General features: G+C 64.3%; 51 protein-coding genes (1 of these 51 running past the window's edge). 24 read left to right on the top strand and 27 right to left on the bottom strand.

The window, feature by feature from the left end; all coding sequences use genetic code 11:
• The 8 genes from NP534_RS04245 to NP534_RS04210 all read left to right on the top strand — a co-directional run.
• Positions 1-601: the 3' portion of a DUF6708 domain-containing protein gene (locus tag NP534_RS04245; protein WP_274097877.1), read on the top strand. The gene continues 536 nt to the left of window position 1, outside the view; the window shows 601 of its 1,137 coding nt (coding positions 537-1,137); its start codon lies beyond the left edge, outside the window; its stop codon occupies positions 599-601.
• 234 nt (positions 602-835) lie between these two features.
• The gene (locus NP534_RS04240) at positions 836-2,164 is read left to right on the top strand and encodes a hypothetical protein (RefSeq protein WP_274097876.1); all 1,329 of its coding nucleotides are present in this window, start codon (positions 836-838) and stop codon (positions 2,162-2,164) included.
• Positions 2,165-2,196: 32 nt separating this feature from the next.
• On the top strand, positions 2,197-4,428 hold the full coding sequence (locus NP534_RS04235) for an Ig-like domain-containing protein (protein WP_274097875.1): 2,232 nt from the start codon (positions 2,197-2,199) through the stop codon (positions 4,426-4,428).
• A 16-nt stretch (positions 4,429-4,444) separates the two neighbouring features.
• On the top strand, positions 4,445-4,918 hold the full coding sequence (locus NP534_RS04230) for a curlin (RefSeq protein ID WP_033697986.1): 474 nt from the start codon (positions 4,445-4,447) through the stop codon (positions 4,916-4,918).
• A 16-nt stretch (positions 4,919-4,934) separates the two neighbouring features.
• A complete protein-coding gene (locus tag NP534_RS04225) occupies positions 4,935-6,380 on the top strand; it encodes a curlin (RefSeq protein ID WP_274097874.1) in 1,446 nt (481 codons plus the stop codon).
• Positions 6,381-6,514: 134 nt separating this feature from the next.
• On the top strand, positions 6,515-7,159 hold the full coding sequence (gene alkB, locus NP534_RS04220; protein WP_274097873.1) for a DNA oxidative demethylase AlkB: 645 nt from the start codon (positions 6,515-6,517) through the stop codon (positions 7,157-7,159).
• 111 nt (positions 7,160-7,270) lie between these two features.
• Complete coding sequence (locus NP534_RS04215) at positions 7,271-7,558, top strand: hypothetical protein (protein ID WP_274097872.1); 288 nt, start codon at positions 7,271-7,273, stop codon at positions 7,556-7,558.
• A gap of 86 nt (positions 7,559-7,644) precedes the next feature.
• Complete coding sequence (locus NP534_RS04210; RefSeq protein ID WP_047583215.1) at positions 7,645-8,259, top strand: Yip1 family protein; 615 nt, start codon at positions 7,645-7,647, stop codon at positions 8,257-8,259.
• A 19-nt stretch (positions 8,260-8,278) separates the two neighbouring features.
• On the opposite strand, the gene NP534_RS04205 is transcribed toward NP534_RS04210, so the two are convergent.
• The 4 genes from NP534_RS04205 to NP534_RS04190 form a co-directional block, all read right to left on the bottom strand.
• The gene (locus NP534_RS04205) at positions 8,279-8,539 is read right to left on the bottom strand and encodes a DUF1652 domain-containing protein (protein ID WP_274097871.1); all 261 of its coding nucleotides are present in this window, start codon (positions 8,537-8,539) and stop codon (positions 8,279-8,281) included.
• A gap of 186 nt (positions 8,540-8,725) precedes the next feature.
• The gene (locus NP534_RS04200; RefSeq protein ID WP_274097870.1) at positions 8,726-9,607 is read right to left on the bottom strand and encodes a pirin family protein; all 882 of its coding nucleotides are present in this window, start codon (positions 9,605-9,607) and stop codon (positions 8,726-8,728) included.
• Positions 9,608-9,708: 101 nt separating this feature from the next.
• Positions 9,709-10,578 carry an alpha/beta fold hydrolase gene (locus tag NP534_RS04195; protein WP_274097869.1) on the bottom strand — a complete coding sequence of 290 codons (870 nt, stop codon included), beginning with the start codon at positions 10,576-10,578 and terminating at the stop codon, positions 9,709-9,711.
• 21 nt (positions 10,579-10,599) lie between these two features.
• Positions 10,600-11,229, bottom strand: a complete 630-nt coding sequence (locus tag NP534_RS04190; RefSeq protein WP_077068416.1) for a LysE family translocator — start codon at positions 11,227-11,229, stop codon at positions 10,600-10,602.
• A gap of 125 nt (positions 11,230-11,354) precedes the next feature.
• Here NP534_RS04190 and NP534_RS04185 point away from each other — a divergent pair, with 125 nt between their 5' ends.
• Positions 11,355-11,834, top strand: coding sequence for a GNAT family N-acetyltransferase (locus NP534_RS04185; RefSeq protein WP_274097868.1), 480 nt, complete (start codon positions 11,355-11,357; stop codon positions 11,832-11,834).
• A gap of 121 nt (positions 11,835-11,955) precedes the next feature.
• Here the strand turns inward: NP534_RS04185 and NP534_RS04180 are convergent, their stop codons facing one another.
• From NP534_RS04180 to NP534_RS04165, 4 genes are all read right to left on the bottom strand, one after another.
• Positions 11,956-12,885, bottom strand: a complete 930-nt coding sequence (locus NP534_RS04180; protein WP_274097867.1) for an aliphatic sulfonate ABC transporter substrate-binding protein — start codon at positions 12,883-12,885, stop codon at positions 11,956-11,958.
• Positions 12,886-12,888: 3 nt separating this feature from the next.
• On the bottom strand, positions 12,889-13,932 hold the full coding sequence (gene mgrA, locus NP534_RS04175) for an L-glyceraldehyde 3-phosphate reductase (protein ID WP_274097866.1): 1,044 nt from the start codon (positions 13,930-13,932) through the stop codon (positions 12,889-12,891).
• A complete protein-coding gene (locus NP534_RS04170) occupies positions 13,929-15,263 on the bottom strand; it encodes an LLM class flavin-dependent oxidoreductase (protein ID WP_274097865.1) in 1,335 nt (444 codons plus the stop codon). Before NP534_RS04170 ends, mgrA begins: the two co-directional genes overlap by 4 nt.
• A 97-nt stretch (positions 15,264-15,360) precedes the next feature.
• A complete protein-coding gene (locus NP534_RS04165) occupies positions 15,361-17,565 on the bottom strand; it encodes a TonB-dependent receptor (protein WP_274097864.1) in 2,205 nt (734 codons plus the stop codon).
• Between the two features lie 260 nt (positions 17,566-17,825).
• Here NP534_RS04165 and NP534_RS04160 point away from each other — a divergent pair, with 260 nt between their 5' ends.
• From NP534_RS04160 to NP534_RS04115, 10 genes are all read left to right on the top strand, one after another.
• Positions 17,826-18,872, top strand: a complete 1,047-nt coding sequence (locus NP534_RS04160) for a LacI family DNA-binding transcriptional regulator (RefSeq protein WP_274097863.1) — start codon at positions 17,826-17,828, stop codon at positions 18,870-18,872.
• Between the two features lie 97 nt (positions 18,873-18,969).
• Positions 18,970-19,860 (top strand): LysR family transcriptional regulator, encoded by an 891-nt coding sequence (locus tag NP534_RS04155; protein WP_274097862.1) that lies wholly within the window; start codon positions 18,970-18,972, stop codon positions 19,858-19,860.
• Between the two features lie 169 nt (positions 19,861-20,029).
• Positions 20,030-21,166, top strand: a complete 1,137-nt coding sequence (locus NP534_RS04150) for an acyl-CoA dehydrogenase family protein (RefSeq protein ID WP_274097861.1) — start codon at positions 20,030-20,032, stop codon at positions 21,164-21,166.
• On the top strand, positions 21,163-22,107 hold the full coding sequence (locus tag NP534_RS04145) for a D-isomer specific 2-hydroxyacid dehydrogenase family protein (RefSeq protein WP_274097860.1): 945 nt from the start codon (positions 21,163-21,165) through the stop codon (positions 22,105-22,107). The genes NP534_RS04150 and NP534_RS04145 overlap by 4 nt, the downstream gene beginning before the upstream one ends.
• A gap of 21 nt (positions 22,108-22,128) precedes the next feature.
• Complete coding sequence (locus NP534_RS04140; RefSeq protein ID WP_274097859.1) at positions 22,129-22,923, top strand: class II aldolase/adducin family protein; 795 nt, start codon at positions 22,129-22,131, stop codon at positions 22,921-22,923.
• Positions 22,924-22,966: 43 nt separating this feature from the next.
• Positions 22,967-24,595: an ABC transporter substrate-binding protein gene (locus tag NP534_RS04135; RefSeq protein WP_274097858.1), complete on the top strand. Its 1,629-nt coding sequence runs from the start codon at positions 22,967-22,969 to the stop codon at positions 24,593-24,595.
• Positions 24,592-25,542: an ABC transporter permease gene (locus tag NP534_RS04130; protein WP_274097857.1), complete on the top strand. Its 951-nt coding sequence runs from the start codon at positions 24,592-24,594 to the stop codon at positions 25,540-25,542. Before NP534_RS04135 ends, NP534_RS04130 begins: the two co-directional genes overlap by 4 nt.
• A gap of 2 nt (positions 25,543-25,544) precedes the next feature.
• Entirely contained in the window at positions 25,545-26,435 is an 891-nt protein-coding gene (locus NP534_RS04125) for an ABC transporter permease (protein WP_274097856.1), read from the top strand.
• Positions 26,432-28,048: a dipeptide ABC transporter ATP-binding protein gene (locus NP534_RS04120; RefSeq protein WP_274097855.1), complete on the top strand. Its 1,617-nt coding sequence runs from the start codon at positions 26,432-26,434 to the stop codon at positions 28,046-28,048. The genes NP534_RS04125 and NP534_RS04120 overlap by 4 nt, the downstream gene beginning before the upstream one ends.
• A gap of 113 nt (positions 28,049-28,161) precedes the next feature.
• Positions 28,162-29,262, top strand: coding sequence for an LLM class flavin-dependent oxidoreductase (locus tag NP534_RS04115; RefSeq protein ID WP_274097854.1), 1,101 nt, complete (start codon positions 28,162-28,164; stop codon positions 29,260-29,262).
• A gap of 360 nt (positions 29,263-29,622) precedes the next feature.
• Here the strand turns inward: NP534_RS04115 and NP534_RS04110 are convergent, their stop codons facing one another.
• The gene (locus tag NP534_RS04110) at positions 29,623-30,393 is read right to left on the bottom strand and encodes a helix-turn-helix domain-containing protein (protein WP_274097853.1); all 771 of its coding nucleotides are present in this window, start codon (positions 30,391-30,393) and stop codon (positions 29,623-29,625) included.
• Positions 30,394-30,568: 175 nt separating this feature from the next.
• Here NP534_RS04110 and NP534_RS04105 point away from each other — a divergent pair, with 175 nt between their 5' ends.
• The 4 genes from NP534_RS04105 to NP534_RS04090 all read left to right on the top strand — a co-directional run bounded on the left by NP534_RS04105 (position 30,569) and on the right by NP534_RS04090 (position 35,290).
• Positions 30,569-31,519, top strand: a complete 951-nt coding sequence (locus NP534_RS04105) for a PDR/VanB family oxidoreductase (RefSeq protein ID WP_274097852.1) — start codon at positions 30,569-30,571, stop codon at positions 31,517-31,519.
• 31 nt (positions 31,520-31,550) lie between these two features.
• A complete protein-coding gene (locus NP534_RS04100) occupies positions 31,551-32,660 on the top strand; it encodes an aromatic ring-hydroxylating dioxygenase subunit alpha (RefSeq protein ID WP_258713788.1) in 1,110 nt (369 codons plus the stop codon).
• Positions 32,661-32,706: 46 nt separating this feature from the next.
• On the top strand, positions 32,707-33,957 hold the full coding sequence (locus NP534_RS04095; protein WP_274097851.1) for an OprD family porin: 1,251 nt from the start codon (positions 32,707-32,709) through the stop codon (positions 33,955-33,957).
• Between the two features lie 106 nt (positions 33,958-34,063).
• Positions 34,064-35,290, top strand: coding sequence for an MFS transporter (locus tag NP534_RS04090; protein ID WP_443201071.1), 1,227 nt, complete (start codon positions 34,064-34,066; stop codon positions 35,288-35,290).
• A gap of 56 nt (positions 35,291-35,346) precedes the next feature.
• On the opposite strand, the gene NP534_RS04085 is transcribed toward NP534_RS04090, so the two are convergent.
• Both NP534_RS04085 and NP534_RS04080 read right to left on the bottom strand, forming a co-directional pair.
• A complete protein-coding gene (locus NP534_RS04085; protein WP_033698594.1) occupies positions 35,347-35,844 on the bottom strand; it encodes a RidA family protein in 498 nt (165 codons plus the stop codon).
• 81 nt (positions 35,845-35,925) lie between these two features.
• Complete coding sequence (locus NP534_RS04080; protein WP_033698595.1) at positions 35,926-37,341, bottom strand: NAD(P)/FAD-dependent oxidoreductase; 1,416 nt, start codon at positions 37,339-37,341, stop codon at positions 35,926-35,928.
• 554 nt (positions 37,342-37,895) lie between these two features.
• Here NP534_RS04080 and NP534_RS04075 point away from each other — a divergent pair.
• Positions 37,896-38,303, top strand: a complete 408-nt coding sequence (locus NP534_RS04075; protein WP_274097849.1) for a c-type cytochrome — start codon at positions 37,896-37,898, stop codon at positions 38,301-38,303.
• On the opposite strand, the gene NP534_RS04070 is transcribed toward NP534_RS04075, so the two are convergent.
• From NP534_RS04070 to NP534_RS03995, 16 genes are all read right to left on the bottom strand, one after another.
• Positions 38,289-38,687, bottom strand: a complete 399-nt coding sequence (locus NP534_RS04070; RefSeq protein WP_274097848.1) for a MerR family transcriptional regulator — start codon at positions 38,685-38,687, stop codon at positions 38,289-38,291. The two genes, NP534_RS04075 and NP534_RS04070, sit on opposite strands and share 15 nt — an antisense overlap.
• A gap of 72 nt (positions 38,688-38,759) precedes the next feature.
• Entirely contained in the window at positions 38,760-39,338 is a 579-nt protein-coding gene (locus NP534_RS04065; protein ID WP_274097847.1) for an NAD(P)H-dependent oxidoreductase, read from the bottom strand.
• A 72-nt stretch (positions 39,339-39,410) separates the two neighbouring features.
• A complete protein-coding gene (locus tag NP534_RS04060) occupies positions 39,411-40,835 on the bottom strand; it encodes an aldehyde dehydrogenase family protein (RefSeq protein ID WP_274097846.1) in 1,425 nt (474 codons plus the stop codon).
• 10 nt (positions 40,836-40,845) lie between these two features.
• Positions 40,846-41,886 carry a homoserine dehydrogenase gene (locus tag NP534_RS04055; RefSeq protein WP_274097845.1) on the bottom strand — a complete coding sequence of 347 codons (1,041 nt, stop codon included), beginning with the start codon at positions 41,884-41,886 and terminating at the stop codon, positions 40,846-40,848.
• 235 nt (positions 41,887-42,121) lie between these two features.
• On the bottom strand, positions 42,122-42,559 hold the full coding sequence (locus NP534_RS04050; RefSeq protein WP_033700137.1) for an Lrp/AsnC family transcriptional regulator: 438 nt from the start codon (positions 42,557-42,559) through the stop codon (positions 42,122-42,124).
• Complete coding sequence (gene thrC / locus NP534_RS04045; RefSeq protein WP_274097844.1) at positions 42,556-43,944, bottom strand: threonine synthase; 1,389 nt, start codon at positions 43,942-43,944, stop codon at positions 42,556-42,558. Before thrC ends, NP534_RS04050 begins: the two co-directional genes overlap by 4 nt.
• An 18-nt stretch (positions 43,945-43,962) precedes the next feature.
• Positions 43,963-44,850 carry a LysR substrate-binding domain-containing protein gene (locus tag NP534_RS04040; protein ID WP_047583405.1) on the bottom strand — a complete coding sequence of 296 codons (888 nt, stop codon included), beginning with the start codon at positions 44,848-44,850 and terminating at the stop codon, positions 43,963-43,965.
• 49 nt (positions 44,851-44,899) lie between these two features.
• On the bottom strand, positions 44,900-46,339 hold the full coding sequence (locus NP534_RS04035; RefSeq protein ID WP_274097843.1) for an amino acid permease: 1,440 nt from the start codon (positions 46,337-46,339) through the stop codon (positions 44,900-44,902).
• Between the two features lie 123 nt (positions 46,340-46,462).
• Entirely contained in the window at positions 46,463-47,722 is a 1,260-nt protein-coding gene (locus NP534_RS04030) for a cystathionine gamma-synthase family protein (RefSeq protein ID WP_274097842.1), read from the bottom strand.
• A gap of 151 nt (positions 47,723-47,873) precedes the next feature.
• Positions 47,874-48,854 (bottom strand): lipoyl synthase, encoded by a 981-nt coding sequence (gene lipA, locus NP534_RS04025; RefSeq protein WP_443201070.1) that lies wholly within the window; start codon positions 48,852-48,854, stop codon positions 47,874-47,876.
• Positions 48,855-48,915: 61 nt separating this feature from the next.
• On the bottom strand, positions 48,916-50,040 hold the full coding sequence (gcvT, locus tag NP534_RS04020) for a glycine cleavage system aminomethyltransferase GcvT (RefSeq protein ID WP_274097840.1): 1,125 nt from the start codon (positions 50,038-50,040) through the stop codon (positions 48,916-48,918).
• A 21-nt stretch (positions 50,041-50,061) separates the two neighbouring features.
• Positions 50,062-51,318: a serine hydroxymethyltransferase gene (gene glyA / locus NP534_RS04015; protein WP_274097839.1), complete on the bottom strand. Its 1,257-nt coding sequence runs from the start codon at positions 51,316-51,318 to the stop codon at positions 50,062-50,064.
• 60 nt (positions 51,319-51,378) lie between these two features.
• A complete protein-coding gene (gcvP, locus tag NP534_RS04010) occupies positions 51,379-54,249 on the bottom strand; it encodes an aminomethyl-transferring glycine dehydrogenase (RefSeq protein ID WP_274097838.1) in 2,871 nt (956 codons plus the stop codon).
• Between the two features lie 14 nt (positions 54,250-54,263).
• Positions 54,264-54,641, bottom strand: a complete 378-nt coding sequence (gene gcvH / locus NP534_RS04005) for a glycine cleavage system protein GcvH (protein WP_274097837.1) — start codon at positions 54,639-54,641, stop codon at positions 54,264-54,266.
• A 260-nt stretch (positions 54,642-54,901) separates the two neighbouring features.
• Positions 54,902-56,434, bottom strand: a complete 1,533-nt coding sequence (locus NP534_RS04000; RefSeq protein WP_047583410.1) for a sigma-54-dependent transcriptional regulator — start codon at positions 56,432-56,434, stop codon at positions 54,902-54,904.
• 81 nt (positions 56,435-56,515) lie between these two features.
• The coding region (locus NP534_RS03995; RefSeq protein ID WP_274097836.1) for an amino acid permease at positions 56,516-57,671 on the bottom strand (1,156 nt) is incomplete at its 5' end.

The raw sequence follows: 57,671 nt of genomic DNA, 5'->3' as shown, positions 1-57,671 counted from the left end.
AACATTTCCTTGGAGAACAACCGGAAGCACAGGTCTTGATCCAGAAGACGACTCGCTCAGCGTGGGAATGAGACTTGGCCTGATCTGGCACCCCAGCCACACCGGCCTTCCCCATATGGAAATGGCCCTGATCGGCAAGCAAGGCCAGGGCGGTAGCGAACTCCGTGATGAATGGGAATTCATCCGCCGCTACATGGAAGAAGGCCCACACGCCGTCCCCCGCCCCCGACTGAGCACCCGGCTGCCTTCGCCCATCCAGGCATTCAGCGCCCAGTTCGAAGGCCTTGGCCGTTTCTTCCGCAAAAGCAGTTGGCTGTTCAAACTCGTAATGCTCATGGTCTGGCCCGCTTTCGTCATCATCGGCACCGCGCACTGGATCAGCCTGCTGCTGTGCTGGCGACCCCGCTGGCCGAAGGTGATCCGTGAGGCCGGTTTGCCCGGTAAACCAGTACCTTCACCCACTACCTTGAGTGACTACCCGCCCGAAATTCAAGAGCGCCTGCTCGCCAATGCCGATCGCTGGCAGCTCAAACCTGGCAAGCGCCCAGCGAAAAAGCCACGTAAACCGCGTACACCCAAAGCACCAAAATCGCCGATATAGAAGCGGGCTACGCACAAGCCCAACCGGTTCTAGGGAGTGGGTCGCAACCACCGGCCCAACCCCCAATGCTGGGGATACGGGGCCCATAGGCAAGTTGCCGATAAACCTGACGAAAAGTCTGCAGCCCTTGTGCCGCAAGGCCTGCAGCCCGACAACCACGGTTTGGCACGCCTATTGCCGATCTCCTGCCAGACGCCCCAAGTCCATGGGCCCGTTTGCAGGAGGAATTGACTCATGCACCGACCGATACCCCACCCGCTGGCAGTGGCGATTTTCGCCGGCATGCTCCAGCTCCCGGCGCAGGCTGCGTTGAACGCTGTCGACCCCGGTCCCTATAACCTTGGCAACGGCAACTTTGCAGGTTGGTATCAGGATAGCCACGGTCGTACCCTCGACCTGTGCCTGACCAAAGCGGTGAGTTCCAGGGCCGCCGGCGCGCCCGGCGCACCGGCGTACATGTGCACACTGCTGCCAACCCCCGGGGTGTTCGATGACACCCAACCCATCGCCTTCCCCACCAACTTCCCCGACGAGGCCTTCTGGTTTACCGCTGACGCCGCCATCGTCGACGCGGCACGCGGCATCGACCTGAGCTACGGCACGGCCATCGAGGCGGCGTTCGCCGCCGAAGAACCGGTCGAAGGCGATCAAGTCAGCTTCGCCCGGGTGCGGATCCGGGTTGATGTGCCGACGGCAGGTACCTACGTGGTCACCCACCCCTATGGTGTCGATGTGTTCGATGTACCGGCCGGCGGGCGTCGGGCAATCAACATGACCCGCGACATCGGCATCGCCGGTGCAGGCGACTTTACCGGTGCGCTCAAAGGCGATGTCGGCCCGTTCCTGCGCAGTGTAAATGGCCCTTACACCGAGGGCAGCGAACGCTTCATCGGCGACCCGAACCTGGAAGAGCGTGTGACCGGCAGCCCGTTCAACACCAACTTCGTGCGCATCGAAGGCCCCGGCGGCATCGACCTGCGTACCGAGCTGTTCTCGATCTCAGGCAAGCTCTCCAACGTCGCCCTGCCTACCCCGTTGATGCCGCTACGCACCACCTACTCGCGGCGTACCGAAAATGGCGACCTGCGCGCCCAGCAAGATGTGTTCGTCATGGCCCCGCCGCCGCCTGCGACCGTCACCCTGACCAGCCAGACCCCAAACCTGAGCCTGACCGAAGCCAACGGCACCGGTGCCTGGTATGCCCAGTCGGTTCTCAACCCAGCGGTGCCAACAACGCTGGTGCTGACCGCCGACAACAGTGTGGCCATCCCGACCAGCAGCCTGACCACAGCCAACCTGCCACTGACCGACCTGGTGACCATCACCCAGGCCGAATACCGCCTGTCCACCGGCCAGCTGACGCTGGTCGCCAGCACCAGCGATGAAACCAGCCCGCCTGTGCTGACTGCCCACACCGCCAACGGCACGTTGATCGGCAACCTCAGTGGCAACGGCGCGGTGAAGACATTGAGCACAACCCTCTCGCCCATCCCCCCGGCCAAGGTGCAAGTCACCAGCGCCAATGGTGGTAGCGACAGCGAAGACGTGGTGCTGGTGCCATGAACAGACAAAGGCTCAGCCTTCAAGGAGGCAGCATGAACACTTGGCCACGCCGTGCGCTGTTCGCCGCCGGTTTTTCCCTCACCGTGACCAGCGCCGCCTTTGCCGCGTTGTCCGATGTCGACCCAGGCCCGTACACCTTTGCCACTGGCGGTTATCCCATGTGGTACAAGGACGCCAACGACCTGTCGCTGGAGTTGTGCCAGTCGCGGGCAACCAGCACCCGAGCACCTGGTGGCCCCGGCGCCCCTGCCTACATGTGCACCCTGCTGCCCGAACCTGGCATCTATGACGATACCCTGCCGCTGGTATTCCCCGACAACTGGCCGCCAGAGATGTTCTGGTTCCTGGCCGAGACCGAGATACCGCAGGTAGGCAACAGTGGCTACGAGCTGGAAGTTTACGTCGCCGGCCTGGAAGCGGCGTTTGCCGCCGAGAACCCGGTGGACGGCGACCAGCAGAGCTTTGCCCGCATCCGAATCCGCGCCTCGGTGCCGCGCACAGGCGTCTACACCATTACCCACCCTTATGGGGTAGAGACGGTCAACGTCACCACGGCCGGCCGGCGGGCGATCAATATCACCCGCGACATCGGTATCGGCGCGCCAGGCAATTTCCGCGGGCCACTCAACGGTAACCTCGGGCCTTGGCTACGCGGCGTCGGCGGCCCCTATACCGCGGTCAACCCGGACACCGGCTCGACCGAAACCTTTATCGGCGACCCGAACATCACCGAAGCGGTGGTCGGCAGCCCCTTCAACACCAACTTCGTGCGCATCGAAGGCCCACCTGGCGCTATCCAGACCAATGCCTTCACGGTGTCCGGCAAAGTGCTCGATCAACGCGCGCAAACGCCCGTCACCCTGGAACGTGCCACCTACTCGCGCAACGGCGCCGGGACCCGTGTCGAGGTCTTTGCCAAAGCGCCCAACAATGCCAGCGTGTGCATGCGCAATGGCTTGGCATTGATCGGCTCACCGCCTTCGCCTTGCCAGTTCAGCCTGCTGCCGGACAACAACGGGCTGTTCTTCAGCCAGCAACTGAGCCAGGCTGCGCCGCCACCGGTGGTGGTGGTTACCGGCAGCAGCGCCACCGGCACCACACAGCCAACGGCGTTGTCGAGCAAGCTCAGCGATGTGGTCAAGGTAAGCACCGCACGCTACGACTGGGCCAATAAACGCCTGTTCATCGAAGCCCGCTCCAGTGACGAAGTGGCGATCCCTGACCTGGTGGCCCAAGGCTACGGACGGCTGTCCAAGTCCGGCACGCTGCAAAGCCTGACGGTCAACGATATTGCCCAGCCGCCTGCGACCGTCACGGTCAAGTCTGGCCATGGCGGCAGCGATGTCGAGCCTGTAGTGGTGGTCGGCAATGCGCCTGTCGAAGCCGCCAACCAGCCACCGCTGGCCCAGGCCGATATTGGCAGCACCAGTGTCGGGGTGCCGCTGAGCCTGAACCTGCTGCTGAACGACAGCGACCCGGACGGCAACGTACCGCTGACCATCAGCGACCTGACCCAACCGGGTACCGGCCTGGGCGGCGTAGTACTCAACGGCAGCACGTCGGTGACCTACACCCCGCCGGTCGGGGCCACGCAACCGCTGGTGGCCACCTTCAGCTATCGGGCCGTGGATGCCAAAGGCCTGAAGTCGGAACCGGCAACGGTTACGGTCAATGTCGCACCCAACCAGGCACCGACCGCAGCCGCTCAAACCGTCGCCACGCTCGGTGTAGCGCTCACCATCAACGCGCTGGCCGGCGCTACCGATCCAGAAGGCAATCTGCCCCTGGTGGTTGCCAGTGTGACCCAGCCGGCGGCAGGCAGAGGGACCGTCAGCACTGACGGCACCACTGTCACCTACACACCACCGGCGACCGTCACGACGGCCTTCACCACCACCTTCACCTACCAGGTGCGTGACGCGCTGGGGGCGCTGTCCAACAGCGCCACCGTCACCGTCAACGTGTCGCCACGCCCCGCTGCCGAGACCTTCGCGGTCACCGCAGCCACGGTCACGGCACGCTCCAACAACCGTTACAACTGGGACATCAGCGGCACCTCATCGGTGACCACCGGCAACGTCGTTACCGTGCGGGTCACCACCACCACTGGCGTGCAGACACTGGGCACCACCACGGTACCGGTCACCGGCCGCTGGCGCCTGGCCGTCAGCAACAGTACCACAGTAATCCCGAACGCCGCGCCGACGGCGACTATCACCACCAGCCCAGGCACCACCCGCACCGTCAACGTAGTCGTGCAGTGAAAAGCCGGAGAACGCCATGAAATGCCTGTATCCACTGCTGCTCTGCCTGGCCCTGGCGGGCCAGGCCAGGGGGGCCGAAGACCTGATGGACAACGCCGACCTTGCGCCCGGCAGTGACCTCGGCGACCCCGTGATCATCCGCCTGTTACCGGTCGGCGCCGGCCAGGCCGCGGTGATCGAACAGCAAGGCAACGGCAACCGCGCCGCCCTCGACCAGAACGGCCAGGCCCTGCTGGGCCGCATCGTCCAGGCCGGGGGCGCACAGGAGGCGTACATCCTGCAGGAAGGCAGTGACCTGATGGCCAGCATCAGCCAGCAGGGTAATGGCAACAGCGCGTCGATCCGCCAGAGCGGCAGCAGCAACAGCGCTGCCATCGACCAGATCGGCAACGACAACAGCGCCAGCATCGTGCAGTCCGGCACGGGCCTCAACAGCTCCGTGACCCAAGCCGGCAATGGCCAGCATGTTCAGATCACCCAATACCGATAGACCTGGAGGCACCACCATGTTCAAGCTCGCTCCCCTAAGTGCCGCTATCGTCCTGGCCCTTGCAGGTCAGGTCATGGCTGCCGACAGCACTTCGACGCAGACTCAGGACGGCAAGGAAAACATTGCCGAAGTGACCCAGACCCTCGCACCGTTCGCCTCGGCCACCCAGACCCAGACCGGCAAGGGCCACAACCACCTGGCAGTGCAGGCCGACAGCACCAGTGATATCCAGCAGAGCGCTACCGGCTCGTACAACGCGGGGTACGCCGAGCAACTGTTCGAAAACGGCAGCCAGATCACCCAGCAGGCCGGGGGCAGCTACAACGATGCCTTCGCCAGCCAGTCGCTGGGCGAAAACAACCAGGTCCTGCAGACCCAGCAAGGCAGCGAGAACCACTCGACCGTGTGGCAGGACACCCAGCTAGGCAGCCAAGTCACCACCCTGCAATCGGGCCAGCGCAACGAAGCCTTCGCCGAGCAGATGTTCGGCGGCAGCAACAACCAGAGCCTGATCATGCAGGCCGGCGCCGACAACTATGCCGCTGCCGAGCACCTGACCCACAACGACGGCAACATCCAGATCTACCAGGACGGCAAGGAGAACTGGGCCTACGGTGACCAGCGCGACGGCCAAGGCGGCACCATCGGCCTCAACCAGACCGGCACTGGCAACTCGGTGGAGGTATGGCAGGACACCCAGGTGGGCAGCCAGGCCAACGTCACTCAGACCGGCCAGCTCAACGAAGGCTACATCGACCAAAGTTTCGGCGAAGCCAACAAGGCCAGCCTCACGCAAAATGGCAAGGCCAACGCCAGCTGGTCGGATCAGTTCGAGAGCAACAACTCGACCACCACCATTTCGCAGAAGGGCAGCAACAACCTGCACTACACCTACCAGAACGGTGAAAACCTCAACCTGACCGTGACCACCCAAGGCAACGGCAACAAGATCACCGCCAGCAACTGGAAAGGCGACAAGATGGGCGGCCAGTTTGGTACAAACCAGACCGCCGTGATCAACCAGTACGGCAACGGCAACGGCGTCAACCTGACGCAGAATGGTGACAACCAGCTGGCCACGCTGAACCAGACCGGCAACAACAACGCGATGCAGACCAAGCAGGCCGACAGCAACAACGAGCTGTTCTTCGAGCAGAACGGCAGCGACAACATCCTCATCGCCGACCAGCGTGGCACCGACAACTATGCCTTCGGCAGCAGCGAAGGTACCGGCAACTCCATCACCTTGGACCAGTCCGGCTACAGCAACCAGAGCCACACCAATCAGCTCTACGGTAGCGGCAACGAGGTCACCATCAAACAGACCGACAGCGTCAACGCCGCCTACGTGACCCAGGGCGGCCAGGGCAACAAGGCATTCGTCGACCAGAGCGGTATGGCGCAAACCGCCACCATCAGCCAGCTGGGCAGCGCGAACACGGCCACTGTGACTCAAAAGTAAGCCCTTCCCCCTTGGACCGCGGTGCTCACTCTCCCGGGTGCCGCGGTTCCTTTTTGTTGCAGCGGGCTTGCCGCGAATAGGCCATGCACGCCAACAGCATTACAATGGTCAGCACCCCATTCGGTGCGCCCGTCATGATCCAGTCCGACCTCGACCTGTTCGGCCCCCAGCCGCAACGACTGGCCAGCCACACCGTGCTGCTGCCCGGTTTCGCCCTGGCCGAGCTCGAGGCCCTGCTCGACGCCCTGCGCCCAGTGCTGCGCGCCGCGCCGTTCCGGCACATGCAGACGCCAGGCGGCCTGCACATGGCCGTAGCGCTGACCAATTGCGGTGCGCTGGGTTGGGTCAGTGATGCGCAAGGCTACCGCTACACCTCCACCGACCCGCAAAGCGGCATGCCCTGGCCTGCGCTACCGCCCGTTCTGCTCAGCCTGGCAGGTCGAGCAGCCGCCATCGCAGGCTTCGACAATTTTGTCGCCGACGCCTGCCTGGTCAACCACTACCTGCCTGGTACCCGCCTGAGCTTGCACCAAGACCGCAACGAACAGGACTACGACCAGCCGATCGTGTCGATTTCACTGGGCTTGCCTGCGGTGTTCCTGTTGGGCGGGTTACAACGCGCGGACAAGACCCAGCGTGTACCGCTGAACCATGGCGATGTGCTGGTCTGGGGCGGTGAGGACCGCTTGCGCTTTCATGGGGTGCTGCCAATCAAACCTGGCGTGCATCCGCGCATGGGCGAACGGCGCATCAACCTGACCCTGCGCAAGGCGGGGTAATGGCGTAAAAACTTGAACATCTTCGCCGGCAAGGCTTCTAAAGATGAGCAGCGTCAGTCTTTTCGAGGAGCCCGACATGACCTACACGCCCTGCCATGGAGCTGCGCACCGATGAAAATGCCCGGCCGCTCTCCCAACGCCTCACTGCAGCTCGACTACGTACGCGATACGTTGTTCGGCCCTGTGGCGCAGAGCGTTGAATGCCAATGCCAGCTCGCCGCCATCAACCTGCAGGGCCGCCCTGCGCTGCGTTTGCACATCTGCCCGCCACTGCCTGACAAGGTCGACCGTGCCCACAGCGTGGCGTTCATCTGGGACGGCCGCAGTTACCGCGGCGTGGTGCGTGACCAAGGCAAGTGCGGCGATGGCGGGCTCAACCTGCTGCTGGAGTTGCAATAAGCCGATCAACGGCGGCCAAGTGGGCTGAACCTGCCGGCAACACCACGTCTCCATAGCACAAGAGCCCATGCCTTCTGGAGATCGCCATGAACAGTCCGTTGCTCAAGCTCTTCACCCACCCGTCTGATGCCTGGATGGAGATCCGCCGGGCCGAAGAAGACCACCCGCAGCAATACCTGCCGCGCCTGCTGGCGCTGGCGTTGATCCCTGCCGTGTGCCTCTTCGTCGGCACTACCACCTTTGGCTGGAGCCTTGCCGGCGAAGAACGCGTGCGCCTGAGCCTCGTCAGCGCGGCGCAGCTGGCGTGCCTGCTGTATGCCGTCACGGTGGTCGGGGTGATGATCATGGGGGTGATGATCCGCTGGATGTCACGCGGCTTTGACGCACAACCCAGCCTGCAGCAATGCATCGGCTTTGCCGCCTACTGCGCAACGCCGTGGTTTTTTGCCGGGGTTGTCGGGTTGCTGCCGATTCGCTGGCTGGCACTGGTGGCGCTGCTGGCCGCCTCGGCGTATGCCAGCGTGCTGCTGTTCGGCGGTTTGCAGACTTTCTTACGCCTGCGCAAGGAACAGGCAATGCTGTTCGCCGCCTGTGTGTGGGGGGTTGGGCTATTGGTGCTGGTGACCATCCTGGTGTCGATGATCCTGTTCTGGTTCAACGGCCTGATGCCGGAGTATGTGCGCCCGGCCAGCCTGGGCTGACCGGGCTCTACGGGCAGGCTCAGGCAATCGCCCTGAGCGGCGTGGTGGGTTTGTCACGCAGCGCGTGCAACTGCGTAACCAGGTTCACCACGTCGCGGCAACTGTTGAGGCCCTGCAGGTCTACCCCGGTCAGGGTCACCCCCTCTTCCAGGCTTTGCCCCTGGCCCAGGCGAATGGTCAGGTGAGCGCCATCCGCGCAACTGACTTCGCAGTGATCAGGTAGGCAGGCTTGCTCGATCATCTGCCGCATTTCCAGCATTGAAACGCCTATCAACGACATTGTACGACCCTCTCTGTACTGGATGGCCTATTGGTTAGGTACGCCTTTGCCAGGCAAGGTGCCAATTGATATTGCGCATGCTCCGGCGGCCGTCCATGCGCCAGAGCAATGATCGTGCGGGGAATCACCTAGCACCTTAGTGGAAGATCGCTGGTGGGCCAGTACTGTTCGATCGGCTGCTGGCAGTTAACGACGAGCGGTCTCGGCCTGCATCTGCCCGAATCGTCCGGCATGGAAATCATCGAACGATTCTGCGATTTCTGCCTCGCTGTTCATCACGAACGGCCCGTAACCAACGATCGGCTCATCGATCGGTTCACCGCTGAGCAACAGCACGCTGGCGTCTTCCAGCGCCTCGATGGCAATGCCCTCACCGCCACGCTCGAACAGCACCAGGCTGGCCGGCCCGGCTTCGCGTTCACCGTTGACCCGCACGCTGCCGCGCAACACCACCAGGGCTGCATTACGCCCCGCCGCGACGGGCAGTTGCACGCTCGCCTGAGCGTTCAAACGCATGTCCCAGACATCCATGGCGGTAAAGGTCCGCGCAGGGCCTGGTTGCCCTTGGTACTCACCTGCGATCACCCGCAGGCTGCCACCGTCGCCGTCCAGCGCCACCACAGGGATGTCCGTGGCCAGCAGCGTCTGGTACCCCGCCGCAGCGCGCTTGTCACGCGCAGGCAGGTTGACCCACAGCTGCACCATCTCCAGCGTACCGCCACTGCGGGCAAACGCCGGGGCGTGGAACTCTTCATGGAGGATGCCATTGGCAGCTGTCATCCATTGCACGTCGCCTGGGCCGATCAGGCCCCCCGCCCCCGTCGAGTCACGGTGCTCCAGTTCGCCCTGGTAGACGATGGTCACGGTCTCGAAACCACGGTGCGGATGTTGCCCGACGCCGCGCCGGGCGCTAGTCGGGGTAAAGGTGTGCGGGCCGGCATAGTCCAGCAACAGGAACGGGCTGATCTGGCTGGCCAGGTTGTCATAGGTGAAGAGGCTGCGCACCGGGAAGCCATCGCCTACCCAGTGGGGGTGAGGGCTGCGGTGAATACCCAGAATCTTTTTCATGAGAAGTCTCCTCTCTCTTGGCTGGGATCACCTTACCAATCATACCAATCAGCCGGTAGGCGGCTGAAATGGCATACATCGTTCCACCAATAGGACAACCTTCAGTTTAGAAAGCTAAGCACGGACGCTGCCGCCATCGCTGGGTCTTCCTGCATGAAACAGTGCCCACCCGCGACCTGCCGGGCAGTCACGTTCGGGTTCAGCGCCACCAGGCGCTTCACCGAATGCGGTACGAAGGGGTAGGTCTGTTCGCCATACAGCACCCGCGTCGGTGTCTGGATCGCGGCCAGGTTCGCCCACATGCGTTTGGGGAACGAACTGAAAATCTCCACCTCGCGGCTGGGCCGACACTTGAGTACCACCGCCTCGCCGCAATCGCCAATGGCATGCTCGACATAGGCTTGCAGCGCCGCATCGCTCCAGCCTTTGAAGATACCGCGGCCCTGCAGCGAGGCCAGCGCTGTTTCGCGATCGGGCCAATGGCTGCGGCGGCTGGCAGCCTTGCGCGCCAAGGCATGGCGCTGGTGCAGGCCAACCAGCGCGGCGGCGCCCATCACGCCGATCATGCTGCGGCTGAACAACACCGGGTCGAGCAGCACGGCGCGCTCGAACAACTGCGGCTTACTGGCCAGGATCAGCCCCGTGAGCACGCCACCAAAACTGTGCCCGAGGGCAACACGCGACACCTCGCCATATTCGCCACGCCCGCGCTCGAACGCCTCCACTGCCAATTCAGCCGTGCGGTTCCAGCCGCGAAACGCACCGCCATGGTCGCTGTCGCCATGGCCTTGCACATCGCACAGCCACAGGTCGAAGTGCTCGCCCAGGCGCATCAGCAACGGCTGGTAGGCCAGGCAGCAGAAGCCGTTGCCATGCAGAAAATGCAACAAAGGCTTGCCACTGGCCGGTGTACGCCAGCCGCGCAGGGTGAAGCCTTCGGAGCAATGGTGGGACCACGGGATCAACTGCATGGGCTTGCTGTACTCATCGGTCTATGAAAACGCCGATTCTACAAACAGCAGCGGGTATAGCGAAATCACCAGTAGCACGGCCATCAGGACATTGAACAGCATCAGCCAACGCGGATTCTGCAACAGGTTGCGCAAGGCGCTGCCGAACATGACCCAGACCCCGACGCTGGGCAGGTTGACCAGGGCGAACAGCGCGGCGATGACGACCACGTTCATCACGTACCCCTGGGCCGGTGTGTAGGTGGTGATTGCCCCCACTGCCATTACCCAGGCCTTGGGGTTGACCCACTGAAATGCCGCAGCGCCCCAGAAGCCCAACGGTTTGCGGGCGCTGCCCGAGGCTGTGCCGATCGGCCCCGAGGTGGCGATCTTCCAGGCCAGGTACAACAGGTAGGCGGCGCCTGTGTAGCGCAGGATGGTGTACAGCGCCGGCCATGCCTTGAACACCTCGCCCAGCCCCAAACCGACTGCCAGCACCATGACCATGAAACCGACACTGATGCCAATGGCATGCGGGATCGAACGGCGCACGCCGAAGTTCACGCCGGAGGCCAGCAGCATGGTGTTGTTCGGCCCCGGGGTGATGGAGGATACGAAGGCAAACAGCACAAAGGCTGTCAGCAGGTCGGCAGAGGCAAGCATGGCAGGCATTCCACAATCATTATTGGTGCTGTCACACTAACGGAGTCGCCCTGCCTTGCGACCGGTACAATTTCGCTAAATTAAATAGATACAAATACTGTACCGATCTCGTTCAGTTCAAGGAAGCCTGCCCCATGAGCCTCACCATTCGCCCCGCCGTGCGTACCGATGCCGCGCAGATTCTGGCATTCATCACCGAACTTGCCGACTACGAACGTGCCCGGCACGAGGTCGTTGCGTCTGTCGACGACATCGAGCGCAGCCTGTTTGACGAAGGCAGTACCGTGCATAGCCTGATTTGCGAGCGTGATGGCCTGGCGGTTGGTTTTGCCGTGTACTTCTACAGCTATTCGACCTGGCTCGGGCGCAATGGCATCTACCTCGAAGACCTGTACGTGACGCCCGAGCAGCGCGGCGATGGCGCTGGGCGCAAACTGCTGCGCCATATTGCCAGCGAGGCCGTGGAAAACAATTGCGGGCGCCTGGAATGGAGCGTGCTGGACTGGAACGCGCCGGCAATCGGGTTTTACCAGTCGTTGGGCGCCGAGGCGCAGAGTGAGTGGCTTCGGTATCGGCTCGATGGCGAGAAGCTGCTGGCGTTTGCGCGGGGTTGACCCTGGAAACCGCAGGCAGCTCTTTAGAGTCACCTTAAGTAACTTATTAACATATAACTCTAGCTATCTGATTTAGATTAATTTTTTTGGTGGAGTCAGCCTCTCCCACCACAGTACAGGTTCAATCCCGCTGCCACACCGCCCCGGCGATATCCACCTGCTTGGGCAGCACCTTGTTCTGGAAAAACAGCTCCGCCGTGCGCTGCTGCGCCGCGATGATTTCATTGCTCACCGGTATCACGGGCGAAGCTGGCCGATGGCTGAAGCTGCGCCGTACCACCTCCTCCGGCAACCCCATGAACTGTGCCAGCAACTGAATGCTGCCCGCTTCATCGCTGCGCGTGAGGGCCTCGGCCCGGCTGATCTCATCGAGCAGTTGGCCAACGAACGTTCCATTCGCCTCGACATAACCACGCGCCCCCAGCATGAACGGCCCGATCAACCCCAGCCCTTGGCCGTCGGCCAGCAGCCGCGCCTTGCCCTCCAGGTCGATCGCCGAATAGAACGGGTCCCAGATCGCCCAGGCATCCACGCTGCCGCGCTCGAACGCGGCGCGGGCATCGGCGGGCGCCAGGTACACCGGCTGCACATCGCGGATACTCAAGCCGGCCTTGGCCAGGCTGCGCAGCAACAGGTTATGCGCACTGGAACCTTTCTGCAGGGCAATCCGCTTGCCCTTAAGGTCAGCGACGCTGGCGACCGCGCTGCCCTTGGGCACCAGGATCACCTCGGCTTGCGGCTTGGGTGGTTCCGCGCCGATGTACAGCAGGTCGGCACCAGCCGCCTGGGCGAAGATCGGCGGGATGTCGCCGGTGGAGCCGATGTCGAGGCTGCCAATATTCAGAGCCTCGAGCATCTGTGGGCCGGCCGGGAACTCGATCCATTGGACCCGGGTATTGGCAAAGCGCTGCTCCAGAAAACCATGCTGCTTGGCCAGGACCAGGCTGATCGAACCCTTCTGATAGCCAATACGTAACGTCGCAGGGTCCGCCGCCTGGGCAGTTCCAACAAAGCTCAGCAGCAGCAAGACGGCAAGGCGTAGCACACGCATCGGTCACTCCTTCCAGTCGGTCGAGGGTTTTTCCCAGAGGTTGATCCCGCCTTCCACGGCGTACTGGTCGATGGCCGCCAGCTCCTCGGGGGTGAACGACAGGTTGTCGAGCGCGGCAACGTTTTCGATGATCTGCTCGGGCCGGCTCGCGCCAATCAGCGCCGAACTCACGCGCGGGTCGCGCAGCGTCCAGGCCAGGGCCAGCTGGGCCAGGCTCTGGCCACGCTCACGGGCAATGTCGTTGAGCGCACGGGCACGGGCGATGTTGGCCTGCGACAGGTGCTGAGGCAACAACGAGCCACCGCCAGCGCGGTTGACCCGGGCATCGGCGGGAATGCCGTTCAGGTACTTGTCGCTGAGCAGGCCCTGCGCCAGCGCGGTGAACACGATCACCCCGGCGCCGAGCGCGTCGGTGGTGGCCAGCAGGTCGCGCTCGATCCAGCGGTTGAACAGGTTGTACGAAGGCTGGTGTATCAGCAACGGCACTTTCAGTTCAGCCAGCAGTGCGGCAATCTCGGCGGTCTTGCCGGCCGAGTAGGAAGAAATGCCCACATACAGCGCCTTGCCCTGGCGCACGATGTCGGCCAGGGCAATGGCGGTTTCCTCCAGCGGGGTGTCGGCATCGAAGCGGTGCGAATAGAAGATGTCGACGTAATCAAGGCCCAGGCGCTGCAGGCTCTGGTCCAGGCTGCTGATCAGGTATTTGCGCGAGCTGCCGCCCTGCCCGTACGGGCCAGGCCACATGTCCCAGCCCGCCTTGCTCGAGATGACCAGCTCGTCGCGGTAGCTGCGCAGGTCCTCACGCAGCAAACGGCCGAAATTGCGCTCGGCGCTGCCATAGGGCGGGCCGTAATTGTTGGCCAGGTCGAAGTGGTTGATGCCGGCATCGAATGCCGTGCGCAGCAAGGCGCGCTGGGTGTCGATAGGCGTCGCGTCGCCAAAATTGTGCCACAGGCCCAGGGACAGGGCCGGCAACACCAGGCCACTGCGGCCAACACGGCGGTAAGGCATGCGCGCGTAGCGCTCGGGGTTGGCTGCGTAGCTCATGGTTGACCTCGTTCGGTAAAGAAGGGATTGGCAGGGCGTTGCAGGCCCAGGTGTTGACGCAAGGTTCGGCCCTGGTACTGGCGGCGGAACAGCCCGCGGCGCTGCAGTTCGGGCACGACCTGGCAGGCGAAATCCTCAAGCCCGAGGGGCAAGTGCGGCACCAGCACGTTGAAGCCATCAGCGCCGCGGCCCTCGAACCAGGCCTGCAGTTCATCGGCGATGTGCGTCGCGGTGCCGATCAGGCTGTAGTGCCCTCGCCCGCCGGCGATGCGCCGGCCCAGCTGCGCCAGTGTCAGTTGTTCGTTGCCGGCCAGTTCGGTAAGCAGTTGCTGGCGGCTGCGCTGGCCATCTTCGGTGGGCGGCAGTTCGGGCAGCGGGCCGTCAAGCGGGTACCCGGACAGGTCGAAGTTGCCGAGCATGCGCCCGAGCAAACCGACGCCTACACGCGGGTCGACCCGTTCCTGAAACTGCTGGTACTTCTCTTGGGCTTCAGCCTGGCTGTGCCCGACCACCACAAACACGCCGGGCATGATCTTCAGCGAATCCTCGTGCCGCCCGTACGCGGCCAGGCGGCCCTTGAGGTCGGCATAGAAGGCTTGGGCGCGGACCAGGCTCGGTTGCGCGGTAAACACCACTTCGGCAGTTTGCGCGGCCAGCTCGCGACCGGCTTGCGAGGACCCGGCCTGCACCAGCACGGGCCGCCCCTGGGGCGAACGTGCAACGTTCAGCGGGCCTTTGACGCGAAAGTGCTCACCGGCATGGTTCAGTGCGCGCACGCCATCAGGGCGGTGGAACAACCCGCTGGCCTTGTCACGCACGAAGGCATCGTCCGCCCAGCTGTCCCACAGGCCCTGCACCACCTGCTGGAACTCACGGGCCCGGGCATACCGCTCGGCATGCGGGATATGCGCCTGGCGGCCGAAGTTGCCGGCTTCGGCGGCCGCATCGGAGGTGACCAGGTTCCAGCCGGCGCGGCCACCGGACAGATGGTCCAGCGAGGCGAACTTGCGGGCCACGTGGTACGGCTCGTTGTAACTGGTGGTGACGGTGGCGATCAGGCCGATGTGTTCGGTGACTGCGCTCAGTGCCGAGAGCAAGGTCAGCGGCTCGAAGTAGGTGGAGCGGGCGCTGTGGCTGGCCAGGGCATCGGTTGGCGCGGCGACGCTGTCAGCGACGAACAACGCATCGAAGCAGGCAGCCTCGGCGATCTGCGCGGCGCGGCGGTAGCTGCTGAAGTCCATGGGGTCAGCCGGTACGTCCGGGTGCCGCCAGGCGGCCACGTGGTGCCCGGTGGCCATGAGGAAGGCGCCCAGGCTGAGTTGGCGACGCATGTCGATCTCCTTGTGAAGGGTTAAGGTCGCAAGCAAGCTGCCTGCACAGTGGGTGCTTCTGCCACCCAACCGTGCGTGCCCGGCATACTGCGGTTGGTCAGAAGTCCTTGCGCACCTGCACGCCGAAGTAGCGCCCGTCATCGCGCGGCACGGAGCGGTAGATGTAGTCACCGCCGCTGGCCAGCATCTGCGCATACGACTTGTCACCCAGGTTCTTGCCCAGCAACGCCACGCGCCAGCCATCGTTGTAGTCGGCCAGGGCGATGCTGGCGTTCCAGATGCCGTAGGCGCCTTGCACAGTGTCGGGGTTCTGGTCGAGGCTGAACTGCACCGCGTCCTGCCAGCTGTAGTCACTGGAAAGCTCGACATCCAGGCCGTTGTCCAGCGGGATCACGTAGTCCGCGCGCACGTAGGTCTTCCAGTCCGGGGTAAACGGCAAGTGGCCACCGTCGATGTTGCAGTTGGCGGCCGCCCCTGCCGGGCAGTTGAAGTGATCGACACGGGCCTTGGTGTAGGCCACCGCCGTGGTGAACTTCAACTGCGACGTGGCCTGGAAGCTGGCGTCCAGCTCCACACCCTGGGTCTTGACCTTGCCGGCGTTGACCAGGCGGGTTACCACCTGGTTGGCCACCGTGTCGAAGAAGTTGGCCTGGTAGTTGTCGTAGTCGGTGTGGAATACCGCCAGGTTGGCCGTCAGGCGGTTGTCTAGCGCCGTGCTTTTCAGGCCGATTTCGTAGGCGTCGGAGGTTTCCGGTTTGAGGGCGTCAGTGTCGCGCGGCTGCATGTTGAAGAACACGTTGTAGGCCGGGCCTTTGTAGCCGCGCGAATAGGTGACGTAGCCAGTCAGGTTGTCGCTGAAGTCGTACTGCAGGCCGGTGCGCCCGCTCCAGCCGTCTTCATCCACCGAACCCGAGCTTGCCGTCGAAGGCTGGATGCCGGTGACCGCAGTGGCCGAGGTAGAGACGCGGCGGTGATCGTATTCCAGGTCGTCGTGGGTCCAGCGCAGGCCGAAGATGGCCCGCAAGTCGTCAGTGAAGTTGAAGGTGTTCTCACCGAACAGCGCGACGCTGTCGTTGCTTGTCGAGTAGTCCGCCCGCCCGTTGTTGGCCACGCTGTCGTTGACCGACAGGCGCCGGTAGGTTTCGTTGGAGGTGCCGTGCATGTAGAAGGCGCCGAGCACGTACTCGTTGAACTGCCCTTTGGGCGAGGTCAGGCGAAACTCCTGGCTGTACTGGTCATAGTCCACAGTGCCCTTGTCATGGGAGGCGGTCACGGGCAGCAATGCACGGCGGTCGCCGTCCTGGTACTGGGTGTTGTCCCAGCCGCGCCAGGCGCTGATCGAGGTCAGCGTGTAGTCACCCAGCTGCCAGTCGAGCTGGGCCGACAGGCCCTGGTTCTGGTCTTCGACATGGGTCTTGAAGTCGCTGTTGATGTCGCGGTTGTGGGCACTTGGCGTGACGGGGCGCAGTGGGTCGGCAACCCCGGCACTCGCGCGGGTGATCACACCGCTGGGCAGCGTGTCTTCGCCGTTCATGTAGTCGGCGATCAGGGTCAGGCGCAGCTCTTCGTTGGGTTCGAACTCCAGCTTGCCACGGGCACCCTTGCGTTGGTAACCGTTGACGTCGTGGCCGTTGGCGACGTTTTCGCCATTGCCGTCGTAGTCGCCCCACAGGGTGCTCAGCGAACCCTTGAGCTGTTCGCTGAGGCGTCCACCGATGCCGAAGCGCAGGCGGTTCTCATCGCCACCGCCAAAGTGCGAGTAGTCCACATAACCCTGGGTGTGCTCGGGGATGGCCTTGCTGACCACGTTCAGCACACCGGCCGAGGCGTTCTTGCCGAACAGCGTGCCTTGCGGGCCACGCAGTACCTCGATGCGCTCCAGGTCGAGCAGGTCGAGGGTAGACTGCCCGGGGCGGCCAAACACGACGCCGTCGACCACCGTGGCCACGGTAGGTTCGACGCCGGGGGATGTGGAAATGGTGCCTACACCACGGATGAACAGCGACGTGTCCTTGTTCGAAGCGCCTGCACGGTAATTGAGGGTTGGCACCTGCTGAACGATGCTGGCCACGTTGTTGCGGTTGTCACGCTCGAGCTGCTCACCGTCGATCACCGATACCGCCACGGGGACTTCCTGCAGGGTGGCTTCGCGGCGGGTGGCGGTGACGGTCACCGCGCCCAGCGCCGTGGCTTGCGCTGCTTGGGCAGGCTCATCGGCCTGGGCGCCCTGGCCGAAGGCGGCCAACAGAATAGCCGCGACCAGCGGCCGGCGTTGCGTGGTTGGAAACGGAGTTGTCTGCATGCTGCTCACTGCCTTATGGGACCAGACCAGGCCCACATTCACGGGCCGACACGGAGGGTGCTGTGGTTGTCTGGTCTCGCTCGAGCGAGTGGCAGGCGCTTGCCAACAGCAGCGCTTGTTAGCGCTAACATGAACAAGTATCAGAGCCTGTCACTTAGCACGTCAAATACTTAAAAGTCAGATTGATATGCAATAAAGCTATTTGCCAGCCGCCCTCGCGTTAGCGCTAACATCGCGCCATTTCCCCAGGAGGCGAGCCCGTGAGCCAGGCCAAGGATCCACCCCGCAAGCGTCGTGGCGCAGGCCGTGCCACGCTGGCCGACGTGGCACGCGCCGCCGAGGTTTCGGCAATCAGCGTGTCGCGCTACTTCAACCAGCCCGAGCAAGTGTCGCCGCCCCTGCGCGAGCGCATCGAGGCTGCCGTGCAGGCGCTGGGCTATGTCCCTAACCTAGTTGCCGGTGGCCTCGCCTCGGCGCGGGGGCGCATTGTTGGCATGGTGATACCGAACATCTCGGGGCCCATTTTCGCCCAGACCATCCAGGCCTTCAGCGACACCCTCAGCCGCCACGGCTATCAGTTGCTGTTGGCGTCCAGCTACTTCAGCGAAGAACAGGAAGAGAGCGCAGTACGCGCCTTCCTCGGCTGGTCGCCCGCAGCGCTGGTGGTCACCAGCCATTTTCATAGCCCGGCGACTGAAAAGATGCTGGCCGAGGCAGACGTGCCGGTGGTGGAAATCTGGGATTACCGCCCCGAGCGGGCGCCCTTGCAGGTCGGCTTTCTGCATCACCAGGTGGGCGTGCAGGCATGCCGCTACCTGCTGGACAAAGGGTATCGACGCATTGCCTTCGTGCAGAACAGCGCGGCCGGTGACCTGAGTGCGCTGGAGCGGCGCGACGGGTACATCGAGGCCTTGCGCGATGCCGGGCTTGAGCCCTGGGTTTTCGTGCCCTCGGCTGACTGCGCGCCGTTCGAGGCGGGCAAGCAGGCGATGCAAGCGCTGATCCGCCGTACGCCGCGGCCCGAAGCGATCATCTTCGCCAACGACAACCTGGCCGCAGGCGCCGTGCTCGCCGGCCAACGTGCAGGGCTGCGGCTGCCGCAAGACATGGCGATCGTCGGCTTTGGCGACTACCCGTTCGCCGACATGCTGTTGCCCAGCCTGACCACACTCAGGCCGCCGTCGCGGGAGATTGGCGAGGTGGCGGCCTTGCGCGTGTTGCAGCACCTGGGCGTGGTCGCCCATGAAGGCGAAGTGCAGCGCCTGAACCTGCTGACGTGCGAGTTGGTAGCCCGCGAAAGCGCCTGACGGGCAGCGCTCGACACACTTGGCGCTATGACATTCCGTGCAATGAGGATTATTCTCCCCAGGTATGTTCCACAGCCCCAATATGTGAGCGCCGAATATGAAAATCGATGACATGGACGCCTTCGTGGCGGTCATCCGCTGCCAGTCGACCAACCTCGCCGCCGAGGCCTTGCAACTGACCCAGCCGGCCATCACCCGCCGGGTGCAGAACTTCGAGGAAGACCTCGGCGCCACCCTCCTCGACCGCAACACCAAACCGCTCAAGCCCACGCCAATGGGCCTGCGGGTGTATGAGCAATGCAAGGCGATCCTGCGCGAGATCGACTCGCTGCGTGAATTGGTGGCCAATGACGGTGCCCCGTCCGGCACCTTGCGCCTGGGCGTGCCGCAGACCCTGGGCGATGTGGTGCTGCTCGACGCTCTGGCGCAGATACGTGATACCTACCCGGTGCTACGCACCCAGGTCACCAGCGGCTGGGGCAGCAGCCTGATCGCGCGCATGGAAAACGGCGAACTCGATGCGGCCGCCGCGCTGTTTCCGCCCGGCAAAATCTTCCCCGAAGGCATCACCAGCCGCTCGATAGGGCGCATGCCGTTACGGGTAGTGGCGGCCAAGGGCAGCGCCAGCAAGCGCAGTTACAAGTTGAAAGACTGCTACACCCGCGGCTGGGTGCTCAACCCTGACGGCTGCGGTTTTCGCGCGGGGCTACAGCGTGCCTTGAGCGAACAGGGGCTGAGTTTGTCGATCAACCTGGAGACCTTTGGCACCGACCTGCAACTGGGGCTCGTCGCCAGCGGCCAAGGGCTGGGGCTGGTGCCCGAGCCGCTGCTGCAGAGCAGCCGCCATCGGGATGCGTTGGATGTGGTCAACGTGACGGATTTCAAACCGCAGGTGGATTTGTGGCTGTTCCATCCGCGTTATCTGGGCAACCTGCAGGAGCCGGTGGAGCTGTTCGGCGAGATTGCCGGTAATCGGCTGCAGGCGTGACGCTGGCCGCTCCGGCAATGGCAATCGCAACTTAATAAAATTTTTGCATAATAAAAATAGCTTCTATTCTACAAACAAATAATTAGCATAGAACTAAAAAGACTTTTACAGCGTTCATCCATACGAATACGGTCTTAGAAACCCACCGTGTTCCAGGGATGAATACTCCATGAGTCACCCCCCATCTGCTAGCGCGCTAGCCGAACTGACCCAGGCCCTTGCCGCCAACGCCGAGCGCTATGACCGCAGCGGTCAGTTCCCGGCCGACAATTTCAGCCTGCTCCATCGTCACGGCCTGCTGAGCCTCACCGTACCCCGATCGCTGGGCGGCGGCGGTGCCGACCTGGCCACCGCGCGCCAGGTGGTTGCTGCCGTCGGCAAGGGCGACCCGTCCACCGCGCTGATTCTGGTCATGCAGTACCTGCAGCATTTTCGCCTGCAGGAAGAAGCCCGCTGGCCCGAGCACCTGCGCCTGCAGGTGGCCCGTGACGCGGTGGCCAACGGGGCGCTGATCAACGCCTTTCGCGTCGAGCCCGAGCTGGGCACGCCCGCCCGTGGCGGCCTGCCAGCCACCGTGGCGCGGCGCACCACTGAAGGTTGGCGGCTGTCCGGGCGCAAGATCTACTCCACTGGCAGCTACGGCCTGACTTGGTACCTGGTGTGGGCCCGCAGCGACGACCGCGACCCGCTGGTCGGGGGCTTCCTGGTACACAAGGACACGCCCGGCATCAGCATCGCCGAAGACTGGGACCACCTGGGCATGCGTGCTACCTGCAGTCACGAGGTGCGCTTTGACGACGTGCTGATCCCGCTGGATCACGCCGTCAGTGTCAGCCCCGCCAGCGCACCGCGCCCGGAACTCGACGGCACTGCCATGCTGTGGATGTCCGTGCTGCTGCCGGCGCTCTATGACGGCGTCGCCCAGGCGGCCCGTGACTGGCTGGTAGCGTTCCTCAACCGCCGGGCACCGTCCAACCTGGGCGCGCCGCTGGCCAGCCTGCCGCGCTTTCAGGAGGTGGTGGGGCGCATTGACACCCTGCTGTTCGCCAACCGCAGCCTGCTGGACTCGGCCGTTGCCGGGCAAATCGACCCACGCCATGCCGGGCAGATCAAGCACCTGGTCAGCCGCAACGCCATCCAGGCGGTGGAGCTGGCCATCGAAGCCGCCGGCAATCCAGGGCTGTCGCGCCGCAACCCGCTGGAGCGGCACTACCGTGACGTGCTGTGCAGCCGCATCCACACACCTCAGGACGATGTGCTGCTGGCCCAGGTCGGGCGCGCAGCCTTGGCGGAGGTGGCAGCATGAGCCACTCGATCATTGCCAGCCAGCTTGACCCCCAGGCCAACCACTACCTGCGCGCGCACCTGCCCGACCATGAAGTCATCGACATCGCGCCAGGCCAGTTGCACCTGGATGCCCCCGCCGATGTGTTCATCGTGCGCCCGATCAACATACGCGGTAACCGCGTGGCCACCCCACCGCCCGGCTGGCCGTGGTCGCTGCGGTGGGTGCAAGTGGTGTCGTCAGGCATCGATTTCTACCCTGACTGGGTCTTCCAGGGGCCACCGGTCACCAGCGGCAAGGGCGCCAATGCCGAGCAGGTCGCGGAATTCGCCCTGGCCCTGGTGTTCGCCGCCGCCAAGCAACTGCCGGGCTTGTGGGTCAAGGACAGCGACTGGCGCCTGACGCCGTTGGCACCCCTGCGCGGCCGCACCCTGGGTATCTTCGGCTTCGGCAGCATAGGCCAGAGCCTGGCGCACAAGGCCAGCGCACTGGGCCTGCGCATACTGGCGCTGAACCGCCCGGGCCAGCCCCTTGCCGAGGTGCCCGGTGTCGAGCGGGCCGAGCACTTGCAGCACCTGTTCGCACGCAGCGACCACCTGGTCATCGCCGCCCCGCTCACCCCGGCCACGCAAGGGCTGATCGACCGCCAGGTGTTGGCCACAGCCAAACCAGGCCTGCACCTGATCAACATCGCCCGCGGCGGGCTGCTTGACCAGGGCGCCCTGCTCGAAGCTCTGGACAGCGGCCAGATCGGCCGTGCCAGCCTCGATGTCACCGACCCTGAACCGTTGCCGGCAGGCCACCCGCTGTACGACCACCCCCGTGTATTCCTGTCGCCGCACACCTCGGCGATTTCCGAGGACGGCTACCCCGCGCTGCTCGATGCGTTCCTCGACAACTTTGCCCGTTATCGCGAACAGGCGCCGCTGCGCAACCTGGTCGATATCCAGCGCGGCTACTGACCCTATTTTCTGGAGAACATCATGAGCTCATTGTCCGTCGTATCCCCGCAAGCCAACACCGTTCGCCAGCGCGTCAGCGCCGAGGAATGGGAGGTACGGGTGAAGCTGGCCGCAGCCTATCGCCTGGCCGCCCTGTTCCGCTGGACCGACCACATCTACACGCACTTTTCGGCGCGAGTACCGGGGCCAGACGAACACTTTCTGATCAACGCCTTCGGCTTGCTGTTCGATGAAATCAGTGCCTCCAACCTGGTCAAGGTGGATGTCGACGGCACGATCATCGACGACCCGCTGGGCCTGGGCATCAATCAGGCCGGCTACGTCATCCACAGCGCCATACACCGCGCCCGGCCCGACCTCAAGGCGGTCCTGCACACCCATACGCGCGACGGCGCTGCCGTATCGGCCCAGCGCGATGGCCTGTTGCCCATTTCCCAACACGCGTTGGCCTATTACAGCCGGGTGTTCTACCACGACTACGAAGGCGTCGCCCTGGACCTGGACGAGCAACAGCGCCTGGTGGGCAACCTGGGTGACAGCAACATCCTGATCCTGCGCAACCACGGCCTGCTCACTGGCGGGGTCAGTGTCGAACATGCGTTTCGCGAGCTGCATGGGCTGGAGCGCGCCTGCAACATTCAAGTGGCGGCGCAGGCCGGGGGCAATGACCAGCTGCTGCATGCGGCACCGGCGGCGATTGCCAAGGTTCACGAGCAATCGAAGCGGTTTTCCGATGGGCTGGGCGAAGGGATTGCGCGGCACTGGGATGCGTTGATCCGGCAGCTGGACCGCGAGGGGCGTGACTACCAGGACTGACTGGCCGCCAAAGGCAACCCAAATTCAACAGAAGGAACGCCCCATGCCGCGACTCCGCCGTGCCCGCCATCTGCTCAGCGCCTGCACCCTGGCCCTGGCCCTCGCCGGCTGCTCCCCCGCGCCCGAGAACGCCGCCAGCAAAACCCTCAACATCGCCTTCTGGGGCGACAACACCACCCTGGTCAGCGTCGACCCCTTCCAGGTCTACTGGCTCGAACACCGCGTGCTGCTGCGCAATGTCGCCGAATCCCTCACCGACCAGGATCCGGACAGCGGCCGCATCATCCCTTGGCTGGCAAAAAGCTGGGAAGTCAGCGATGACGCCCTGAGCTACACCTTCCACCTGCGCCAAGACGTCAGTTTCAGTAACGGCGAGCGATTCGACGCCCACGCGGTGAAGACCGCCTTCGACACCAACAAAGCGTTCGCCGCGCAGTTGCCGGCCACCTTCGGCGCGACCTACCTCGCCGGCTACGATCACGCCGAAGTGGTCGATGACTTCACCGTGCGCCTGGTGCTGTCACGCCCTAACGCGGGCTTCCTGCAGGCGACCTCGACCACCAACCTGGCCATTCTGGCGCCGGCGTCCTACGCCCTGAGCGCCCAGGAACGTTCGCTGGGCAAGATCATCGGCACCGGCCCGTTCGTGCTCGAACACTACACCCCGGAAGTCGGCGCACGGCTGGTCAAACGCCCGGACTACGCCTGGGCCTCGGCCAATGTGAAAAACCCCGGTGCCGCTCACCTGGATACCGTGGAAATCACCTACATTCCCGAAGAAAGCGTGCGCAACGGCCTGTTTCTGCAGGGCAAGGCCGACATCCTCTGGCCGCGCAACCCGTTCTCCGAAGTCGACCTCAAGCTGTTCCAGGCCAAGGGTGCGACCATTCAGAGCCGTTCGCTGCCTGGCCCGGCGCTCAACCTGTACCCCAACACCCGCAACGACCGCCTGCTGGGCGATCGTCAGGTACGGCTGGCCTTGCAGAAGGCCATCGACCGCACCAGCTACGCGCACACCGTATACAACGCCGAATTCCCGGTGGTGTCCGGGGTGTATGACGTGACTACTCCGTATTTCAAGGCCCAGGCCGACAAGCTCGGCTACGACCCACAGGGCGCCGAGCGCTTGCTCGACGCGGCCGGCTGGCACAAGGGCGACGATGGCTACCGGCACAAGGACGGCAAGCGCCTGACCTTGCGCTACAACCTTACGCCCGCCGAAAGCGCCGGCGACGTGCTGATCCAGGACCAACTGCGCAAGGTCGGCATCGACCTCAAGCTCAACGTGCTGACCCGCGCCGAATGGGTTGCCGGCAATGCGTCGGGCAATTACGACCTCACCTCCACCTACATGACCCGCGCCGACCCGATCATCCTGCAGACCATTCTCGACCCGCGCGCCGCCAACAGCGCCACGCTCGCCACCAACACCTACGAGCCACATACCCTGCCTCAGGCCCAGGCGCTGTTCGACAGCGGCATCACCGCCACCCGCGACGAACAACGGGCTCAAGCCTACGGCCAGTTGCAGGACCTGCTGGTCGACGAAGCCTCGGCGTTTCCGCTTTACGAGCGTGTCTGGCAGGCCGCCACCGCACCCAGGGTCAAGGACTTCCGCTGGACGGCCGAAGGCTTCGCCTTCCTCAGCGATATCCAGGTCGCCCAGCCATGAACCGCTACCTGATCGGTCGTATCGGCCAGGCGCTGCTGGTGTTGTGGGGGGCCTACACCATCACCTACTTCATCCTTTATCTGCTACCAGGCGACACCCTGGCGATCATGCTCAGCGCCTCGGGCATGGAGGCCGATGGCCTGTCGCCCGAAGACTTGGCCAAGGCCCGCGCCTACTATGGGCTGGACAAGGGCCTTTTCGAACAGTACTTCGACCTGCTGTGGCGCGCCGTGCAGGGTGACCTGGGCCGCTCGCTGTCGCTCAACCGGCCGGTCACCGAGTTGCTGGCCGAGCGCCTGCCGCAGACCTTGTCGCTGGCCGGCCTGGCCATCGTGCTGTCGTTGCTCGGTGGCATTGGCCTGGCCTACCTCACGGCCTACCTGCAATGGCGGCCGCTCAAGGTGGTGTTGTCACGCCTGCCGTCACTGGGGTTCTCGGTGCCGGTGTTCTGGATGGGGCTGCTGCTGATCCAGGTGTTTGCCTTTGGCCTGGGCTGGTTCCCGCCCACCGGCAGCCAGGGTTTCGCCAGCCTGGTACTGCCGGCCGTGACCCTGGCCATCCCCAGCGCAGCGGTGTATGCGCAGGTACTGCAGCGTGGTTTCCAGGGCGTCTGGCACGAGCCGTACATCATCACCGCCTTTGCCAAGGGCCTGAGCCGTGCCCAGGTGCAGGCCCGCCACGCCCTGCGCAACGCCGCCCTGCCAATTCTCACCCTGGTTGGCCTGCAGGTGGGCAATACGGTGTCTGGCGCCGTGCTGGTCGAGACCATCTTCTCGCGCAACGGCGTCGGCCGGCTGGCCCAGGAAGCGGTGCTGCGCCAGGACATCCCGGTGGTGCTGGCGATCGTCGCGGTCTCGGCCGCCGCCTTCGTGCTGGTCAACCTGATCGTCGACCTGCTCTACCCCTTCCTTGACCCACGCATCACGCACGCCACGAAGGTGACCTGACCATGACCACCGATACCCGCCTGTTTCGTGCCGCCGCAGCCGCCACGCCCTGGAAGCGCCGCAGCCGCGTGCAACGCCTTGGCCAGGCACTGGCGCCTTTGCTGACGCGCCCAGGTTTCAGCCTGGCGCTGCTGGTGGTGCTGTTTGCGTTGGTCGGCGCCGTGGTACCGCACTGGCTGACCAGCTTCGACCCCTACGCCACGTCACCCGCCGCCAAGCTGACCGCGCCCGGTGCCGAGCACTGGTTCGGCACCGACGAACTGGGCCGCGACCTGTACACCCGCGTGGTGTATGGCGCCAGCCTGTCGGTGCAAGCCGCGCTGCTGGCCGTCGGCATCGCCCTGGCCGGTGGCCTTGGCCTGGGGGTACTGGCCGGCTTCGCCGGTGGGCGCATCGATGCGCTGATCATGCGCGTGGTCGATGTGCTGCTGGCCCTGCCCGGCCTGCTGCTGGCCCTGGCCATCGTCACCGCCATCGGCTTCGGTACGGTGCCTGTGGCGATTGCCGTCGGCGTCGGCATCATCCCAGGCTTCGCCCGCACCACCCGCGCCGAGGTGCTGCGGGTCAAGACCTTGCCCTATGTCGAAGCTGCGCGCCTGGGCGGTGCGAGCTGGGGCCGTACGCTGCTGCGGCACATCCTGCCCAATGCCTGGGGCCCGGTCGCGGTGCTCGCCACCCTGGACTTCGGTGCCGCGATCCTGGCCACCGCTGGCCTGAGCTTCCTGGGCTTCGGCGCAGCGCCACCCGCAGCGGAATGGGGCACGTTGATCGCCAATGGCCGGCACTTTCTGATCACCGCCCCTTGGGTGTCGCTGCTGCCTGGCCTGTTCGTGGTCGCCGTGGTGTTCAGCCTCAACCATCTGGCCCGCAGCTTCGAGGAGAACCACCGATGAGCGAATACCCCCTGATCGTCGTGCGCGACCTCAGCGTCAGCTACCACGCCGGTGGCCATACCACCCAGGCGGTCAAACGCCTGTCGTTTGCCTTGGCCCACGGCGAAACGGTCGCCATCGTCGGTGAATCCGGCTCGGGCAAGTCGACCCTGGCCACTGCATTGCTCGGCCTGCTGCCGGCCAGCGCCCGGGTCGAGGGTGGCCAGTTGTGGGTCGACGGCATCGACGTGGCACGTGCCAGCGAACGGCAAAAGCGCCAGTTGCGTGGCCGCACCATCGGCCTGGTGCCGCAAGACCCAATGGTCAGCCTCAACCCGACACTGCGCATCGGCCAGCAGATCGGCGAAGCGCTGGTGCTGGCCCAGGGCCGCCGCACTCGCAGCATCGATGCCGATGTGCTGGAACTGCTCGGCCAGGTCGGCCTGGACAACCCTGCTCTGCGTGCCCGTCAGTACCCGCACGAGCTGTCCGGCGGCATGCGTCAGCGGGTGCTGATCGCCATCGCCCTGGCCGGCAACCCGCGCCTGATCATCGCCGACGAACCCACCAGCGCGCTGGACGTGACAGTGCAACGCAAGATCCTCGACCACCTGCAGCGGCTGGTGGCCGAACGTGGCATCTCGCTGTTGATCATCACCCACGACCTGGGCGTGGCCACCGACCGCGCCGACCGTCTGCTGGTGATGAAACAAGGCGAACTGGTCGAGCAGGGCCCACCTCGGCAAATCGTCCAGGCTCCCCAGCATCCCTATACGCGTGACCTGCTTGGCGCAGCGCCCGCCTTCACCCATCGCCGCCGAGCGCGGCCTTTGGCACCGGATTCCTGGCCACTGCTGAGCCTGGAAGGGGTCGGCAAGACGTTCGAGTTGCCAAGGGTAAAGGGGCAGGACAACCGTTTCATCGCCCTGCAGGGCCTCAGCCTGCAGGTGCACCCTGGCCAGACCTTGGCCATCGTTGGCGAATCAGGGTCTGGCAAGAGCACCGCATTACGCATCGCACTCGGCCTGGAGCCGCCCAGCCAAGGGCAGGTGCTGTTCGACCAGCAGGACGTCACCGGCCATGGCTGGCGTGCGTTTCGCCCCTTGCGTCGGCGCATGCAACTGGTCCAGCAAAACCCGTTCGCCGCCCTGGACCCGCGCTTCACCGTGTTCGACAGCATCGTCGAGCCGCTGGTGTCATTCGACTTGCTCAAGGGCCCAGCGCTTGAACAGGCGGCCCGCCAGCTGATCGAACGCGTGCACCTGCCGGTCAGCTACCTTGACCGCCTGCCCCGCGAGTTGTCTGGCGGCCAGCGCCAGCGGGTGGCCATTGCCCGAGCATTGGCCCTGCAACCCGAGCTGCTGTTGCTCGATGAGCCGGTCAGTGCGCTGGATGTCTCGGTGCAGGCGCAGATCCTGGCGTTGCTGGATGAGTTGCAGCGCGAGCTGGGCATCGCCTATGTGCTGGTGTCCCACGACCTGGCGGTGGTGGCGAGCATGGCGGACCAGGTACTGGTGCTGCGTCATGGTCAAGTAGTGGAGCAAGGCACCGTAGCCGAGGTGTTCGAGCGGCCGTCGAGCGCGTACACCCGCGAGCTGATCGCGGCTATCCCTGGCAATAGAACTGCAGCATGAAGTGTTTCGCTTTCCCAAAGCGTTTTCGGCTTCGACATGTCGCCGAAACGCCACACCCTGCGCCGCAGCCAGACTGCGGTTGCCTGAACCCAGCACAACAAGGAGTTTGTTCCATGAGTCTCGAATTCATTGGCCTCATCGGCCCCCAGGAAGGCAGCGAATCACAGGCACCACGTGGCCCGCTGGTCGATCTCGATTTCATCAAGGCGTTTTCCCAGGCCCAGGAGTACGGCGGGTTCGACAAAGCGCTGCTGGCGGTCAACACCAGTGCCCCGGACTCGCTGATCCTGGCCAGCTACGTCGCCGCGCTTACCGAGCGCATCGGCCTGCTGGTGGCGCACCGCCCGGGGTTCCAGGCGCCCACCTTCGCGGCTCGGCAGTTCGCCACCCTCGACCAGTTGAGCCGTGGCCGCGCATCGATCAATGTCATCACCGGTGGTGACAGCGGTGACCTGCAGCGTGACGGTGACTTCCTCGACAAGGATGCCCGCTATGCCCGTACCGACGAATACCTGCAGGTGCTGCGCGACACCTGGACCCGCACCGAGCCATTCGACCATCACGGCCCGCACTACCGTGTCGAAGACAACCTGACCCTGGTCAAGCCCGTGCAGCAGCTACCGATCTACTTCTCGGGTGCTTCGGATGCCGCGGTTGAAGTCGCGGCCAAGCATGCGGATGTGTACATGATGTGGGGCGAGCCGCTGGAGCAGGTGCGCGAGCGTATTGCCAAGGTACGCAAAGCTGCGGCCCGCTATGGGCGCGAAAAGCACATTCGCTTCAGCCTGTCGTTGCGGCCGATCCTGGGGGCGACCGAGGACGAGGCGTGGGCCCGTGCCGAGCGCATTCTGGCCGATGCCCAGACGCGCATCGGCATCCGCGAGGGCAACCGCCGCGAGAAGAACTTCGGCAAGAGCAACGCCGGTTCCGAGCGCCTGGTGCAATTGGCCAGCCAGCGCAAGGTGCATGACACCCGGTTGTGGACCGAGATCGCCGCGCTGGGGGGTGGCGCTGGTAACTCCACGTCATTGGTGGGGACGGCGGATCAGGTGGCGGAGGCGGCATTGGCGTACTACGAGTTGGGCGTTAGCACCTTCCTGTTCCGTGGGTTCGATCAGCTGCGCGATGCGGTGGAGTATGGGCAAGTGTTGATTCCGCGGATTCGGGGGTTGGTGGCCGAGCGGGAGGCTGGGCATAGCGCTCGCAGGGCTTAGGGGACAGGGTTGGGGGACCAGGTGCATGACTTGGTTTTTTGGCGCCTATGAGATCGAGCGCCGCCCGCGCGGCGCATCGCGACGCAAGGCCGCTCCTACATTTGTTTCGGGCCAGTTATGCCTGAAGCATTGGCGCGCGGCCCCTTGGCGCCCGCCTCGATTTTGCGCCGTACAAACAAGGGCTCGCGCGCGCTGGCACAGACATGACTGGCCCGAAACAAATGTAGGAGCGGCCTTGCGTCGCGATGCGCCGCGCGGGCGGCGCTCGATATCCGCCCCACCTCCAAACCCAAGACCGGCACCTAGCCGCCATCCCCCTATCTCCCGACAAGCACATTTGATCGTGCTGCCAGGGCAGCCCTACCCCTGGGCCGAGAACAACGCGAACAGCTGGCTGCGAAAGTGGATGCCTAGCCGGTCGAAGGCCCGGTTACGGTATGTCTTCACGGTACTTTCCTTGATGCCCAGGTCGGCGGCGATGCCGGCATGGGTCATGCCCTGTAGCAGGCGGGCACAGATGTTCAACTCTTGCGTGGTGAGCTCGGGGCAGCGCTGCAGCAACTGCTGCTGAGGGTTCTTGACCGGGTTCAGGCCGCTCAGCGCCAGGTGCCCGCGCAACAGCTGCAGCAGCGCCGGGCTGAGCGCTTCGCACATCTGCAATTCCTGGTCGTTGAAAAAACCCTGATCGTGGTGCCGGTAGAGGTTGAACTGCACCGGGCGCGCCTGTTCGTCCAGGTACACGCTGGACAACCGTTCGATCATGCCATTGCGCTGGTAGATCGCCTCGCGGTAGGGCCCATGGCGGATGTCCTGGGCCAGCAGGTGGCCGACCTGCCCGGGGGCCTCCTTCAACGGCTCGAACAAGGGGTCATAACGATGGTAGTGCTCGATGTAAGCCTGGCCGCAGCGCAGCACCAGGCTGGCGTCAGGGTGGCGGGTGCCGGCCGCCAGCAGCTGCGGCCGCGCGCCGTCCATGCGCAATACGGAAAAATGCTCGCAGGCCGCCCATTGGCCCAGGCAGTCCAGCAACGCAGCGGGAAAGCCAGGCGTGCCCAACGTGCGGGTCAGGTCGCTGAAAGCGCGGATTTGCGCGGGCAAGGTCGATGCCTGTGGGGTGCTGAGACGAATCATGGCGGCACTCGGATATTTATTGTTATTGGCTCGGGCGAACAGCGCCCGATAAATAGTTAACCTATTAACTATCAGTCTGCCGCCAATCCACGACCTTGTCCACCTCACGGGTGACAGCCCTGGCAAACGCGCGTCCGTAAGCTGGCCCCGACAACGACAATGATCGGGAACACCCATGAACCAGCACCCACTGAACCTGCGCGTCACGCGCTACGCCGCAGAAGCCAAGGACGTGGCACTGATCGAGCTGCGTGCAGACGATGGCCGGGCACTGCCGCCCTTCAGCGCGGGTGCCCACCTGGAAATCCTCGTCGCAGGCGACCTGCCGCGCCACTACTCACTGCTCAACGCGCCCGATGAACGCGACCGCTACCTGATCGGCGTGGGCCTGGCGCCTGATAGCCGCGGCGGCTCGCGTTTCATGCATCAGCAACTGCGCCTGGGCGACACCCTTGCCTGCAGCCTGCCGCGCAACCACTTCGGGCTGGACGAGCACCTGCAACGCTATTGCCTGGTGGCGGGCGGCATCGGCATCACCCCGATACTGGCGATGCTGCGCTGGTGCCAGGCGCACGACAAGGACTGGCGGTTGGTGTACAGCGCCCGCAACCGGCAACGCGCCGCGTTCTACGAAACCCTGCGCGCACTGGACCCTGCCCGGGTGCAACTGCACTTCGACGACGAAGCAGGCGGCCGTCTGGATACCGCGCAACTGCTCGACACCCTGCGCGATGACGAGCACCTGTACGCCTGCGGGCCAGCGCCGATGCTCGACGCCTTGCAAGCCGCTGCCGGGCCACGCGCCGAACGCCTGCACATCGAACGCTTCAGCGCCGCACCGGCCAGCACCGAGGGCGACAGTGGCTTCACCGTGCACCTGAACCTCAGCGACCGCAGCATCTGGGTCGCCCCTCAGCAAAGCATCCTCGAAGCCCTCGAGGCCCACGGCATCGAGCTGCCGTTTTCGTGCCGAGCCGGCATCTGCGGCAGTTGCCAGACCCGCGTCTGCGCAGGCGTGCCAGACCACCGCGACTTGATCCTCTCGGATGCCGACAGGGCCGCAGGCCAGAGCCTGATGATCTGCGTCTCGCGTGCCCTGGGCGACAGCCTGGTGCTGGACCTCTGAACCGCCTCACCCTTTTTCAAGGAGCATCCCCATGTCACTGCCCACCAGCAACCTGATTGCGCATGCCCGCAAAGCCAGTGAACCGATGGCCAACCGCGAAACCCCGTTCATCTACAACGAGTGGTATGTCGCCGCCTTTGACGATGAAGTCGGCCGGCACTTGCTGGCCCGGCGCCTGCTCGACCGCCGCGTGGTGATGTACCGCACAGAGGCAGGCGAGCCGGTCGCCCTGGAAGACCGCTGCGCGCACCGCTCGTTCCCGCTCTCGCGCAGCCATCTGCAAGGCGACACTATCGTCTGTGGCTACCACGGCTTCCGCTACGACGCCGCCGGCGACCTGACCGAGGTGCCGTCACAGAAAAACTGCCCACGTGGTATTGGCGTACGCCGCTACCCGCTGGTGCGCCAAGGGCCGTTGCTGTGGATCTGGCTGGGCGAGGAAGCCCTCGCCGACGCGGCGCAGATCCCCCATCAGGCATGGATCGACGACCCGGCCTGGGCCTGCACCTCCGGGTATTTCCATCACCCGGGCAACTACGTCAGCCTGCATGAAAACCTCATGGACCTGACCCACCTGAGCTTCCTGCATGCCAACACCATCGGCACCCCGGACTACGCCAGCGCGCCCTACAAGCTGGACCTCAAGGAAGGCCATTACACCCTGATCCGCGAAGTGGTGCCTACCACCCTGTCGCCAGTGTGGGGCAAGACCACAGGGCTGGAAGGCTGCGCCAGCGCGGCACGCATCGCCACGTCGGAGTTTCTTTCGCCGGGGCTGCACCGGGTCAGCGTGACCTTCTACGACAGCGCCCAGCCGCTGGAGCAGCGCCAGCAGTTCCACATCCGCACCGCGCATATCCTGACCCCGGAAACCGCCAACAGCCTGCACTACTTCATCGTCCATGGGCGCGACTTCGCCCAGCACGACGAAGCCCTGGGCGAGTACATGCACGAGCAGCTGTTCGCCGCCTTCAACGAAGACGTGGAAGGCCTCGGTGCACTGGAGGCCGCGCTCGACGACCGCGACGACCATCACTACGAAATATCCGTGGCCAGCGACGCCCCTGCCGTCGCCACCCGCCTCTACCTGAAGAAACGCGCCGATGCCGAGCGCCAGCACGACAGCCGCAAGGTGGGCTGAAGGCAGCGCTGGCCGCCGTCCATAACAACAATAAAAGGGACATCACATGTTCAAGCCTGAACCGGCTATCACCTGCCTGCGCCTGGCGCTGGTGGCAGCGCTGGCCTTGCCACTGCCCGCCCGCGCCGACTTCATCGGCGACAGCCAGGGCAGCCTGGAGCTGCGCAACTTCTACCAGAACCGCGATTATCGCCAGCACGGGGCCCAGGCTTCCCAGGTCGGCAACTGGTCGCAAGCCTTCATGCTGCGAATGCAATCGGGCTTCACCGAAGGGCCGGTCGGCGTTGGCCTGGACTACCTGGGCCTGCTGGGGGTCAAGCTCGACTCGGGACGCGGCCGCAGCGGCGACGGCACGCTGCCCTTCGGTTCGCAGTCAGGCCGGCCGGTGGACGACTTCAGCCACATGGGCGTCACCGGCAAGCTGCGGGTGTCGAAGACCCGCCTCGATGTCGGCATCCTCACCCCGACGCTGCCCGTGGTCTTTCGCGATGACATGCGCCTGATGCCCCAGACGTTCGATGGCGCGTTGCTGCAATCGCAGGACGTCGAGCGGCTGACCCTGACCGCCGGGCAGCTCTGGCGCTCGCGCACCCGTGAGTCGTCGGGCAGCGACCGCATGTACCTGGCCGGGCGCAGCCCCGAGTTCGACAGCGGCGCCTTCGATGTACTGGGCGCCAGCTATGACGTTGGCCACGGCTTGATCGCCAGTGCCTTTCGCGGCGAGCTGCATGACGTGTATCGGCAAGACTTCTACGGCCTGGTGCACACGCTGCCATTAGGGCCGGGGTTGTCGCTGCTCACCGACCTGCGTTACTTCGACAGCACCAGCGCCGGCACTGCCAAGGCCGGCAGCGTCGACAACCGCAACTTCAACATGATGAGCACCCTCAGCGTCGGCGCGCACAAGGTCGGCGTGGGTTACCAGCGCATGTACGGCAAGGATGCCTTCCCTACCCTGAACGGCTACACCCCGCCCTACACCGCCAACCTGGTCACGATCGGCACCTTCACCAGCGCCGGCGAAGTGTCGTGGCAAGCCCGCTATGACTACAACTTCGTCGCCCTCGGGCTACCCGGGCTGAGCTTCATGACCCGCTACGTGCGCGGCGACGATATCCGCACCCGCGCGGCCGACGGCCATGAGTGGGAACGCGACACTGACATCGCCTACGTCATCCAGGCCGGCTACTTCCAAGGGCTGGGCGTGCGTTGGCGCAACGCGGCCTATCGCTCCAGCTACGCCAGCGACATGGACGAGAACCGGCTGATCCTCAGCTACACCCTGAAACTCTGGTGACCCCCTTGCACCTGCCCTTCGAGGTAACCCCATGAGCCAGACCGTCGAGTCTCTGCAACACGCGCAGAGCACTGCCAATACCCACCGCCAGATCAGTTGGCGGATCATGCCGCTGCTGCTGATCAGCTACGTTTTCGCCCACCTGGACCGCATCAACATCGGCTTCGCCAAACTGCAGATGAGCAACGACCTGCAGTTCTCCGACACCGTCTACGGCCTGGGTGCCGGGCTGTTCTTCGTCGCCTACGCGATGTTCGGCGTGCCGGCCAACCTGGTGCTCGACAAGCTCGGCCCACGGCGCTGGATCGCCCTGATGATGGTGACCTGGGGGCTGCTCTCCAGCGCCATGCTGCTGATTGAAAGCGCCCACGGCTTCTATGCCCTGCGCTTCGGCCTCGGGGTGGCCGAGGCCGGTTTCTTCCCGGGCATTCTGGTCTACCTCTACCGCTGGTTCCCGGCCGGGCGCCGGGCCTCGATCACCGCTCTGTTCACCCTGGCAGTCCCCATGGCCGGCGTGGTCGGCGGCCCGGTATCGGGCTGGATCCTCGAACACCTGCAAGACACCGCCGGGCTGCGCGGGTGGCAGTGGATGTTTCTGATCGAAGGCCTGCCGGTCGTGGCCTTGGGCCTGGTGATACTGGCGCGGCTGGACGACCGCATCGAAGACGCACGCTGGCTCAGCGACGAACAGAAGCACGCCCTGCGCCAGACGCTGGCCCGTGAAGAAGCACGCAAACAGATCAGTTCCTGGCGCGGGATCTTTGCCAATGGCCAGGTCTGGCTGCTGGTGGCGATCTATTTCGCGGTCATGCTGGCGGTCAACACCCTGGCGTTCTGGATGCCGACCCTGATCCACGGCGCGGGCGTTGCCCACGACAGCCAGATCGGCCTGCTCAGTGCACTGCCCTATCTGGCCGGGTGTTTCTTCATGATTGCCGTGGGGCGCTCTTCCGACCACCACAAAGAGCGGCGCTGGCACCTGTGCGTGCCGATTCTGATGTGCGCGGTGGGGTTGACCCTGACCGGCCTGCAGCCGCAGTCACCGCTGTGGGTGATGACGGGCCTGGCCATTGCCGGCATGGGTGCCAGCAGTGCGTTGCCGATGTTCTGGCAATTGCCTCCGGCCTACCTGGCCGGGCCGATACTGGCGCCGGGGTTGGCCCTGATCAGCTCGCTGGGCAGCGTGGCGGCGTTTGTCGCGCCTTACCTGATCGGCTGGATGCGCGACAACACTCAAAGCGCCAGCCTGGCGCTCTACTTGTTGTCGTTGGTGATCGCCTTGGGCGCCTTGCTGGTGCTGCGCACCTCGGCTGCCGTGGTCAACCCACGCTGAGGCAAGGTACGCAGGCAGGCGTGGCTGGGCCACGCCTGCTTCAAGCAACGATCATGTCAGGGACGAACCGCCGTGACTTCGATCTCGACGCGCCAGGCTGGGTGTGCCAAGCCTGCAATCTGGAACGCCGAGCGGGCAGGCAGTACTGGCTGCTTGGCCGCTGGCCCGAAGAATTGGGTGTAGCCGGCCATGAAGCCGTCGAAGTCCATCTTGCCGCCGTTCTCCGGCCCGCCTACCAGGAATACCTGCATCTTCACCACATCCTTGAGGCCCAGACCGAGGTCTTTGAGCTGCTTCTGGATGTTTTCAAGCACATTGATGGTCTGCGCTTTGGTATCACCGAAGGATTCCAGCGAATCCTTGGCGGCGTCGGGGTGGATGACCGACGGAACGGAGCCGCTCAGGTAAACGACTGTCTTGCCAGCAGGCACTTCCACAGCGGCCGAAATGGGGAAACTGCCTGCGCTATGGCGCACAACATCCTGTGCATGAACGCTCCCGGCACCGGCGATCGTCAGGGCCAATGCAGCAACGGTCTTGAAAGCGACCTTCATGTGTTTCTCCTAAATGATTACCAAGGGTGATGCGCACGCATCGATGACGCGTGCACGGGTCATTCCATTGTCGTAGCAGGTTTAGAATCGATACAAGCTAAACGGCTCTGGATCAAGCACTGGCGCCTTGCCCAGCAGCAGGTCAACCGTCAACTCGGAGGACACCGGGCTCTCCGTCATGCCCCAGCCGGTCGCGGTGTTGATGACCAGGCCTGGGTACTCTTTGACCGTCGAAATGATGGGGTTCTCATCCGGGGCGATGGCCATGGCGCCGCTCCACTGATCGATCAGCTTCGAGTCGTTGAAGGCAGGGAATTCGACCTTGAGTTTGGCCAGGGATGCATCGAGCTCTGGAATATCAGGGGCCGCGGTCATCAGCCTGTTCTTCTCGAACGGCGACACCTCATCCAGCCTCCAGCTGGTTGGCTGAGTGAACGAGTCGATCAGCTGCTTGTTCAGCGAGATGTGTACCGGGAAGTCGGGGATGGCCAGCAGTGGCAGGTACTTGTAACCATACATGAACGACTCTTTGACCACCGGAGCAACGACAACGCGCGGCGAGGTGGCGTAGGTGCCGTCAGCCTGCTCGCGGAAGTAGATATTCCCCGGCAATGCAACGTTGCCACCCGGTGCCCGGGGCGCAGCGCTGATGATTTGCTGGGACTGGTAGGCGGGCAAGGTTGGCACGTCGACGCCCAGGTTCTGCATGAACAAGCGGGACCAGGCACCGCCCGCGACGATCACGCGAGACGCGCGAATGGCGCCCTTCTCGGTCACCACATCAGAGATGGCACCTGCCTGGGTTTCCAGGCCCCTTGCCGCGCAGTGGGTGTAGATACGCACACCCATTTTCTTGGCGTACTCGGCCATGACGTACGACGCGCGCTCGGCGTCCAGGCTACCGGAGTCTTCCTCGAAGCCTGCGACCTTCCAGCTGGAGGCTGAACCGCGCAGCCGTTGATCGAGCTCATTGCCTTGAATGATGCGCGTCTTGAAGGGGATGTCCGAGCCGACTTCGCGGGTTTTCAGATCGATCCACTTTCTGACGCCTTCCAGGTCTTCTTCATCGAAAGGCACTTCGACCCGGCCTTGAGTGCGATAGCTGGTATCCGCACCTACTTTGGCGTTCATTTCACGCCAGCGTTGCTTGGCCAGGTGGTGCAACTGGAACGTCGCATCAGGCATCTTGTAGGTCATGACCTGACCATAGAAACGGCACGACTGCTCGCCGGCAATCTCACCCTTTTCGACGACAACGACGGAGAGGCCACGCTCGACGAGGTTGATCGCGGTCATGAGCCCCAGAATGCCAGCGCCAACGACGACCACGTCTGCTTGCTTGGGCAGCGTGCCCTCGGTGCCCTGTACAAAACCGAAGCGCGGTTTGCCCGGGATCAACCGACCTTCGCGGGTCAGCATGGGCGTCAGAATACCCGCACCCGCCGCAGCGGCCACGACGCCGCCGCCAATCAAAAACTTACGCCTTGTCATTCCCATGACACTTTCCTTTCCAAGCATTCGGTGTGGGTTGCATCAGCCCAGGCAATGGGCCATAGGCTGGCCGACAGCCCCCGTGGCCAACTTTGTGGCCATCGCGTCAGGCTGACGGTTCAAATTGAGGGCGGGCATTCTGGTGATGCTGGGCAGACGGTGGAATCGCTGAGGACAAATAATTAGTTCAGGGATTTCGTAACTATCGTGCAGGGGACATATAAAGTTGATATGGCGACACGCCATATTAGTTATAGGGGATTAGTTCGGGTGAAGTAACTGGATGGTTAATTGTTATTTGGGTAAGGGCTGCCAGGTGCCTGTCGTGGGATTAGTGGTGGGGCGTACATCGAGCGCCGCGCGGGCGGCGCTCGATCTCATAGGCGCTGTAAAAACCAAAGACAAGCACCTAGCCGCCCTCACCCGATCTCCCGACGTACATTCATTCCCTCAGAATGCCGGTACACTAACGCCCCTATCAAACCCTACAGAACAACCGCCACAACGCACCTTCGGACTGTTCGGTATTGCCCCTGCACTGTCACCCAAGGAAGAACGGGATGCTGCAAAACCGTATTCAACACCACCCCATTAAAGTATCCCTCATCGCCTTATTAGGGGTTTTCTCATTTACGCAAACCCCGCACACCCTCGCGGACATGACCAACGGCAAAAACCTCTACAAACAACGATGTGCCGTGTGCCACGGCGCCGATATCAAGGGCACCGGGCCGCTGGCCAATAAAAGCAACCCGCCAACCCCCGACCTTACAAGCGCTGCCTTCAAAAAGCGGCTGAGCAATTATCCAGGCGTTATCGTCGCGTCGGTGATACTTCGCCCCAATGGCAACTTGATCCCAAAGACGCTCCAGCAGAACGGTGTAAAAATACCGCCGCACGCCTGGAGCGTTAACGATTTCCGCGACCTGAACCAATACATGACCGGTGTGATTTCAAGAACCCCCTGATCCTGAAATGACTGGCAGGCGCTCAGCGCCGCACTGATAGCTGGCACCCTCGAGGCTGGCTTCAAACGCTTCAAGCCCCGCGTACACCTGCTGCAACCCACTGATCTGCGCCATCACTTCAAACTTCTTGTCGGCAATGGCCTTGCCCACCAGCGCCCACGGCAACGCTTGCCCACGGTGCCCCTGGAGGATCGCCTGCATTTCCTTGAGTTTGAAGCCCAACTGCTGCGCGCATTTGATGAGCGTCAGCAGCTCAACGCTTTGCTGATTGTAAACGCGGTACTTTCCCTGACGCTCGGGCGGCGGCAGCAGGCCAATCGCTTCATAGTGGCGGATGGTCTTGACCGTGGTGCCCGACAGCTGGGCGGCTTTGCCGATGTACATGAACGTCCTTTTTCGTTCGGGTGCGCCGCATCTTCACATAGCGCTGCCGGATCGGGAACCACCCGGGCCCGGTCATCGGCTGGCGATACTGTTGGCCTTCGCGAGCCAAGCTTCGCGTTGCAGGGGGCTGGAGCCGAGCAGCGGCCCGAACGTCAGGGTCTTCAACGGTTTTATGCCGCAGAACTGCAACGTCGTCTTGCGTACCTGATGAAGGCCAGGCATGCGGTAAACCCATCTGTAGTACCACGGGGGGGTGTCCATCGTTACCAGCAGATGCGCCGTTCGCCCTTTCAGGCGTTGCTCGGGGAAGGCTTTGCCTGCGCGGTACTGGAAAGCAAAACCGGGCAGGAACACCCGGTCGAAAAAACCTTTCATCAAAGCGGGAATGCCGCCCCACCAAATCGGGTAGATGAAGGCCAGGTGCTCAGCCCAGGTGATGTCTGCCTGGGCCTTGAGCAGGTCGGGTTCCAGCGGCTGAACCTGCCTGTAGCCTTCGCGCAGCACCGGGTCGAAGTTCAAGGCACCGAGGCGTAGCACCCGTACATCATGCCCGGCACTGCTGGCTGCCTCGACGTAACGCGCGGCCAGTGCAGCGCAGAAACTATCGCCAGAAGGGTGGCCCAGTACCACCAGTACGCGCTTACTCATCATGACCACATCCTGAACGTGAAGCCTTCAGGGTAAAGGCTGCCCGTAACAGGAGAGTCAAGGCCAGCCAGGCCGTTACTGCGAATCCAGGTGGTTGATGCACACCACCTTGGGCTGGGTCATGTCTTCATAGGCAAAGCGCACCCCTTCGCGGCCAAGGCTGCCGTACTTGAAGCCGCCAAACGGCATGGCGTCGAAGCGGTAATCGGACGAGTCGTTGATCATCACGCCCCCCGCCTCGATCCGCCGCGCCAGCTTCAGCGCCGTCGACAGGTCCCGGGTAAACACCCCCGCATGCAGGCTGTATTCCGGCGCATTGGCCAGGGCAACGGCCTCATCCAGGGTGTCGAACGGCTCAAGGATCACCACCGGCGCGAACACTTCCTGTAGCCAGATACGGCTGCTGTGGCTGACCTGCTCCAGCACAGTGGGCGCGTACAGGGCGCCTTGCCGGCGATGGCCACAAAGCAGCGTTGCACCCTGCCCCAGCGCCTCGTCCACCCACTGCTCGGTGCGACGGGCCGCCTGTTCGGTGACCATGGGGCCGACATCCGTTTCCAGGTTCGCCGGGTCACCCAGCTGCAACGCCTTGGACTGCGCCACGAACTGTTCGCGGAATGCCGCGTACACCGCGCGCTGCACGAGAATCCGTTGCGTGCCGATGCAGTTCTGCCCCGCCGCCCAGAAGGCACCCGAGACACAGGACTCAACCGTCGGCCCCAGGTCGCAGTCCGCCAGCACCAGCACAGGCGCATTGCCGCCCAGGTCCATGGCGAGTTTTTTCAACCCTGCGCTGCGGGCGATCGACTCGCCGGTGGCAAAGCCGCCGGTGAAGGAAACCATGCGCACCTCGCGCAGTTCGACCAGCGCCTTGCCCAGTTCGACACCGCCGGTAGCGGTGGTCACCACGTTTTCGCCCAACCCGGCCTGTACCAGGCAATCGACCAGTTTCAACGCCGACAGCGGCGCCAGTTCGGACGGCTTGAGGATCACCGCATTGCCACCGGCAATCGCCGGGCCCAGCTTGTGCGCCACCAGGTTCAGCGGGTCGTTGTAGGGCGTGATCGCCACAATCAGCCCCAGCGGTTCGCGGCTGAACCAGCCCTGGCGGGCCTCGGAGCCTTCATAGGCTTCGAACGGCACCACTTCGCCGGCATTGCGCCGCGCCTCCTCGGCCGACAGCTTCAGCGTGTTGACACAGCGCTTTACCTCCTTCTGGGCCTGACGCAGGGTTTTACCGGCTTCGGCCACGATCAGCTCGGCGAACGCGGCGGCATCGGCCTCCACCAACCGCGCCGCCTCTTCCAGAATGCGCGCGCGACGGTGCCGGGGCATTGCTGCACTTTCAAGGCACCCCGCCCGTGCACGCGCCAACAAGGCGGGCACTGCACTGGCGTCCAGGCAGGGCACACGCCCCACCAGGCGGCCGTCAAAGGGGCTGAACACGTCTATGTGGCTTGGCGCTACAGCGTGAACACTGGCCATGCGAGATACGCTCATAAAGGCTCCGTTACTGACGGTGGGTGGTGTGCAGGGCAATGACGTCGGAGAGCAAGGCGTAGGCCGTCTCGATGCGCCCTGCGCCCGGCCCGGACACGGTGACAGCGCCCAGCAGCCCGGTGTCGAACGACACCGCATTAATTGCGCCGCTGATGCCGGCAAGCGGATGCTCAAGTGTCAGCAAGCGGGCTTCGACACTCGCAGACACCGCACCGTCAGCCGCCTTGCTGGCAGCACCGATCAGCTTCCAGCACTGGCCTGTGGCCTGCGCCTTGACGATGTCCGACGCGCTGATGCCGCTGATGCCCGAGCACGTCACATCGCTGACGCTCAAGCGTGCATCCAGCAACTCATTGGCCAGGATCACCACCTTCAGGCGCACGTCATAGCCTTCGACGTCGGCCGTCGGGTCGGCTTCGGCATACCCCAGCTGCTGCGCCTGGGCCACCGCATCGGCGAACGACAAGCCGTCTTTCATGCGGGTCAGGACATAGTTGGAGGTACCGTTGAGAATGCCCTCGAAGCCTTGTATCTGCGCACCCGCCAGGGCCTGCTTGGCCAGGCGAATCACCGGCGTGCCGCTCATCACCGCGCCTTCGTATTCGAACGCAACGTTGTGCCGCTGGGCCAGCGCCTTGAGCTCGGCACCGTGCAAGGCGATCGGCCCTTTGTTGGTGGTCACCACATGGATGCCGCTCTCCAGCGCCCAGCGGCAGAAGGTGGCGGCCGGCTCACCATCGACCGGGTTGGTGAAGGTGGCCTCGGCGATGATGTCGGCGCCGGACTGCTTGATGACGGTTTCGTTGAACGCCTCGGCGGTGCCGCCTGGCAGCTGTGCAAACGCGCCCTTTTCGGCTGGCAAGGCCGCCAGCGCGGCTGCGTCCAGGCCATTGCGGTCGACCAGCGAGCCGAGGAACAGGTCGGTGACGCCGACGATTTTCAGGCTGAAGCCGAGAGTGGCCTGCCAGCTGTCGTTGCTCGTTGCAATCAGCTGGGCCAGGCCTCTGTTGACACCGCCAAAACCTACCAGGGCAATTTTGTATTCAGTCACGAAGGCGTTCCTTTTTTGCTGTTGTTTGATGGGCTCAGCGTACGAGGAGGCGGCGGGCAGTTGAATTGGCCAAAACGCCGTATTTATTGGGCGATCTGCACAGGCTCGCAGGCCCGCGAATGGGGCCACGCGGTAGCTGCCACCGGCTTTGCCGGTGTTCGCGGGGCAAGCCCGCGCCCACAGGGTCGCTGCGTAATCAATGAGATAAATTTTGTTCGGGGGGATAGAAGCGGGGTTAAAAGACGGCGGAGAGGACGAAGGAGGTGACGGTGTTTTCAACACCCTTGATGCCGGCGATTTCTTTCCACACGGCGTGGACCCGCTCCGGGGTAGCGGCAGCAACCCTGAGCATCAGGTCAAACTCGCCGCTGAGCACTTCGCACTGCACCACCTCGGGGATGCTCCGCAAGGTGGCCAGCACGTCGTCACCGCGCATGCGGTCGTAGCGATAGACGAAAATCACCGCACTGATCAACGACGATGGCCGGCGGGCGTCCCCCAGCCTAACCGTATAGCCCTGTATCGCACCGTCGCGCTCAAGCCGTTCGATACGCTGGCGCACCGCATTGCGCGACAGGTTCACCTTGGCCCCGAGCTCGGCGTGGGCGATGCGTGCGTTGGCGGTCAATTCGGCAAGGATGCGCTCGTCCAGCGGGTCGAGAATACGCTTCATGCGGGCCTCGACTGCGCCACCAGCAAGGCCTTGCACAAGCCATCCAGGTCACCCCGATGCAACGCCGGTGGGCCCTTTTGCACCGGTGGCAGGCAGGCCAGCTCACCCTCCCAGACACCCAGCTGCGCCAGCAGCGCGGCAGACTTGCTTGGCGCGATCTGGCCCAGGGTCACCATCGGCGCACCCAGGCTGCGCCGATGCATGCGGCCCGCCAGTGCGCCGACGGCCGTATGAGGGTCGACCAACGTTGCCGCTTGCTCGCGCAGGGTGATGACTTCGCGGCGTACTTCGGCTTCGTCCACCGCATAGGAGTCGAACAACACCCGCGCCTCAAGCCATTGCGCATTGCCGATGCTCAATTCACCACAGGCCTCGAAATGCTCCATCAGCGCTGCGACACGGCTGCCGCTGCGCCCATACAGCTCCCAGATGAAGCGCTCCAGGTTCGAATACAACGAGAAGTCCATGGCCGGTGACGACGTGCGCTGACTGGCATGGGGGGCGTAGCGGTTGCGATGAATGAAACGGTGAAGGGCATCGTTGCTGTTGGTCGAAACGATCACTTGGTTGATCGGCAACCCCATTTTCTGCGCAATGAAGCCGGCGTAGATTTCCGCGAAGCTTGCCGCCGGTACGCTGAATGCAACCGGCCGGGTGCCGCCACCCAATTGCAGGGCCGCGTGGAAGTAGAACACGATCTGCGCCAGCACCCCCACCCAGTTGGTCGAGTTGAAACACACCGGTATCAAACCCTCCAGCGGCCAGGCACGAAACAGCCGCGCCACCAGGGTCTGGCAGTCGTCGAAACTGCCCTCGACCGGCAGCAGCTGAACACTGGCGGGGTCCGCCGCCTGCAAGGCGACCAGGCGGTCTGCCGGGATCTCGCCCTGCGGGTAGAGAATGGCCAGGCGCACATTGGGCCTGGACGCAAAGGCCTCGATCGCGGCAATGCCGGTATCACCATTGGTGGCCCCGACCACCAGTGCCTCGCCGCCGGAGTGCGCCAGAAAGTGGCTGACCAGCCGTGCCTGGAGCTGCGCGGCGAAGTCCTTCGAGGTGCGTGTGGGGCCATGGAACAACTGCAGGATCCATTCGTTATGGCCAATCTGCTGCAAGGGTGTGATCGCGCGGTGGCTGAAGGCCTGGTAGCTGTCGCTGAGCAGCACGCGCAAGCACGGGTCATCGATGGCATCGCCAACAAAGGGCGCGATGACCCGCCAGACCAGCTCATCGAAGGGCAGCCAGGACCAGCTGGCAATCGCCTCGGGGCTGATTACCGGCAAGTACGCCGGCACATACAGCCCGCCATCGGCGGCAGGCCCCGACAGCACGACTTCACGGAAGTCCGCTCGCACATCAGCGTTGCGGGTACTGACGTAATGCATGAAAACTCCCCAGAGTTACTAAGGCCGGTGCGCGTGTGCCACCAGCCAGGATGAAAACAGCGCAGCATCGGGCGGCAGTGGCCGCCCTTGCTCGCGTACCAGGTAAAACGATTCGCTCGCTTCGATGCGCTGGCTGAAGGGTGCGACCAGCTGGCCGTCCCTGAGCAGGTCCTCGACCACGGACGATCGCGCCAGCGCCACCCCCTGCCCCAGTTCGGCCATGCGAATGGTGGACACCAGCGTGTCGAACTGCAGCCCCCGCGAGTAATCGACATCGTCCGCGCCAACCCGCTTGAGCCAGTAGCCCCAGCCCTCCTCGTAGCCCAGCACATGCAGCAGCGGGTGGTGCCTGAGGTCGCGCGGCTGGCGAATGGGCGAGCGCGCCATCAGCGCCGGCGAACAGACCGGCACCAGCACGTCCCAGGTCAAGCGTTGGGCATGCAGCCCGGGCCATTCGCCGTTGCCCCAGCGCACCTCCAGGTCGTCCTCGCCATCCGGCGCCTTGACCCACAGGTTGCTGATGTAGCGGATGTCGATGTGCGGGTGCTGGCGGCTGAAGTCGGGCAGCCGCGGGGCCAGCCAGTACTGCAGGAACGACAAGCTGCCGCGCACCTTCACCGGCCCGCGCTGGTGCTGGCCGAAGATCTCGTTGGTGCCCACCGCCAGGCGGCTGATCGCATCCTGCACCACCGGCAGGTAGGACTGCCCCTCTTCGGTCAGGCCCAAGCCCCTGGGCAGGCGCTTGAACAAGGCCACGCCCAGGTGGTGTTCGAGTTGCCGAATCTGCTGGCTCACCGCCCCCTGGGTGAGGTGCAGCTCCTCGGCTGCGTGAGTAAAGTTCAAGGCGCGTGCCGACACTTCGAAAGACCGCAGCCAGTTGAGCGGCGGCAGGGTTTTTTGCTTCATCGACACGACCTCGTTCACAGTGGGGTCCGTGCATCATGAACCGGAAGGCTCAGCTCACGCCAACACTCGAACCTGCCGGCGCCAGGGCCGCCAGCCGCTGTGCACGCTTGTTGCGGGTGACCCAGTAGACGAAGTAGCACCAGCCAATGAACGGGATGCCGAAGTACAGGGCGACGCGTTGTTCGGGGTCGAAGGCGATGCCGACACAGGCCAGCACGCAGCAGGCAATCGCGCCCAGCGGCACCCAGGGGTAGCCGCGCACCCTGAAGTGCAGGTCTTCGACCCGCCCGCCATTGGCCACGTAATGGCGGCGGAAGGCGATCTGGCTGCCGGCAATGCTCATCCACACCACCACCACCGCCAGGCCGGAAATCGACACCAGCGCCAGGTACACTGTGTCCGGTGCCAGCACGCTGCTGAGCAGTGACGCCACGGCCCCGGCCATGCTCAGCACAATCGCGTTGACCGGCGTGCCACGCGGCGACAGGCGGGCGAAGCACTTGGGCATATGGCCCTGGTCACTGAGCGTCCACAGCATCCGTGAGGCCGCGTACAGCCCGGAGTTGGCGGCCGACAGCAAGGCGGTAAGGATCACGAAGTTCATGATGTCTGCCGAATACGGGATGCCGATCAGGTCGAAGACCATGACGAACGGGCTTTCGACCAGGCCTGCCTGTTCGCGCGGCAGCAAGGTGGCCAGCACGATGATGGTGCCGACAAAGAACAGCGCCAGGCGCACCACCGTGGTCCGAATGGCCTTGGGCACGCTCACCTGCGGGTCTTTTGCCTCGCCGGCGGCAATGCCGATCAGTTCGGTACCGGAAAACGCAAAGGACACCGCCAGAAGCGTCATCGCAATCGGCAATACGCCGGTCGGGAACAACCCCTCACGGGTGAAGTTGGACAGCCCGATACCCTGCACATGCTGCACATCGAACAGGCCGAAGATGGCGCCAGCGCCGATGGCGATGAAGGCAATCACCGTCAGCACCTTGACCAGCGACAGCCAGAATTCGGTCTCGGCGAACAGGCGCACCGACACCACGTTGCTGACCAGTACCGTGATGGCGAACAGCGCGCTCCAGATCCACACCGGCGTGTCGGGAAACCAGCGGACCATCAGGATGCCCGCCGCGGTGAACTCCGAGCCGATGGCCACGGTCCAGGTCAGCCAGTACAACCAGGCCACCGTGTAGCCGGTGCCTGGCCCCAGGTAGCGGGTGGCATAGCTGCTGAACGAGCCGGTTTCGGGCATCTGCACCGCCAGCTCACCCAGGCAGACCATGACCAGGTAGACCATCACCGCGCCGACGCAATACGCGATCACCGCGCCCAGGGGGCCAGCCTGGTTGACCGTGTAGCCCGAGGTCAGAAACAGGCCCGTGCCGATCACCCCGCCCAGCGCCAACATGACGATATGGCGGGTGTGCATCTCTTTCTTGTACCCGGCCGCTTGGGCCGACGCCGGGTTTGATTGTTCGGTGGACATAATCGAGTTCTCATGAAGTGGCTGGCAATCAACCGGCAATCGGCCTTCTGGCCGACCCCGTCGATGTGTCAGCGGCTGTTATTGTTATGGCTTTCATGAATCAGGAAGGGCGCGCCCAGCGCCTCAGGTCGACACTTCAACGTGCCGATCGCAGCGGTCGCTGCCCTGCCCCTGCTGGGCGCGCACTGTCGCGAACGCCTGGCGCAGGTCTGCCAGCAGGTCAGCGGTATCCTCGATGCCGACCGAAACCCGCACCAGGCCTTCGGAAATGCCCAGTGCCTGGCGCTCTTCCAGGGTGTTTTCCACGTGGCTGGTTGTCCGTGCCGGCCCGTAGATGGTTTCCACCGCACCGAGGTTGCCGGCGCGGTGGGCATAGCGCAGCTTGGGCAGCAGCGCGACGACGGTGTCCATCCCGCCTGCCAGGACGAAACTGACGATCGCGCCAAAACCGCGCATCTGCGCGTTGGCGATCGCGTGGCCGGGATGCTGCGGCAACCCGGGGTAGTTGACCGCCTCCACCAGCGGCTCGGTGCACAGGTATTCGGCCAGGGCCTGGGCGCTGGCCTGTTGCTGACGCAGGCGCAGCGCCAGGGTCTTGATGCCGCGAATGATCAGGTAGGCGGAGAACGGGTCCAGCGAGGCGCCGTTGATTTCACGGTAGTGACGCACCTGCGCCATCAAGGTTTCGGCGCCGCAAACAACACCGCCCAGCACATCGCCATGCCCGGACAGGAATTTGGTCGCGCTGTGCACCACCACGTCGACGCCCAGCAGCAGCGGGTTCTGGTTCAGCGGCGTGGCGAAGGTGTTATCGGCAACCACCAGTGCCCCCACACGCTTGGCGGCGGCTACCAGGCGGCGGATGTCGAGGATTTTCAGCGTCGGGTTGCTCGGCGTCTCCAGGTAGACCACATCGCAACCGCGAGCGATTTCACGCTCCATGGCATCGCTGTCGAGGGTGTCGCACAGCGTCACCTCGATGCCCTGGCGGGGCAGGAACTCTTCGAAGATCTTGTTGGTGCCGCCGTAGCTGTCGCGGGTCGAGACCACACGCTTGCCGTTGCACAGGAAGGTATGCAGCACACCGCTGATGGCGGCCATGCCGGTGCTGAAGGCCACGGCCGACTCGGCGTGTTCCAGGGCGCACAGTTTGTCTTCAAGGACCGCAACCGTCGGGTTGCTCATGCGGCTGTAGATGAAGCCAGGTTGTTTGCCCAGGGCGATGTCGTACCAGGCGTCGATGTCCTGATAGCCGTAGGCGGCACTGGCGATGATCGGGGTTTGGGTGGCGTTGTAGGGGTGCTCGACCTGTTCACCCTCCCACACCACCTGTGTACCGATACCGGGCTGCACGCCGTGGGCGACCTTTGCTTGGTTATTCATGTAATTGTCTCGCATCGATGAAACACGACGGTGTTTCGACTGGTCTGCGAGGACTATAGAGCGCGCATACGCCCCTGAAAAACGATGCAATAAGGGCCTTAGGGGCGCTTTTTTTAATGGCTTCTGGGGGGCTGCTGCGCAGCCCCGGCGTTTACCGAACCGCGTGCAAGGCTTGCTGGTCGGCATGGTAGGACGAGCGCACCAGCGGCCCCGACGCCACATTCCTGAAGCCCATCACCACAGCCTGCTCGGCGAACCAGGCAAAGGTATCCGGGTGCACGAACCGCTGCACCGGCAGGTGGCTGCGCGAAGGCTGCAGGTATTGCCCCAGGGTCAGCATGTCGACCTGATGCTCGCGCATGCGCTGCATCACTTCCAGCACCTCGTCGTCGGTCTCCCCCAGGCCCAGCATCAGCCCGGACTTGGTCGGCACCCCGGGCACCCGGCGCTTGAAGTTCTCCAACAGGTCCAACGACCACTCGAAGTCCGACCCCGGCCGTGCCGCCTTGTACAAGCGCGGCACGGTCTCCAGGTTATGGTTGAACACATCCGGCGGCGCCTGTTCGGTGATGGCCAGGGCTACGTCCATGCGCCCCCGGTAATCCGGCACCAGGGTTTCCAGCTTCGTGCCCGGCGACAGCTTGCGGATTTCGCGCAGGCAGTCGACGAAGTGCTGGGCACCGCCGTCGCGCAGGTCGTCACGGTCCACCGAGGTGATTACCACGTACTTCAGGCGCAGCTCGGCAATGGCAATCGCCAGGTGCTTCGGCTCATCGGCATCCAGCGGTTTCGGCCGGCCATGGCCGACGTCGCAGAACGGGCAACGCCGGGTGCAGATGTCGCCCATGATCATGAAGGTCGCCGTGCCACCGGAAAAGCACTCGCCCAGGTTCGGGCATGAGGCTTCTTCGCAGACGCTGTGCAGCTTGTGCTTGCGCAGCAGCGCCTTGACCCGGGCGACCTCGGGTGACGTGGCGATGTCCACGCGGATCCAGTCGGGTTTGCGCGGCACTTCCTCGGTGGGCAGGATCTTCACCGGGATGCGCGCCACCTTTTCGGCGCCGCGCAGTTTCACGCCGGCTTGCAGGGGCTGCGGGCGCGTGGCCGCAGGCAGGGTCTGGTTCATGTTCATGCTCCGCCAGTCAGGGCTTCATCCACGGTTGCTTCATCCACGATGCTTCAGCCACGATGCATCACCCACGAAAGTAACGTTGCGCCACGAACGGTGTGCGCACCACCCGCATCGGCACCCGCTTGCCCCGTACCAGGGCGAACACTTCGGTCTCCAGCGCCGTATACGCGCTCTGCACGTACCCCATCGCCAACGGCCCGCCCAAACTGGGGCCGAAACCACCACTGGTGACACGGCCGATTTCCTGTTCGTCAGCATCGACGATGAGTGCCCCTTCACGCACCGGCACGCGCTCGCTGGGCATCAAGCCCACCCGCTTGCTGGCCACGCCTTCACGCTGCTGGGCAAACAGCCGTTCGGCACCGGGAAAACCACCGGCACGCGCACCGTCGGCACGCCGGGCCTTGGAGATCGCCCAGGTCAGGCTGGCCTCGATCGGCGTGCTGCGCGCATCCATGTCATGGCCGTACAGGCACAGCCCGGCCTCCAGGCGCAGCGAGTCGCGGGCGCCCAGGCCGATGGCCTCGACCTCGGGCTCGGCCAGCAGCGCACGGGCAAGCATTGGCGCAGCGTCTGCCGGCACCGAGATCTCGTAACCATCCTCGCCGGTATAGCCCGAGCGGCTGACGTAGCAGTCGACACCCAGCAGCCTCACACGGGCGAACTGCATGAAGGTCATGGCGCCGACCTGGGATGCCAGGCGCCCCAGCACCTTGGCTGCCGCCGGCCCTTGCAGAGCCAGCAAGGCGCGGCTTTCGAACAGCGATTCGACCTCGCACTGCCCTTCCAGATGCTGCCTGAGGTGCAGCAGGTCCTGGTCCTTGCAGCCGGCGTTGACCACCAGGAACAGTTCGTCATCGCCCAGGTTGGCAACCATCAGGTCGTCGAGGATGCCGCCTTCATCGTTGGTGAACAGCGCATAACGCTGCATGCCCACCGGCAGGTCGATGATGTCGACCGGTACCAGCGCTTCCAGGGCCTTGGCAGCGCCAGCGCCCCGCAAACGGATCTGGCCCATGTGCGAAACGTCGAACAGGCCGGCCTGCTCGCGGGTGTGCAAGTGCTCCATGAGCACCCCAAGCGGGTACTGCACCGGCATGGCGTAACCGGCGAAAGGCACCATGCGTGCGCCCAGCTTCAGGTGCAGGTCATGCAGCGGCGTTTGCTTCAGTTGTTCTGTAGTCATGAACGATTCCCCTTGGCCGATTCAGGCGCGGTAGACCGGATATTCCGCACACAGCTTGGCCACCGACCCGGCCACCTGGGCCTCGACATCGGCATCACCAAGGTGGTCGAGGATGTCGCAGACCCACCCCGCCAGGGCCACGCACTCTGCAACCTTGAAGCCGCGGGTGGTGACGGCCGGGGTGCCGATGCGCAGGCCCGATGTCACGAACGGCGACTGCGGGTCGTTTGGCACGGCGTTCTTGTTGACGGTGATGTGCGCGCGGCCCAGGGCGGCGTCGGCGTCTTTACCGGTGAGGCCCTGGCGGATCAGGCTGACCAGGAACAGGTGGTTGTCGGTGCCGCCGGACACCACGTCGTAGCCGCGGTCAATGAACACCTGGGCCATGGCCTGGGCGTTTTCGATGACCTGCTGCTGGTAGCGCTTGAACTCAGGCGCCAGCGCTTCCTTGAAGCACACGGCCTTGGCGGCGATGACGTGCATCAGCGGGCCACCCTGGGCGCCAGGGAATACGGCAGCGTTGAGCTTTTTCTCGATGTCTGCGTTGGCCTTTGCCAGGATCAGGCCGCCACGCGGGCCGCGCAAAGTCTTGTGGGTGGTGGTGGTGACCACGTCGGCGTACGGCAGCGGGTTCGGGTACAGGCCAGCGGCAACCAGGCCGGCGACGTGGGCCATGTCGACGAACAGCAGCGCACCGACCTTGTCGGCGATAGCGCGAAAGCGTGGGAAGTCGAGGGTCTTGGAGTAGGCCGAGAAGCCGGCAACGATCATTTTCGGCTTGTGCTCGACCGCCAGGCGCTCGACTTCGTCGTAGTCGATCAGGCCGGTGTCGGTATCGATGCCGTACTGCACCGCGTTGTACAGCTTGCCCGAAGACGACACCTTGGCGCCGTGGGTCAGGTGGCCGCCGTGGGCCAGGCTCATGCCCAAGAGGGTATCGCCAGCTTGCAGCAGGGCCAGGTACACCGCGCTGTTGGCGGAAGAGCCAGAGTGCGGCTGGACGTTGGCGTAGTCGGCACCGAACAGCTGCCTGGCACGTTCGATGGCCAACTGTTCAACCACATCGACGTGTTCGCAGCCGCCGTAGTAGCGCTTGCCCGGGTAGCCTTCGGCGTACTTGTTGGTCAGCTCGGTGCCCTGGGCCTGCATCACTTGCGGGCTGGTGTAGTTCTCCGAGGCGATCAGCTCGATATGGTCTTCCTGGCGCTGCACTTCGCGGCTGATGGCCGCATGCAGTGCAGGGTCGAAATCGGACAGGGTCAGGCTTTTATGGAACATGCGTGTGCTTCCTTGTTGTTGGGGGCAGGCAAGGCCCGGAGTGGGTCCGGGCCCGAGCGGTCAGGCATCCTGGTAGAGCGACAGGGGTGGGCAGGCGCACGCCAGGTTGCGGTCACCGTAGACGTTGTCCACGCGCCCCACCGGCGGCCAGTATTTGTTGTCGCGCAGCGCTGGCAGCGGGTACACCGCCAGCTCGCGGGCATAGCGATGGGGCCACTCGCCGACCAGTTCGCTGGCGGTATGCGGTGCGTTCTTCAGCGGGTTGTCGAGCTTGTCGAGGGTACCGTTCTCCACCGCGCGGATTTCCTCACGGATACAGATCATGGCCTCGCAGAAGCGATCGAGCTCTTCCTTGGACTCGCTCTCGGTCGGCTCGACCATCAACGTGCCCGCCACCGGGAAGGACATGGTCGGGGCATGGAAGCCAAAATCGATCAGGCGCTTGGCCACGTCCTCGACACTGATGCCACTGCTGTCCTTGAGCGGGCGCAGGTCAAGGATGCACTCGTGGGCCACCAGGCCGTTCTCGCCGGTGTACAGCACCGGGTAGTGCTCCTCCAGCCGCCGGGCAATGTAGTTGGCACTCAGAATGGCCAGCTGCGAGGCGCGCTTGAGCCCTTCCCCACCCATCATGCGGATGTACATCCAGGTGATCGGCAGGATGCTCGCGCTGCCATAAGGCGCCGCGCAGACAGCGCCCTCTTTGTGCGCCATGTGCGCGTGGCCGGGCAGGAACGGCGCCAGGTGCGCCTTGACACCGATCGGGCCGACCCCGGGGCCGCCGCCGCCGTGGGGGATGCAGAAGGTCTTGTGCAGGTTCAGGTGCGACACGTCACCACCGAATTTGCCCGGCGCGCAGAGGCCGACCATGGCGTTCATGTTGGCGCCGTCCAGGTACACCTGGCCGCCGTGCGCATGGATGATCTCGCAGATGCGGGTGATGCCCGCTTCGAACACGCCATGGGTCGAGGGGTAGGTGATCATCAGCGCGGCCAGCTGGTCGCGGTGCTGCTCGGCCTTGGCTTGCAGGTCGGCCACATCGACGTTGCCACGCTCGTCGCAGTTGACCACCACCACACGCATGCCGGCCATCTGTGCCGTGGCCGGGTTGGTGCCATGGGCCGACGACGGGATCAGGCACACATCGCGGCCCGCTTCGCCGCGGCTGGCATGGTAGGCGCGGATGGCCAACAGGCCTGCGTATTCGCCTTGGGAGCCGGCGTTGGGCTGCAGCGACATTGCGTCATAACCGGTAGCCTGGCAGAGCATGGCCTGCAGTTCATCGGTCAACTGGCGGTAACCGAGTGACTGTTCGGCCGGGGCGAACGGGTGCAGGTTGCCGAACTCGGGCCAGGTGATCGGGATCATCTCACTGGCGGCGTTGAGCTTCATGGTGCACGAGCCCAGCGCGATCATGGTGCGGTCCAGGGCCAGGTCCTTGTCGGCCAGGCTACGCAGGTAGCGCATCAGCTCTGTTTCAGAGTGGTAGCGGTTGAACACCGGGTGCTGCAGGAACGCGGTTTCGCGCAACAGTTGGGCTGGCAGGCGATCGCCACTGTCAGCGGCCAGGGCGGCGAAATCGGGCAGCGCCTGGCCAGGGGCGGCGAACACCTGCCACAGGGACTCGACACTGGCCTGCTCGCAGGTTTCATCCAGCGACAGGCCGACGCGGGTCTGGTCAATCAGGCGCAAGTTCAACTGCGCACCGTGGGCGGCGGCCAGCACCTCGGCGACAGGCTGGGCAGTCACCACGCTGACGGTGTCGAAGAAGTGCGCCTGCTCCACCAGGTGCCCGAGCTGCTGCAGCCCTTGCACCAGGATCGCGGTCAGGCGGTGTACCCGCCGGGCAATCTGCGCCAGCCCCGCGGGGCCATGGTAGACCGCATACATGCTGGCAATGTTGGCCAGCAGCACCTGCGCGGTGCAGATGTTGCTGGTCGCCTTCTCGCGACGGATGTGTTGCTCGCGGGTCTGCATGGCCAGGCGCAGGGCCGGCTTGCCGAAGCGGTCGATGGACACACCAACCAGGCGGCCAGGCATGTCGCGCTTGAACGCATCGCGGGTTGCAAAATACGCCGCGTGCGGGCCACCGAAGCCCAGCGGCACGCCGAAGCGCTGAGCGCTGCCCAGCACCACATCGGCATCGAATTCACCCGGTGGGGTCAGCAAGGTCAGCGCCAGCAGGTCGGCAGACACCGCCACCAACGCACCGACGGCATGGGCGCGTGCTACCAGGCTGCGGTGGTCGGCGATGGCGCCGGTGCTCGCCGGGTACTGCAGCAGCAGGCCGAAGTACGGCTCAAGGCTTTGCCCCTGCAGCGCCGCTTCATCACCGATGACCACTTCTATGCCCAGGGGTTGGGCGCGGGTGCGCAGCACGTCGAGGGTCTGCGGGTGGCAATGGCGGGAGGCAAAGAATGCCGGCGCCTTGCTCTTGGCCAGGCGTTTGCAGAAGGTCATGGCTTCGGCGGCGGCGGTGGCCTCGTCGAGCAAGGAGGCGTTGGCGATCTGCATGCCGGTGAGGTCGCTGACCAGGGTCTGGAAATTGAGCAGCGCTTCCAGGCGGCCTTGAGAAATCTCTGGCTGGTAAGGCGTGTACGCGGTGTACCAGGCCGGGTTTTCCAGCAGGTTGCGCAGGATCGGCGTCGGCGTATGGCACGGGTAGTAACCTTGGCCGATGTGGTTGCGAAACAGCTGGTTCTTCGCAGCGATGGCCTTGAGTGCTGCCAGGGCTTCAGCCTCGCCCTGCCCTTTGCTCAGCGCGAGCACGCTGGTGCCCTTGATGCTGTCGGGGATGACGCTGTCGATCAGGGCATCCAGGGTGTCGTGGCCGGTCAGCGCCAGCATCGCCTCGATGTCGTGCTCGCGAGGGCCGATGTGACGTGCGATGAACGCGTTATCGGTGGTCAATGCGACAGGTGCGTTGGTCATGTCGATACCCTGGTTCAGGCGTTGTCGGCCAGGAAGCGCTCATAGCCTTCCTGGTCCATCAAGGTGTCGAGGTCGGCGATGTTGGCGACCTGGATGCGGAAGAACCAGCCGTCCTGCATCGGTGAGGCATTGACCAGTTCCGGGTCGTCGGCCAGGGCCTGGTTGACCGCCACCACGCTACCGTTCAGGGGCATGCTGATGTTGCTGGCGGCCTTCACCGACTCCAGCACCGCGACTTCATTGCCCTCGGCGTACTCGCCCGGCTCCGGCAACTGCACGAACACCACGTCACCCAGCGCCTCTTGGGCATAGGTGGTGATGCCGACGGTCAACTCGCCAGTCGCTTCCAGACGCAGCCATTCGTGCTCGGGGGTAAAACGCAGCGTGCTCATGGGTCTTCCTCTCTTGTTATCAGGTGGGTCCCGGTCCAGGACTGAAACTACAAGAGCAAGGGCGATGCCAACTTGTGTAAAGCCTTTAATTTCAACTAGTTAGTTGAATATCGGGGTCATTTTCAAACGGCTTCTGCGGAACGAAACAGCTCCAGTGCGTCGCGCCGAGAGGCGCCCTTGAAGGGGCGTGCCAATGAATGTGGGGGCCCCGTTCCAGTGGAGTGCGTTCACTCCACTGGAACGTATTGGCACCAGGGCGGCTACGAGGGCCGGCTGGCGATGCCGTATTTGCGCAAGCGCTGGCCGATTGCGGTGTGCGAGGTCTGCAGGCGCGCAGCCAATTGCCGGGTCGAGGGGTACGTCGCATACAGGTTTTCCAGCAGGGACTTTTCAAACCCCTGCACCGCCGCTTCCAGGCTGATGACTGCTTGTGCGTCAGGCTGCTGGCTGCTCAAGGCGGTGCCGGCCAGCTCCAGGTCGTCGCAGTCGATCACCTCCCCTTCGCTGATGGCTGCCGCGCGGAACACCACGTTCTGCAACTGGCGCACGTTGCCCGCCCAGCGGTTGCCCAGCAGCAACGGGTGGGTGGCCAGCGCCAGCCGGCAGGGCGAGCGCTGGATCTGCGCGCAGGCCTGGCGCAGGAAGTGCTCGGCCAGCAGCAGGATGTCTTTGCCACGCTCGCGCAAGGGCGGCACCTTCAGGTTGAGCACGTTGAGGCGGTAGTAGAGGTCTTCGCGAAAGCTGCCTTCGAGCACCATGTTTTCCAGGTTGCGGTGGGTCGCACAGACCACCCGGACATTCACCCGCACCTCACCGCCGCCGCCCACCCGGCGGAAGCTGCCGTCATTGAGAAAACGCAACAGCTTGGCCTGCAGGTAGGGCGACATCTCCCCCACCTCATCGAGAAACACCGTGCCGCCATCGCCCAGCTCCAGCAGGCCAGGCTTGCCGCCGCGCTGGGCGCCGGTGAAGGCGCCGGCGGCGTAGCCGAACAGTTCGCTTTCGGCCAGGCTCTCTGGCAGTGCTGCACAGTTGAGCGCCAGAAACGACGCGTCACGCCGGGCGCTGAGGGCATGGCAGGCACGGGCGACCAGCTCCTTGCCGGTGCCTGTCTCACCCTGGATCAGCAGCGGCGCTTCAAGGCCGGCCACTTTGTGCAGGCGCACCTTGAGCTCCTTGAGCGCGGTCGAGTCACCGAGCAGCCCGTCCAGCCCTTCGCCAGGGTCGTGCAGCAACGACGCCAGGCGCTCGCCGATGCGGCTTGGCGGGTAAAGGGTGAGCAGGCCGCCGACCAAGGCCTCGGCACCGCCACTGATGGGCGTGGCCTCCAGCAACAGCGCCTGGCCCTGGAAACCCACCTCGCACATGGGCAGGCGAAAGCCCTTGTCGATCAAGGTCTGGGCCAGGTCTGCCTCGGCAAACAGCCGCGACAACGGCTCACCGGCCGGCTCGCGGCCAATCAGGCTGACCAGCGTGGGGTTGGCCAGCAGCACATGGCCGCCAGCGTCCACCGCCAGCACCGGGTCACTCATCGCCGCCAGCAGCGCCTCCAATTGCAGGCGCCGGCGATGGCCGGGCAGGAAGTCGACCAGCTCGACCGCCTGCACACCGGCCACCCGCAGCAGCGCAGCATGCAGTTCGTCCAGCACCGCCTGCTGCAGCGCCGGGGCGTCGATGTAGACGTTGGGCGGGATCATCTCCACCGCATCCAGGTTGAGGTTGCGCGCCCCCAGCAGTGCCAGGATTTCCTGGGTGATGCCGACGCGGTCGATGAAGGTGACGTGGATTCTCATCGTGATTCCCTGGTTGGCAAAACGACAACAGGGGGACGGCGCACACTGCGCTGTCCCCCTGGGTAAACGTGACGTTGGCGATCAATCCGCTTCGAAGGACAACGCGCTGTTCCCCTGTTTTTTCTGGCGGACGGACCGGTAGAACAGGCCCAGCAGCGCGAACCACACCGGCATGGCGAACAACGCCATGCGGGTGTCCGCTTCCAGGGCCAGCAAGCCGAGGATGAAGGCGAAGAACGCCAGGCACACCCAGCACATGATGGTGCCGCCCGGCATCTTGTATTTCGACGCACGGTGCAGGTGGTCGCGCTGCTTGCGGTACGCCAGGTACGACAGCAGGATCATCGACCAGACGAACATGAACAGCAGGGCCGACACCGTGGTGATCAGGGTGAAGGCGTCGAGCATGTTGGGCACCAGGTAGATCACCAGCGCACCGGCGGTCAGGCACACACAAGAGAAGATCAGGCCGTTGGACGGCACCGCGCGGCGCGACAGTGCGCTGAACGTGCCCGGTGCATCACCTTCCATCGCCAGGCCGTAGAGCATGCGGCTGGTCGAGAACACGCCGCTGTTGGCCGAAGACGCCGCTGACGTCAGCACCACGAAGTTGATGATGCCCGCTGCGGCGGGTAGCCCGGCCAGCACGAACAGCTCGACGAAGGGGCTCTTGTTGGCCACCACTTCTCGCCAAGGGGTTACGGCCATGATGGCGATCAACGCCAGCACGTAGAAGACGATGATGCGCAGCGGGATGGAGTTGATGGCCCGCGGCAGGTTGCGTTCCGGGTTCTTGGTTTCGGCAGCCGTGGTGCCGACCAGCTCGATGCCGACGAAGGCGAACACCGCAATCTGGAAGCCGGCGAAGAAGCCCATGAGGCCATGGGGGAACATCCCGTCGTCGTTCCACAGGTTGGCCAGCGTGGCGACGTTGCCAGCGGGCGACTGGTAGGCTGCCGCCACCATGTACACCCCCGTGCAGACCAATGCGCAAATGGCCACGATCTTGATCATGGCGAACCAGAACTCCAGTTCACCGAACATCTTCACCGTCATCAGGTTGAGGCTCAGCAACAGCCCGACGCAGCCCAGCGCCGGTAACCACAAGGGAATATCCGGGAACCAGAATTGTGAATAGGCGGAAATGGCGATCACATCGGCAATCCCGGTGACAATCCAGCAAAACCAGTAAGTCCAGCCGGTTCTGCTGATCGGCCTGACCCTGATCTTCCTGGTC

This window comes from Pseudomonas sp. 39004 (assembly GCF_028682155.1).
GTDB classification, from domain to species: Bacteria; Pseudomonadota; Gammaproteobacteria; order Pseudomonadales; family Pseudomonadaceae; genus Aquipseudomonas; species Aquipseudomonas capeferrum.
The sequence above is the reverse complement of the archived record's forward strand: the minus strand, read 5'-3'. Positions and strand labels throughout refer to the sequence as shown.

Coding starts and splice junctions, on each gene's coding strand:
- NP534_RS04155 (WP_274097862.1), top strand. CDS start 18,970: ATGAAAATCGATGACATGGACGCCTTCGTGGCGGTCATCCGCTGCCAG.
- NP534_RS04050 (WP_033700137.1), bottom strand. CDS start 42,559: ATGAAGCGTATTCTCGACCCGCTGGACGAGCGCATCCTTGCCGAATTG.
- NP534_RS04150 (WP_274097861.1), top strand. CDS start 20,030: ATGAGTCACCCCCCATCTGCTAGCGCGCTAGCCGAACTGACCCAGGCC.
- NP534_RS04235 (WP_274097875.1), top strand. CDS start 2,197: ATGAACACTTGGCCACGCCGTGCGCTGTTCGCCGCCGGTTTTTCCCTC.
- alkB (WP_274097873.1), top strand. CDS start 6,515: ATGATCCAGTCCGACCTCGACCTGTTCGGCCCCCAGCCGCAACGACTG.
- NP534_RS04000 (WP_047583410.1), bottom strand. CDS start 56,434: ATGAGAATCCACGTCACCTTCATCGACCGCGTCGGCATCACCCAGGAA.
- NP534_RS04210 (WP_047583215.1), top strand. CDS start 7,645: ATGAACAGTCCGTTGCTCAAGCTCTTCACCCACCCGTCTGATGCCTGG.
- NP534_RS04105 (WP_274097852.1), top strand. CDS start 30,569: ATGAACCAGCACCCACTGAACCTGCGCGTCACGCGCTACGCCGCAGAA.
- NP534_RS04180 (WP_274097867.1), bottom strand. CDS start 12,885: ATGCGTGTGCTACGCCTTGCCGTCTTGCTGCTGCTGAGCTTTGTTGGA.
- gcvH (WP_274097837.1), bottom strand. CDS start 54,641: ATGAGCACGCTGCGTTTTACCCCCGAGCACGAATGGCTGCGTCTGGAA.
- NP534_RS04120 (WP_274097855.1), top strand. CDS start 26,432: ATGAGCGAATACCCCCTGATCGTCGTGCGCGACCTCAGCGTCAGCTAC.
- NP534_RS04200 (WP_274097870.1), bottom strand. CDS start 9,607: ATGAAAAAGATTCTGGGTATTCACCGCAGCCCTCACCCCCACTGGGTA.
- gcvT (WP_274097840.1), bottom strand. CDS start 50,040: ATGACTACAGAACAACTGAAGCAAACGCCGCTGCATGACCTGCACCTG.
- thrC (WP_274097844.1), bottom strand. CDS start 43,944: ATGCATTACGTCAGTACCCGCAACGCTGATGTGCGAGCGGACTTCCGT.
- NP534_RS04170 (WP_274097865.1), bottom strand. CDS start 15,263: ATGCGTCGCCAACTCAGCCTGGGCGCCTTCCTCATGGCCACCGGGCAC.
- NP534_RS04225 (WP_274097874.1), top strand. CDS start 4,935: ATGTTCAAGCTCGCTCCCCTAAGTGCCGCTATCGTCCTGGCCCTTGCA.
- NP534_RS04185 (WP_274097868.1), top strand. CDS start 11,355: ATGAGCCTCACCATTCGCCCCGCCGTGCGTACCGATGCCGCGCAGATT.
- NP534_RS04080 (WP_033698595.1), bottom strand. CDS start 37,341: ATGGGAATGACAAGGCGTAAGTTTTTGATTGGCGGCGGCGTCGTGGCC.
- NP534_RS04125 (WP_274097856.1), top strand. CDS start 25,545: ATGACCACCGATACCCGCCTGTTTCGTGCCGCCGCAGCCGCCACGCCC.
- NP534_RS04075 (WP_274097849.1), top strand. CDS start 37,896: ATGCTGCAAAACCGTATTCAACACCACCCCATTAAAGTATCCCTCATC.
- NP534_RS04205 (WP_274097871.1), bottom strand. CDS start 8,539: ATGTCGTTGATAGGCGTTTCAATGCTGGAAATGCGGCAGATGATCGAG.
- NP534_RS04100 (WP_258713788.1), top strand. CDS start 31,551: ATGTCACTGCCCACCAGCAACCTGATTGCGCATGCCCGCAAAGCCAGT.
- NP534_RS04240 (WP_274097876.1), top strand. CDS start 836: ATGCACCGACCGATACCCCACCCGCTGGCAGTGGCGATTTTCGCCGGC.
- NP534_RS04035 (WP_274097843.1), bottom strand. CDS start 46,339: ATGTCCACCGAACAATCAAACCCGGCGTCGGCCCAAGCGGCCGGGTAC.
- NP534_RS04090 (WP_443201071.1), top strand. CDS start 34,064: ATGCCGCTGCTGCTGATCAGCTACGTTTTCGCCCACCTGGACCGCATC.
- NP534_RS04165 (WP_274097864.1), bottom strand. CDS start 17,565: ATGCAGACAACTCCGTTTCCAACCACGCAACGCCGGCCGCTGGTCGCG.
- gcvP (WP_274097838.1), bottom strand. CDS start 54,249: ATGACCAACGCACCTGTCGCATTGACCACCGATAACGCGTTCATCGCA.
- NP534_RS04190 (WP_077068416.1), bottom strand. CDS start 11,229: ATGCCTGCCATGCTTGCCTCTGCCGACCTGCTGACAGCCTTTGTGCTG.
- NP534_RS04065 (WP_274097847.1), bottom strand. CDS start 39,338: ATGATGAGTAAGCGCGTACTGGTGGTACTGGGCCACCCTTCTGGCGAT.
- NP534_RS04110 (WP_274097853.1), bottom strand. CDS start 30,393: ATGATTCGTCTCAGCACCCCACAGGCATCGACCTTGCCCGCGCAAATC.
- NP534_RS04135 (WP_274097858.1), top strand. CDS start 22,967: ATGCCGCGACTCCGCCGTGCCCGCCATCTGCTCAGCGCCTGCACCCTG.
- NP534_RS04040 (WP_047583405.1), bottom strand. CDS start 44,850: ATGAAGCAAAAAACCCTGCCGCCGCTCAACTGGCTGCGGTCTTTCGAA.
- NP534_RS04060 (WP_274097846.1), bottom strand. CDS start 40,835: ATGAGCGTATCTCGCATGGCCAGTGTTCACGCTGTAGCGCCAAGCCAC.
- NP534_RS04070 (WP_274097848.1), bottom strand. CDS start 38,687: ATGTACATCGGCAAAGCCGCCCAGCTGTCGGGCACCACGGTCAAGACC.
- NP534_RS04230 (WP_033697986.1), top strand. CDS start 4,445: ATGAAATGCCTGTATCCACTGCTGCTCTGCCTGGCCCTGGCGGGCCAG.
- mgrA (WP_274097866.1), bottom strand. CDS start 13,932: ATGAGCTACGCAGCCAACCCCGAGCGCTACGCGCGCATGCCTTACCGC.
- glyA (WP_274097839.1), bottom strand. CDS start 51,318: ATGTTCCATAAAAGCCTGACCCTGTCCGATTTCGACCCTGCACTGCAT.
- NP534_RS04030 (WP_274097842.1), bottom strand. CDS start 47,722: ATGAATAACCAAGCAAAGGTCGCCCACGGCGTGCAGCCCGGTATCGGT.
- lipA (WP_443201070.1), bottom strand. CDS start 48,854: ATGAACATGAACCAGACCCTGCCTGCGGCCACGCGCCCGCAGCCCCTG.
- NP534_RS04130 (WP_274097857.1), top strand. CDS start 24,592: ATGAACCGCTACCTGATCGGTCGTATCGGCCAGGCGCTGCTGGTGTTG.
- NP534_RS04085 (WP_033698594.1), bottom strand. CDS start 35,844: ATGAAGGTCGCTTTCAAGACCGTTGCTGCATTGGCCCTGACGATCGCC.
- NP534_RS04195 (WP_274097869.1), bottom strand. CDS start 10,578: ATGCAGTTGATCCCGTGGTCCCACCATTGCTCCGAAGGCTTCACCCTG.
- NP534_RS04095 (WP_274097851.1), top strand. CDS start 32,707: ATGTTCAAGCCTGAACCGGCTATCACCTGCCTGCGCCTGGCGCTGGTG.
- NP534_RS04145 (WP_274097860.1), top strand. CDS start 21,163: ATGAGCCACTCGATCATTGCCAGCCAGCTTGACCCCCAGGCCAACCAC.
- NP534_RS04215 (WP_274097872.1), top strand. CDS start 7,271: ATGAAAATGCCCGGCCGCTCTCCCAACGCCTCACTGCAGCTCGACTAC.
- NP534_RS04140 (WP_274097859.1), top strand. CDS start 22,129: ATGAGCTCATTGTCCGTCGTATCCCCGCAAGCCAACACCGTTCGCCAG.
- NP534_RS04115 (WP_274097854.1), top strand. CDS start 28,162: ATGAGTCTCGAATTCATTGGCCTCATCGGCCCCCAGGAAGGCAGCGAA.